This is a genomic window from Streptomyces sp. NPDC034043 (assembly GCF_055575675.1).
In genome coordinates, this window is sequence record NZ_JBVISF010000012.1 from 1 (window position 1) to 54,485 (window position 54,485).

Consider the following 54,485-nt stretch of genomic DNA (forward strand, 5'->3'; position numbering starts at 1 on the left):
ACGGACGCTTCCTTTGTACTCACCCTCTCGGGCTTTCCTCCGGGCTTTCGTTCTGTTCTTCGTTCTTGCGTTTCCGACTCTATCAGACTCTTTCGTGTCCGATTTCCTCGGCGCTTTCCAGGTCTGCGCTTTCGCGCTTTCCTTTCGGCGTGGTCACTACGTTAACGCTTTTCCCTCCCGGCTCATAATCGAGCCGGTCGGCAGGGAATTCGGGTACGCCGAATGCGACCCCGCCAGGGGTAAGTCGTAGGTAGTGGTTTGGCCACTCGGGGTCTGCTGAAGGCAGTGCTCCGTTCCAGCGGCTCGGGCTACGTTAGGCGTCTCCCAAGATCGAGTCAAGTTGCGCGGCGGCGCGGCGCGTGCGCCCGGTACGGGCTGACGGTCGGGTCGCCGGTGATCCAGTAGCGGTAGGGGTGGGCGGCGCCCTCACCGCCCACCCCCGTGCGGGGGCCGTTGCTCACCAGGTCGGGCGGGGTGGAGGTGCCGGCGAGGAGGGACAGGGGGGAATCGGGGCCCGCGCAGAGATCGGTGCCGTCGAGGGAGCGGTCCACGTCCAGGGCCGTGGCCAGGCGGGCCGGACCCTTGGCCAGTTCATGCGGGTATCTGGCTGAAAGGCGACGTTTGGCGGCCAGCTCGGCGCCCACCGTCACCTCCCCCGCCCGCAGCAGCACCCCGCTCGCGTGGTCCGGCGGGCCGCAGACGAGGTTGAGGCTGAACCACATGCCGTAGATGAAGTAGACGTACGCGTGTCCGGGCGGGCCGAACATCGACGCGTTGCGGGCGGTGCGGCCGCGGTAGGCGTGGGAGCCGGGATCGGTCTGGCCCTCGTACGCCTCCACCTCCGTGATCCGCAGTTCCATGGGGCCGTCCGGAGTACGGCGGACCAGGATGCGGCCGAGCAGGTCGGGGGCCACGGTGAGGACCGGGCGGTCGAAGAAGGACCGGGGCAGGGGCGTACGGTCGGGGCGCGCGCTCATCCGGTCGAGGGTAGTGGAACGCGCGCTCCTGCAACCGGGGCCTATGGTTCCGCAGTGGTAAGGGGTGGTCGCGCCGCGGACCGCGGAGCGCGGCAGATCGCAGCAGGTCTGGTCACCGCCTCTTAGAGTCGCCAGGTCTTAGATCCGTATAGGGAGATTGAGCATGGGGTTCAGGAAGCTGTTCGCGAGCCTGGGTGCCGGCGGTGCTTCGGTGGACACGGTCATCACCGAGCCGAACGTCGTGCCCGGCGGGATCGTCCAGGGCGAGGTCCGGATCCAGGGCGGGTCCGTGGAGCAGCAGATCGAGGGGCTCTCCGTCGGGCTCCAGGCGCGGGTGGAGGTGGAGGGCGGCGACAACGAGTACAAGCAGGACGTCGTCTTCACCAAGCAGCGCCTCGGGGGTGCCTTCAAGGTGCAGCCCGGCGCGCTGCACGTGGTGCCCTTCGGGCTGGAGATCCCGGCGGAGACGCCGGTCACCCACTTCGGCGGGCAGCAGCTGCACGGGATGAACATCGGGGTCAGCACCGAGCTGGAGATCGCGCGCGCGGTGGACGCGGGTGACCTGGACCCGATCAACGTGCACCCGGTGCCGGCGCAGCAGGCGATCCTGGACGCGTTCCGGCAGCTGGGCTTCACCTTCCGCAGCGCGGACATGGAGCGCGGGCACATCCGCGGCACCCGGCAGACGCTGCCCTTCTACCAGGAGATCGAGTTCCTGCCGCCGTCGCAGTACCGGGGGCTGAACCAGGTCGAGCTGACCTTCGTCTCGGACGGGCACGAGATGGACGTGGTGCTGGAGATGGACAAGAAGCCGGGTCTGTTCAGCGAGGGCAGCGACACCTACCGCTGCTTCCAGGTGGGGCTGCAGTCGTACCAGGGGACCGACTGGGCGGCGTACCTGAACCAGTGGATCGCCTCGGTCGGTTCGCAGCGCAACTGGTTCTAGGCTCGGCCCGTACCCCTCATCCGATTCAGGAGGACCAGCAGTGGCCGAGCAGAACAGGGCGCCCCTTCCGCACGCCTTCCACCCCGAGGTGGAGACCTTCACCGTGACGAGCCCGGATCTCGCGCCGGGGGCGGAGCTGTCCGCGGCGCAGGTGCTGACGGGCGGCAACGTCTCGCCGGAGCTGCGGTGGGAGGGCTTCCCCGAGGGGACGAAGAGCTTCGCGGTGACCTGTTTCGACCCGGACGCGCCGACGGGCAGCGGGTTCTGGCACTGGGTGCTCTTCGACATCCCCGCCTCGGTGACCTCGCTGCCCGCCGGAGCGGGCAGCGGGGACTTCGAGGGGCTGCCGGAGGGGGCCGTGCACGCGCGCAACGACTACGGCACCCGGGACTTCGGGGGTGCGGCGCCCCCGCGCGGGGAGCGGCACCGGTACGTGTTCACCGTGTACGCGGTGGACCGGGAGGAGTTGGGGACGGACGAGGACTCCTCTCCGGCGTCGGTCGGTTTCCACCTCCGGTTCCACGCCCTCGGCCGCGCCCAGCTGATCGGTGAGTACGAGTCGCCGGCCGGCTGAGCGTTCTTCCGGTGTTCGCCCGGTCCTGGTCTAAAGAAGGCCAGGACCGGGCATTTTTATTGCGTTGTCCCGCGTGGCGCGCGCGGCCAGAGTGGTTCCGGGTCTTGCCGCCAGGGTGGTCGCGGGCCTGCACACGGGAGGTGGGCGAGATGCGGGACACGCTGGTACTGAACGCGAGCTTCGAGCCGCTGTCGACGGTGACGCTGAACCGGGCTGTGGTGCTGGTCCTCCAGGACAAGGCGGTCGTCGAACAGTCGCACCCCGAGCTGCGTGTGCGCGCCGCCACCATGGAGCTCCCGATGCCCCGGGTGATCCGGTTGTGCAGGTACGTACGGGTGCCCTTCCGAAGACATGCTCCCTGGTCGCGGCGGGGGGTGCTGGTCCGGGACCAGCACCGGTGCGCGTACTGCGGGAAGCGCGCGACGACGGTCGACCACGTGCTGCCGCGTGCTCAGGGGGGCGGTGACACCTGGCTGAACACGGTGGCCTCGTGCGCCGAGGACAACCACCGCAAGGCGGCGCGGACGCCTGAGGAGGCGGGGATGCCGCTGCTGCGGAAGCCGTTCGTTCCGTCCCCGGCGGACGCGATGCTGCTCGCCCTGGGAGTGGGCGGGGAGGACGCGCTGCCCGAGTGGCTGGCGCGCACCGCCTGAGCCCTGCCCGTACCGTCCCGTCCGCCGGGGTGTGCCGCGCGCTGGGCGACGTATTTCTTCTACGTCGCTCAGCGGAGCAGCAGCTGGACGATGGCCAGGATCCCGACCGCGACGATGAGGGCGCGCAGGGCGGTCGGGGGGAGCCGGCGGCCGACCTTGGCGCCGATCTGGCCGCCGATGGTGGAGCCGACGGCGATGAGGAGCACGGCCGTCCAGTCGAACTCGGCTACGAAGAGGAAGAAGACGGCCGCGATGCCGTTGACGAGTGCGGCGAGCACGTTCTTGACGGCGTTGATCCGTTGCAGGTCCTCGTGCAGCAGCAGGCCCATCAGGCCGACGTAGAGGACGCCCTGCGCGGCGCCGAAGTAGCCGCCGTAGGCGCTGGAGAGCAGCATGCCGGCGAGCAGGGCGGCTCCGCCGTCGGCCCGGCCCGGCTCGCCCCCGGCGGCTTGCTGACGCCGGCGCAGGGCCGCCGCGAGACGGGGCTGGAGGACGACGAGCACCAGGGCCAGACCGATGAGGACGGGCACGATCGTGTCGAAGGAGTCCGACGGCAGGTTCAGGAGCAGGACGGCGCCCGCGAGGCCGCCGACGAGGGAGACGGCGCCGAGCCGCATGATGCGGGCTCGCTGGCCCTGGAGTTCCCTGCGGTAGCCGATGGCGCCGCTGATGGAACCGGGCACGAGGCCGAGGGTGTTGGAGACGTTGGCGGTGACCGGCGGCAGTCCGGTGGCGAGCAGCACCGGGAAGGTGATCAGGGTGCCGGAGCCGACGATGGTGTTGATGGTGCCGGCGCCGATTCCGGCGGCGAAGACCGCGAGCGATTCCAGGACGGACATGGACATGGACATGGACGGAGCCATCCCCTTTGTGTGAGTGAGTCGCCTCCCCGCCATGAAGGTCGAGGGGCCTCACCGATCATGCACGAAAGGGGCGGCCGTCAGTCGATGGGGGGCTGTTCCCGGCGCTCGGCGGTTCCGTCGCCGCCGGGGGCGGGCTTGCCGGGGTTCTGCGGGTTGAAGCCGGTCGGACCGCCGCCGAGGGGGCCGAAGTTGCCCATCGCGCCCGAGAGGCCCTTGAGCGCGTCTCCGATCTCGCTGGGCACGATCCAGAGCTTGTTGGCGTCGCCCTCGGCGATCTTCGGGAGCATCTGGAGGTACTGGTAGGCGAGGAGCTTCTGGTCGGCGTCGCCTGCGTGGATCGACTCGAAGACGGTGCGGATGGCCTGGGCCTCGCCCTCGGCCCGCAGGGCGGCGGCCTTGGCCTCACCCTCGGCGCGCAGGATCGAGGACTGCTTCTCGCCCTCGGCGCGCAGGATCTCCGACTGGCGGACGCCTTCGGCCTGGAGGATCGCGGCGCGCTTGTCGCGGTCGGCGCGCATCTGCTTCTCCATCGAGTCCTGGATGGAGGTCGGCGGCTCGATGGCCTTCAGCTCGACGCGGTTGACGCGGATGCCCCACTTGCCGGTGGCCTCGTCGAGGACCCCGCGCAGGGCGGCGTTGATCTCCTCGCGGGAGGTGAGGGTCCGCTCCAGGTCCATGCCGCCGATGATGTTGCGCAGGGTGGTGACGGTGAGCTGCTCGATGGCCTGGATGTAGCTGGCCACTTCGTACGTCGCGGCGCGGGCGTCGGTCACCTGGTAGTAGATGACGGTGTCGATGTTGACGACCAGGTTGTCCTGGGTGATGACGGGCTGCGGCGGGAAGGGGACGACCTGTTCGCGGAGGTCGATCCGGTTGCGGATGGAGTCGATGAACGGGACGACGATGTTGAGGCCCGCGTTGAGGGTGCGGGTGTAGCGGCCGAACCGTTCGACGATGGCGGCGCTGGCCTGCGGGATCACCTGGATCGTCTTGACCAGGGCGATGAAGACCAGTACCACCAGGATGATCAGGACGATGATGATCGGTTGCATGCGGTTCCCCGTGCCCTTCCGGCTGTCTGTGCTGCCCCGTTGAACGGAGTCTCGCAGACCCCGGGGCCGCGGGTGGGCTGCTTGCTCACATGACGACCGCGGTCGCTCCGTCGATGTCGACGACGTCGACGGACTGGCCGGGTTCGAAGCTGGTGTCCGAGTCGAGGCTGCGGGCGGACCAGATCTCGCCGGCCAGCTTGACGCGGCCGCCGCTGCCGTCGACCCGTTCGAGCACGACGGCGGATCTGCCCTTCAACGCCTCGATGCCGCTTCGGTGTTGGGGCCGCTGGTCGCGGTGGCGGTTGGCGATCGGCCGTACGACGGCGATCAGCGCGACCGACACGATGACGAAGACCAGGACCTGGGCCACCACTCCCCCGCCGACGGCCGCGGTGACGGCCGCGGCGACCGCGCCGACCGCGAACATGCCGAACTCCGGCATGGCGGTCAGGACGAGGGGGATGCCCAGTCCGACCGCGCCGATGAGCCACCACACCCACGCGTCGATGTCCACGTGGTCATGGTAGGCCGGGCGGGCGCGGCCGGACAGGGCGCGCGCGGCTCGGCCGGCGCGACCCTTGAGAGACGGGCTAGCGCAGGGGCAGGCCCTGGGCGGACCAGCGGTCGTGGTCGTTGCGCTCGACGATGAGGGGCAGGCCGAAGCAGAGGGAGAGGTTGCGGGAGGTCAGTTCCAGCTCGATGGGACCGGCGGTGACGACCTTGCCCTGGCGGATCATCAGGACGTGCGTGAAGCCGGGGGCGATCTCCTCGACGTGGTGCGTGACCATGACCATGGACGGGGCGAGGGGGTCGCGGGCCAGGCGGCCGAGGCGCCGTACGAGGTCCTCGCGGCCCCCGAGGTCGAGGCCGGCGGCGGGCTCGTCGAGGAGGAGGAGCTCGGGGTCGGTCATCAGGGCGCGGGCGATCAGGGTGCGCTTGCGCTCGCCCTCGGAGAGGGTGCCGAACTTGCGGTCGAGGTAGTCGGTCATGCCGAGGCGGTCGAGGAACGCGCGGGCGCGCTGCTCGTCGATCTCCTCGTACTCCTCCTGCCAGGTCGCGGTCATGCCGTAGGCGGCGGTGAGCACGGTCTGCAGGACGGTCTGCCGCTTCGGGAGCTTGTCGGCGAGCGCGATGCCGGCGACGCCGATGCGCGGGCGCAGCTCGAAGACGTCGCTGCCGGGCTTGCCGAGGGTGCTGCCGAGGATGGTCGCGGCGCCCGTGGTGGGGAAGAGGTAGCTGGAGGCGAGGTTCAGCAGCGTGGTCTTGCCGGCGCCGTTGGGGCCGAGGATCACCCAGCGCTCCCCCTCCTTCACCGACCAGGAGACCTGGTCCACCAGAGCCCGGCCCTCGCGGACCACGGATACGTCCACCAGCTCCAGAACATCGCTCATGAGCGTGTTGTCACCCCTTGCAGTCACGGTTCTCAGTGCGCCGGCAGGCGCAGCCCCAGGGGAAAACCTACGCCACTCGGGGAGGGCTCCGGGCGCCAGGCCGGGTCGGGGGGCCGATCCGTAGAGTGGGGGGATGCTTTTCGAACCACGTTCAGGGCGGCTGGCCGCCTGGGGGAACGCTCTGCTGGCCGGTCTGGTCTCGCCCGACGAGGCCGCGCTGTCGATCGTGGGCGAGGACGCCGTGCACCGGGTGTCGGGGCTGCCGGGTGAGGCGGGTCCGGTGGGGCTCACGCTGGCGTTGGGCCGGCTGCGGGCGCTAGGGGTGTCCGGGCTGCGGGTGGCGCTGCCCGTGGCGGGGCATCCGCTGGGGCTGAGCGGGCCGCCGGAGTTCAACGCGCGGGCGCTGGAGGCCGAGGAGGCGGTGGTGTGCGCGGGGGCCGCGCTGGGGCTGGTGCCGGAGGTCACGGAGGCGGGCCCGGCCGGTGACGTGCACGTCTCGGTGGTGTGGCACTGCCTGCCGGTACGGGAGGCCCCGCCGGCGGACGTGCCGTCGCTGGGCGAGGCGGAGCGGGAGCTGGCCGAGGCGCTGCGCGAGGCGACGGTGGTGCTGACCCGGCTGGACGTGTCGGCGTCGGGGCCGGTGGCGGACGCGGCGCTGTCGGCGTACCGGGCGCGGGCGGAGGCGGGGCGGGACGTACTGGCGCCCGGGTACCCGCCGCGGGCGGTTCGGGTGCTGGCGCTGGCGCAGCGGGTGGACCTGATGGTGTCGCTGGCGTACGAGCGCGGGCACGGGGGTGCGGTGGCCGCGTCGGAGATCGCGGCGCGGGCGGAGGCGCTGCGGCCGGTGGAGCGGGTGGCGCGGCGGGCGCTCGTGGCGGCGTACAACGCGGCGGTGGAGGAGCGCTAGCCTCCGGCGGTTGCGCCCGGGCCCCGAGCTTCGGGAAGGGCCTCGGGAGGGAACGGCACGGCCCCGCTTCCCGGGGAGAAGAGGGGAAGCGGGGCCGGTGGGGGCGCGGGTCAGGCGTTGACGCCGGTGTTGCCGAAGGCGCCGTTGAGCAGGCCGATCACGGTGACGGCGTTGCCGACCGCGTTCACGGGGACGTGCACGGGGACCTGGATGAGGTTCCCGGAGGCCACGCCGGGCGAGTTCAGGGCCTCGCCCTCCGCGGACGCACCGCCGTGCGCCGAGGAGACACCGGCGCCGGCGGCGACGAGGCCGCCCGCGATCATGGTGACGGCTGCGGCCTTCTTGAAGTTCTTCACGTTCTCGTCCTCCAGTGCGTCCGCCGCGACCAGCCGTCGCGGCACGCCATGGAGAACGGCCGCACCCCGGCCGGGATACGCCATGTGGGCTACATACACCCGACCGTATGAATCTCAGCTGAGCGCATTACTTGGCGCGGCGGTGGGAGGGCCAGTCGGTGAGGCCGTGTCTGACGGCCCACAGCGCGGCCTGGGTCCGGTCGGAGAGGTCCAGTTTCATCAGGATGTTCGAGACGTGCGTCTTGACCGTCTTCTCGGACAGGACGAGGGCCCTGGCGATCTCCCGGTTGGCACGGCCGTCCGCGATCAGGCCGAGGACCTCCCGTTCCCGGTCGGTCAGCGCTCCCCCGCGCCCTCCCGGGCCGCTCTGGTCGTCCTGGGCCGCGAGCAGGGTCTCGGCGACCTCCGGCTGGAGCAGTACGTGTCCCGCGTGCACGGAGCGGATGGCGGCGGCGAGGGCCTCCGGGTCGACGTCCTTGTAGAGGTATCCGGCGGCGCCGGCCCGCAGGGCGGGGACCACGGTCCGCTGTTCCGTGAAGCTGGTGACGATGAGGACCCGGGCCCCGTTGCCCAGGTCCCGCAGCCGCCGCAGGGCCTCGATGCCGTCGGTGCCCGGCATCTTGACGTCCATGAGGATCACGTCGGGCCGCAGCTCCTCGGCCCGGTCGGTGCCCTCCGACCCGTCGGAGGCCTCGCCGACCACCTCTATGTCCTCCTGCACCTCCAGGAAGGTGCGCAGGCCGCGCCGGACCACCTGGTGGTCGTCGACCAGCAGGACGCGGATCCGGCCGCGGCCGGGGGTGTCAGCCACCGGGGACCTCCATCTCGATCGTGGTGCCCTCACCGGGCGCCGAGCGGACCTCCAGCCGGCCTCCGGCGCCGCTCGCGCGGTCCCGCATGGAGACGAGCCCGAGGTGCCGCCCGGCCGTGCGGACGGCGGAGGGGGAGAAGCCGCGGCCCCCGTCCCGGACGCGCAGGACGGCGCCGCCCGCGGGGGTACGGGCGAGGGTGACGTCGACGCGGTCGGCTCCGGAGTGGCGCAGGGCGTTGTGCAGGGCCTCCTGCGCGACGCGCAGCAGCGCCTCCTCCTGGGCGGCGGGCAGGGCCCGTACGCCGTCGCAGGCGAAGGCGACGCGCGCGGTGTGGGCGCGGTCCAGTACGCGGACGTGGTCGCGCAGGGTGTGGACGAGGCCGTCCTCGTCCAGGGCGGCGGGCCGCAGCTCGGTCACGGCGGCGCGGAGTTCGTCGGCGGCCTCGGCGGCGAGCGCGGCGACCTGCTGGAGCTCCCCCTTGGCGCGGGCCGGGTCTCGGTCCACGAGGGCGGCGGCGGCCTGGGCGGTCAGGCGGAGGGAGAACAGCTTCTGGCTCACGGCGTCGTGCAGCTCGTGGGCGAGCCGGGAGCGCTCCTCGGCGATGGTCAGTTCGCGGCTGCGCTCGTAGAGGCGGGCGTTGGTGAGGGCGATGGCCGCGTGCTGGGCGAGGAGGGAGAGGAGCGCCTCGTCCTCGTCGGTGAAGCCGCCGGGGCCGTTCTTGTCGGCCAGGAAGAGGGCACCGAGGTTCTCCTCCCCGTCCCGGATGGGCAGGCCGAGGAAGCCGGACATCTCGGGGTGCGCGGCGGGCCAGCCCCCGAAGCGCGGGTCCTCGCGTACGTCGGCCAGCCGCTGGGGCGTCTCGTCGTGGAGCATCGCGGCGAGGATGCCGTGCTGGCGGGGCAGCGGACCGATGCGGCGCCACTGCTCCTCGCTGATGCCGTCCACGACGAACTGGGCGAAGCCGCCGTGGTCGTCCGGGACGCCCAGGGCCGCGTACCGGGCGTCCAGCAGCTCGCGGGCGGAGGCGACGATCGTGCGCAGGACGTCGTGGACCTCCAGCCGGCGGCTCATGGCGAGCAGCGCGGCGCTGACGGCCGCCAGTCCTCCCGTAGCGGGTCCGTTGTGCATGGGGTCACCGTACCGGCGGCCCTGACCTGGGGTATCGGGCGTCGGGCGTAGGTCCCGGGCCCCAGGGCGTCCGGCCCGGGCGGGGGGTGCGGCGGCGGGTTCTCTGCCCTGGGGATGAGGTCCGGGGCGTTCGGCTCATCCTTGAGTCGGAGTTTGCTCACGTATTGCATTGCGAGCGCAACTCTGGGTGAGACTGTTACCCGTCCGATGTGAGCCCGGGCATAGGACGCACATCACTTACGAAGCCGCGTAGTGGAGGCATAAGGACGCCGTCAGCGCTGCCGCGCCTAGCGGCTGGGGCGGAAATGCCGCTTCACCGGGCGGGCGTGATCCACTAAGCGGGATCGTACGTCACACCTTTGCCAGCTGATTTTGCCGCCGCTAAGAATGGCACCCGTCGCACAGCGCCGCGGATCCCGGATCCGAGCGGCGCTTTCCTGCGGCCCCCGCTATTCGAAGAGGTTGCCCCGCATGTCTGCTTCCAGCACTCCCGGTCACAGTCGTCTGACGAAGGCGCACAAGCTGTCGATCGCCGGTGTCGCCACCCTCGGTGCCGCCGCCCTCGCCTTCTCCCTCGTCCCCGCCGGTGCCGAGAGCGCTCAGGCTCAGACGTTCGAGGTCGCCCCGGTCGCCTGGACCCAGTCCGTGCAGAAGCACCTCGGCGCCCAGCAGGTCGTCGCCGACCAGAAGGCCAAGGACGCGGCGAAGGCCAAGGCCGAGGCCCAGGCGAAGAAGGACCGCGAGGCCAAGGCAGCCGCCAGCCGTTCCGCGGCCCGCACCCCGGTCTTCGCGAACAACCTCGACGGCTGGATCAAGGAAGCGCTCTTCATCATGAAGCGCGAGGGCATCCCCGGCAGCTACGCGGGCATCCACCGCAACATCATGCGCGAGTCGAGCGGCAACCCCCGCGCGATCAACCTGTGGGACATCAACGCGCAGAACGGCATCCCGTCCAAGGGCCTGCTCCAGGTGATCGCCCCCACCTTCAAGGCGTACCACGTCAAGGGCACCAAGTTCGACCAGTACGACCCGGTCGCGAACATCGTCGCCGCGTGCAACTACGCCGCCGACCGCTACGGCTCCATGGACAACGTGAACAGCGCGTACTGAGCGCGCCCCACGCCTCCCATACCCCCCATGCGCCTCAGGGCGGCCCCCGGAGTTCCGGGTGCCGCCCTGAGGCGTTGCGCGTGGCGGCGGGAGGCCGGGCCCGCTACTTGCGCATGACCTCGGGCTCGTGGCGGCGCAGCAGGCGCGCCACCGCGAAGCCGCAGATGATGCCGAGCAGCAGCAGGACGGTGACGTCCATGAACCACTGGCCGGCGGTGTGGTCCCACAGCGGGTCGGTGTTGGTGGGGTTCTGCGGGTCCCACGGCGCCATGAGCTTGCCCAGGTTCAGGGTGGTGCCGGCGGCGCCGATGGCCCAGCGGGACGGCATCAGGTAGGCGAACTGCTCCAGACCGATCTTGTCGTACAGCTGGAACAGGACACCGGTGAAGACGACCTGGACGATCGCGAACATGACGAGCAGCGGCATGGTCTTCTCGGCGGTCTTCACCAGCGAGGAGATCACGAGGCCGAACATCATCGCGGTGAAGCCGAGCGCGGTGACCGAGACGCACAGCTCGACGGCCGGACTCATGAACAGGCCCTCGGCGGGCAGCTTGCGCGGGGTGAAGGCGATGGCGCAGATGATCACGCCCTGGATCATCGTGATCACGCCGAGGACGATCACCTTCGACATGAGGTACGCCGACCGCGACAGGCCGGTCGCGCGCTCGCGCTCGTAGATGACCCGTTCCTTGATCAGCTCACGGACCGAGTTGGCCGCGCCCGAGAAGCACATGCCGACCGCGAGGATCAGCATGATCGTGCCCGCGTCGCCGTTGAAGCGGGACGGCGGGGTCGGCGGGGCCAGGCCGAACTTGGCGGGGATCACCGTGGACACGAAGCCGAGGACGGCCGGCATCAGCACCATCAGGGCCAGGAAGCCCTTGTCGGAGACGATCACCGAGACGTAGCGGCGCATCAGCGTCCACAGCTGCGAGCCCCAGCCCTGCGGCTTCGGCGGGTTCATCTGCTGCGGCGTGGGCATCGCGACCTGCTGCGGGGCGACCGCGTCGAGGTCCGCGGCGTACAGCTGGTAGTGCTGCGAGCCCTTCCAGCGGCCGGCCCAGTCGTAGTCGCGGTAGTTCTCGAAGGCGGAGAAGACGTCGGCCCAGGTGGTGTAGCCGAAGAAGTTCAGCGCCTCGTCCGGCGGGCCGAAGTACGCGACGGACCCGCCCGGGGCCATGACCAGCAGCTTGTCGCACAGGGCCAGCTCGGCAACCGAGTGCGTGACGACGAGGACCGTGCGGCCGTCGTCGGCGAGGCCGCGCAGCAGCTGCATGACGTCGCGGTCCATGCCCGGGTCGAGGCCGGAGGTCGGCTCGTCCAGGAAGATCAGCGAGGGCTTGGTCAGCAGCTCCAGGGCCACCGACACGCGCTTGCGCTGACCACCGGAGAGCGAGGTGATCCTCTTGTCCTTGTGGATGTCGAGCTTGAGCTCGCGCAGCACCTCGTCGATGCGGGCGGCGCGCTCGGACTCGGCGGTGTCGCCGGGGAAGCGCAGCTTGGCCGCGTACTTCAGGGCCGTGCTGACCTTCAGTTCCTTGTGCAGGATGTCGTCCTGCGGGACCAGGCCGATGCGCTGGCGGAGTTCCGCGAACTGCTTGTACAGGTTGCGGTTGTCGTAGAGGACGTCACCCTGGTCGGCGGGCCGGTAGCCGGTGAGCGCCTTCAGGAGCGTCGACTTGCCGGAGCCGGAGGGGCCGATGACGCCGATGAGCGACTTCTCCGGGACGCCGAAGGTGACGTCCTTGAGGATCTGCTTGCCGCCGTCGACGGTGACCGTGAGGTGGCGGGCCGAGAAGGAGACGTCACCGGTGTCGACGAACTCCTCGAGCCGGTCACCGACGATCCGGAACGTCGAGTGGCCGACGCCGACGATGTCGTTCGGGCCGAGCAGCGCGGTGCCGGACTTGGGCAGCGGCTGGCCGTTGACGTAGGTGCCGTTGTGGCTGCCGAGGTCGTGGATCTCGAAGCGGCCGCCGGTGGAGCGGAACTCCGCGTGGTGGCGCGAGACCTGGAGGTCCGAGACGACGAGCTCGTTCTCCAGGGCACGGCCGATGCGCATGACGCGGCCGACGGCGATCTGGTGGAACGTCGTCGGGCTGCGGTGGTCGCTGTGGCCCGGGGCTGCGGACTGCGCGGGACCGCCGCCGCCCTGCTGCTGCGGCGGCACGTACGGCTGCTGGTGCTGCTGGTGCTGCTGGTGCTGCTCCCAGGCGGGCTGCTGCTGCACCGGGGCCTGGTACGCCGGGGCCTGCGCCTGCTGCTGCGCCTGCGCGGCCGGGGCCTGGTAGGCCGGCTGCGGCGCCGCCGCGGCGGCCGCGCTGATATTCAGCCGCGGGCCGTCGGTCGCGTTGCCCAGGTGCACCGGCGTACCGGGCACGAGCTCCGTCTGCTGGACCCGCGCGCCGTGCACGTAGGTACCGTTGGTGCTGCCGTGGTCCTCAATGGCCCAACCCCGGCCGTTCCAGCCGATGGTGGCGTGCCGCCACGACACCCGGGCATCGTCGATCACCACGTCTCCCTGGGGATCGCGCCCCAGCGAGTACGACCTGGACGGATCGAGCGTCCAAGTCCTTCCGTTCAATTCCAGTACGAGTTCCGGCACTCCAGCCCCACTTAAGGTCCCCCGAGAATCCCCCTGGCGTCCAGGGAGAACGACGTCAGGGAGTCTAGGGATGGCGAACATCCGGGGGAACTATTTCAGGCCTGGGGCCACATGTGGAATCGGGGCCTTCCGCCGGCCCCTCCGCGAGCCCGCTGACGGGGTCGAAAGGCACCCGGAGAGTGCGATACGGGACTTCTCGCCTTCCTGACGCCGGCCCCCGCCGGTTTCACGTCGCCGCGCCGGCCGCCCGCCCCGGGGCGGGGCCGGGCAGCGGCCGGGCGCGGAGGCGCCCGGAGGCCGGGGCCGCCTCGGGGCACGGCGAAGCGCGGCGTCTGAAGGGTGGGACGGGGGTCCGGGGCCGGGGGGCGGGAAGATACGGTGTGAGCACCATGAGCGCTTCGCAGACCTCCGACGTCCCCACCCTCCTCGTCAAGATCTTCGGCAAGGACCGTCCCGGGATCACCGCCGGGCTGTTCGACACCCTCGCCGCCTACTCCGTCGATGTCGTCGACATCGAGCAGGTCGTCACCCGCGGCCGCATCGTCCTGTGCGCCCTCGTCACCAAGCCCGCCGCCGGCTCCGAGGGCGGGCTGCGCTCCACCGTGCACAGCTGGGCCGAGTCGCTCAAGCTGCAGGCGGAGATCATCTCCGGTACCGGTGACAACCGGCCCCGCGGCAGCGGCCGCTCCCACGTCACCGTCCTGGGGCACCCCCTCACCGCCGAGTCCACGGCGACCATCGCCGCCCGGATCACCGCGGCCGGCGGCAACATCGACCGCATCTTCCGGCTCGCGAAGTATCCGGTGACGGCGGTCGAGTTCGCCGTCTCCGGCGTCGAGACGGAGCCGCTGCGCACCGCCCTGGCCACCACCGCCGCGCAGATCGGTGTCGACGTGGCCGTGGTCTCGGCCGGGCTGCACCGCCGGGCGCAGCGGCTCGTGGTCATGGACGTGGACTCGACCCTGATCCAGGACGAGGTCATCGAGCTCTTCGCCGCGCACGCCGGCTGCGAGGCCGAGGTGGCCGAGGTGACCGAGCGCGCCATGCGCGGCGAGCTGGACTTCGAGCAGTCCCTGCACGCCCGGGTCGCGCTGCTGGCGGGGCTGGACGCGTCGGTGGTGGACAAGGTCCGCTCGGAGGTGCGGCTGACGCCGGGCGCGCGGACCCTGATCCGGACCCTGAAGATGCTGGGCTACCAGGTCGGCGTGGTCTCGGGCGGGTTCACCCAGGTGACGGACGACCTGCGGGAGCGGCTGGGGCTGGACTTCGCCTCGGCCAACACCCTGGAGATCGTCGACGGGAAGCTGACCGGCAAGGTCACCGGCGAGATCGTGGACCGGGCGGGCAAGGCCCGGCTGCTGCGCCGCTTCGCGGAGGAGGCCGGGGTGCCGCTGTCGCAGACGGTGGCGATCGGTGACGGCGCCAATGACCTGGACATGCTGAACGCGGCCGGCCTGGGCGTCGCCTTCAACGCCAAGCCGGTGGTCCGCGAGGCCGCCCACACCGCCGTGAACGTGCCCTTCCTGGACGCGGTGCTGTACCTGCTCGGCGTCACGCGTGAGGAAGTGGAAGCGGCGAACCTGGCCTGAGGCCCCTCGCCCGCCCTCACCCCCGTACGCCCGGCCGGATCGTCTCCGGCCGGGCGTACGTCCTTGCGTGGTGCTCGGGCCCACGTGGTGCGCGGGCCCACGTGGTGCTCGGGCTCAGTGCTCCTTGGGTGTCCAGTAGTCCAGCAGGGTGCACGCCCCGAGTTCGAGGGACTTCCACGGGCCGGTGAAGGAGACGATGGCCAGCGCGGCGGTCGGGAAGCCCGTACGGGTCATCCGTGACAGGGCGTCGCCCTCGGCGCGTCCGCACAGGCCGTCGGCGAGGGCGTGCATGCCGGGGTTGTGGCCGATGACCAGGACGTCGGACACCTCGTCGGGGGTCTCGTTCAGCAGGGCGATGAGCTCGCCGGGCGAGGCTTCGTAGAGCCTGTCCTCGTACACGGTCTTCGGCCGGGACGGGAGTTCCTGGACGGCGAGCTTCCAGGTCTCCCGGGTACGGGCGGCGGTGGAGCAGAGGGCCAGGTCGAAGGTGATGCCGGTCTCGGCCAGCTTCAGTCCGACGGCGGGCGCGTCCTTGCGGCCGCGTTCCGCCAGCGGGCGGTCGTGGTCGGACACCGGCGGCCAGTCGGCCTTGGCGTGCCGGAGGAGGGCGATCCTGCGGGGGGTGTCGGCGCTCATGGCTCCCAGCTTCGCACGAAACGGGCTGCCGGGCGCAGGGTGTTGGGGGGCCTTCCCCCCTCGGTGGGACGTGTCCCGCGCACGGGTCAGCCGACGGCGCGCAGCAGCTGGTGGGTGACCTGGACCAGGGCGGAGCCCTCTCCGGCGGCGGCGTGTGCCTGGCCGGAACCGGCGAGGAGGAGCAGGAGGAGGCCGAAGGCGAGGGCGGGCAGCGCCAGCGTCCACCAGTGCAGCCGGGTGCCGGGGGCGCTGGTGCGGGGGCCGGACGGGTGTGTGGGGGCCGACATGGCCGCCTCCGTGGGTGTGCGGGGTGGGACGGGCTCGCTCCCTTCGAACCTATGGATCCGAAGGGGCGGTTCCCATCCGGGGCGCACCCCAGGCAACCCTGAACCTGGCCCCCTAGGGGATGGTGGGGTTATCCCCACCACCCGCCGGGGTCACCGGTGTCAGGGGGAGGCGACGGTCGCGATGACGGAGATGATCACGGACACCAGGAGCATCGCGCCGAGCACGAGGCCGAGCTTCCTGTGGCCGTTCTGCGGGTTGGGTTCGAGTACGGGCGACATGCCGTTCAGTCTCGCATGCCGCATTCGTCCTCGATCGTGCGGTCCCGGCCCGCGATGAGGCCGAGGACGACCTGGGGGACGAGGAGGCCCGCCATCAGGGCCAGCGGCAGGTCCCAGCCGCCGCTGTGCTGGTAGAGGGTGCCGATGACCAGGGGGCCGGGGATGGAGATGAGGTAGCCGGTGCTCTGGGCGAACGCGGAGAGCTTGACGACCCCGGCCGGGGACTTGGCTCGCAGCCCGATCATCGTGATGACGAGGGGGAAGGCGCAGTTGGAGATGCCGAGCAGCAGCGCCCAGGCCCAGGCTCCGGCGGCGGGGGCGAGGTAGAGCCCGAGGTAGCCGATGAGGCCGAAGACGCCGAGGACGGCGGCGATGGGGCCCTGGTTGCGCATGCGTCCGGCGAGGCCGGGGATGACGAAGGCCAGGGGGACGCCCATGACCATGGTGACGGCGAGCAGCACGCCGGCGGTGGAGGCGGAGACGCCCGCGTCGCGGAAGATCTGCGGGAGCCAGCCCATGGTGACGTAGGCGCCGGTGGCCTGGAGGCCGAAGTAGCAGGCGAGGGCCCAGGCGGTGCGGCTGCGGACGACGGAGGGGCCGGTCGCGGCGGCCGCGGCGGCGGGCGCCGCGGCCCTCTCGCGGCGGCTCGCGGCGGCGACGGGCAGCCAGGGCAGTACGGCGGCCAGGGCGAGGCCGGCCCAGATCAGCAGGCCGGTGCGCCAGCTGCCGCCGAGGGCACCGGTCAGCGGGACGGTCGCGGCGGCTGCGAGGGAGGTCCCGGCGGCCAGGGCCATGGAGTAGAGGCCGGTCATGGTGCCGACGCGGTCCGGGAAGTAGCGCTTGACGATCACCGGGAGCAGCACGTTGGTCAGGGCGATGCCCGCCAGGGACAGGGCGCTGGCGGCGAGGAAGCCGGCGGCGCTGTCCGCGAAGGGGCGGATCAGCAGGCCCGCGGCGACGGCGGCCATGCCGGCGCAGACGACGGCGGCCGGGCCGAAGCGGCGCGAGAGCCGGGGCGCGGTGATGCCGAAGACGGCGAAGCAGAGGGCGGGGACCGAGGTGATGAGCCCGGCGACGGTGCCGCTCATGTGGAGACCGGTGCGGGCCTCCTCGAAGAGGGCGCCGAGGCTGGTGATGGCCGGCCGCAGGTTGAGGGCGGCCAGCACGATCCCGACGATGAGCACCGGGCCCAGCCACGCGGGGGCGGCTGCGGGCGCGGCGGGAGCGGGCCGGGCGGGGCCGCCGTCCGCGACCGCCGGGCGGTTCATGGTCTGGATGTCTTCGTCACGCATCCCGCCATCATAGAATCATGGGATGATTGGTTGTCCAGTCGCGGGCGGGCCGGGACGGTCCCGTCCGTCCCGGTCCCGGCTCCGCTCCAGCCGACCCCGAGGGGGTTCCACCCGCCATGCCGCTGACCTCGCCCCGGCGCTCCGCGCTCGTCGATCAGGTGATCGCCCAGCTGAGGAACCAGATCACCTCCGGAGAGTGGCCGGTCGGGAGCCGGATCCCCACCGAGCCCGAGCTGGTGGAGCTGCTGGGCGTCGCCCGCAACACCGTGCGGGAGGCGGTCCGCGCCCTCGCGCACAACGGGCTCCTCGACATCCGCCAGGGTTCGGGTACGTACGTGCTCGCCACCAGCGAACTCGCCGGGGTGATGCACCGGCGCTTCGCCGGGGCCGACCCGCGGCACGTCGCGGAGCTGCGCTCGACGCTGGAGTCCGCGGCGGCCCGGCTGGCGGCGGAGCGGCGGACCGAGCGGGACCTCGTACAGCTGGACGCGCTGCTGGCGCGGCGCGAGGAGGCCTGGGAGAGCGGGGACGCGGAGCTGTTCGTGGCGGCGGACGTGAGCCTGCACATGGCGGTGGTGACGGCCTCGCACAACGAGGTGCTGACCGGGCTGTACGCGGACCTCGGCGACCTCGTCGCGGACTGGCTGCGGACGGACGTCGGCACCGAGCTGGACCCGGCGGACCACCTGGACCACGCCCGCCTGATCGAGGCGATCCGGCGCGGGGACGCGGACACGGCCGCGGCGGAGGCCGCGGGCTACCCGTTCGCCTGCCTGGGCAAGGGCGCGCCTTCCTGAGGCTCCTGAGACCCCTGAAGCCCACGGTGCCGCAGGGGCGCGGGCTCAGGGGGTGCGCTGGTGGCTCACCCAGGCCGTGCGGACCTCCTTCCAGCAGCGGCCCGCGAGCCGGGTGCGGCCGGCCGGGTCCAGGGGGACGAGGGCGCCGTCCGCGTCCAGGTCCCACCAGCGCTCGCACTCCACATGGAGGCGGAGCAGGTCGGTCCGGGGGTAGGCGTTGTGGCAGGTGGCCACCACCGTCGAGCCGGTGATCTCGGTGTCGCAGTCGGAGCCGAAGAGTTCCGCCGCGGGCGTCCGGGCGGGCCGTACGGGTGGCTCGGCGGGGATGTCCTGGAGGTCCACGACGGCCGGGGCGCCCGCTTCGGGGCCGGGCACGGGTTCCCGTACGCCGGGCTGGGCGAGGGCGCCGGGGCCCAGGAGGCCGGTCAGGACCACCGAGGTGACCAGCAGCGATACCGCTCGGCTCGGCCTCGCGCGCATGGCCGGACCTCCTCCCCGCACACACCGGGAAGATCCCGGCATGGTCATTTTGCAGGCATGTGTCCCGGTTTTCGACTCGGGAAGATCCGGCCGGGCGCAGGACATCCGATCGAACGCGGCCGCGCGACCGGCCCCCGCTCCCGGCTCCGCGCACGGAAACGGCGGTGGCCGCGCCTTCCGGGAGGAAGGCGCGGCCACCGCCGTACGGGGGGACGGTCCGGGGATCAGGCACCCATCGCGTGCAGGCCGCCGTCCACGTGGACGATCTCGCCGGTGGTCTTCGGGAACCAGTCCGACAACAGGGCCACGACGCCCTTGCCCGCCGGCTCCGGGTCGCTCATGTCCCACTCCAGCATCGAGCGGGAGTTCCAGACGTCCGCCAGCTCCGAGAAGCCCGGGATGGACTTGGCGGCCATCGAGCCGATCGGACCGGCCGAGACCAGGTTGCAGCGGATGTTCTCCTTGCCCAGGTCACGGGCGAGGTAGCGGCTGGTGGCCTCCAGGGCGGCCTTGGCCGGGCCCATCCAGTCGTACTGCGGCCAGGCGTACTGCGCGTCGAAGGTGAGGCCGACGACGGCCGCGCCCTCCGCCGGGAACAGCGGCTTGCAGGCCATGGTCAGCGACTTCAGCGAGAACGCCGAGACGTGCATGGCGGTGGCCACCGACTCGAACGGGGTGTTCAGGAAGTTGCCGCCGAGGGCGTCCTGCGGGGCGAAGCCGATGGAGTGCACGACCCCGTCGAGGCCGCCGAGCTCGTCACGGACGAGCTGCTCCAGACGGGCCAGGTGCTCGTCGTTGGTGACGTCGAGCTCGATCACCTTGACCGGCTTGGGCAGCTTCTTGGCGATGCGCTCGGTCAGCGTCGGCCGCGGGAACGCCGTGAGGATGACCTCGGCGCCCTGCTCCTGGGCCAGCCTGGCGGTGTGGAAAGCGATGGACGACTCCATCAGCACCCCGGTGATGAGGATGCGCTTGCCCTCGAGAATTCCGCTCATGGTGATCAGTGACCCATGCCCAATCCGCCGTCAACGGGAATGACGGCTCCTGTGATGTACGCGGCGTCGTCGGACGCCAGGAAGCTGACGGCCGCCGCGATCTCCTCGGGCCGCGCGTAGCGGGCGAGCGGCACGTTCGCCACGATGGCCGCGCGCTGCTCGTCGGTGAGCACCTTCGTCATGTCGGTGTCCACGAAGCCGGGGGCGACCACGTTGAAGGTGATGTTGCGGGAGCCCAGCTCGCGGGCGAGCGAGCGGGCGAAGCCCACCAGGGCCGCCTTGGAGGCGGCGTAGTTGGCCTGGCCGGCCGAGCCCAGCAGGCCGACGACCGAGGAGATCAGGACGACGCGGCCCTTCTTGGCCCGGAGCATGCCGCGGTTGGCGCGCTTGACCACCCGGAAGGTGCCGGTGAGGTTGGTGTCGACGACGGACGCGAAGTCCTCCTCCGACATCCGCATCAGCAGCGTGTCCTTGGTGATGCCGGCGTTGGCCACCAGCACCTCGACGTTGCCGTGCTTCTCCTCGATCTCCTTGTAGGCCTGCTCCACCTGCTCGGAATCGGTGATGTCGCAGCGCACCGCCAGCACACCGAGCGAGGTGAGCTCCTGGGGGGGCTCTCCCGAGCGGTACGTGATGGCGACCTTGTCGCCGGCCTCTGCGAAGGCTCGGGCGATGGCGAGGCCGATGCCCCGGTTTCCTCCGGTGACGAGAACCGAGCGGCTCAACGGATCACCCTTTCCCTAGCGGTCTGAATAGCAAAAACCTATAGGCCGGGCCGGTCATCCGGAGAATCGGGCTCCGACAGGGCCTCGCGACGGGCTCTGTCGAGTCCCTACAGAAAGAGGTAGGCACAGTGGCCCCGGGCGCGACATGATCGGGGCGACCGGCCCCGACCCCGGGAGGACTCCCGTGCCCCATTCCATCGACGCGGCTTTCACCGCGCTGCCCCTGCGGGCTCTCGCCGACGCGGCACTCGCCCGGGCGCGCGCGCTGGGCGCCGACCATGCCGACTTCCGGCTCGAGCGGATCCGCAGCGCCTCCTGGCGGCTGCGCGACGCCAAGCCCTCCGGCGGCTCCGACACCACCGACCTCGGTTACGCGGTCCGGGTGGTGCACGGCGGCAGCTGGGGCTTCGCCTCCGGCGTGGACCTGACCATGGACGGCGCGGCCAAGGTGGCCTCGCAGGCCGTGGCCATGGCGAAGCTGTCGGCCCAGGTGATCAAGGCCGCCGGCTCCGACGAGCGGGTGGAGCTGGCCGAGGAGCCGGTGCACGCGGAGAAGACCTGGATCTCCGCCTACGACGTGAACCCCTTCGAGGTACCGGACGCCGAGAAGTCGGCCCTGCTCGCCGACTGGAGCGCGCGGCTGCTGGCGGCCGAGGGCGTCGCGCACGTCGACGCCTCGCTGCTCGCCGTCCACGAGAACAAGTTCTACGCCGATACCGCGGGCACCTCCACCACCCAGCAGCGGGTGCGCCTGCACCCCCAGCTCACCGCGGTCGCCGTCAACGGCACCACCGGCGAGTTCGACTCCATGCGCACCATCGCCCCGCCCGCCGGGCGCGGCTGGGAGTACCTGACCGGCACCGGCTGGGACTGGGACGCCGAGCTGGAGCAGATCCCCGCCCTCCTCGCGGAGAAGATGCGGGCCCCCGGCGTCGAGGCCGGGCGCTACGACCTGGTCGTGGACCCGTCCAACCTGTGGCTCACCATCCACGAGTCCATCGGCCACGCCACCGAGCTCGACCGGGCGCTGGGCTACGAGGCGGCGTACGCGGGGACCTCCTTCGCCACCTTCGACCAGCTGGGCACGCTCAAGTACGGCTCCTCGATCATGAACGTGACCGGGGACCGCACCGCCGAGCACGGCCTGGCGACCATCGGCTACGACGACGAGGGCGTCGAGGCGCAGAGCTGGGACCTGGTCAAGGACGGCGTCCTGACCGGCTACCAGACCGACCGGCGCATCGCCCGGCTGACCGGCCTCGGCCGCTCCAACGGCTGCGCCTACGCCGACTCCCCCGGGCACGTGCCGGTGCAGCGGATGGCGAACGTCTCGCTCCAGCCGGATCCGGGCGGGCTCTCCACCGAGGACCTGATCGGCGGGGTGGAACGCGGGATCTACGTGGTCGGCGACCGCTCCTGGTCCATCGACATGCAGCGTTACAACTTCCAGTTCACCGGGCAGCGCTTCTTCCGGATCGAGAACGGCCGGCTGGCCGGACAGCTGCGCGACGTCGCGTACCAGGCCACGACCACCGAATTCTGGGGCTCGATGGAGAAGGTCGGCGGCCCGCAGACCTACGTCCTGGGCGGCGCCTTCAACTGCGGCAAGGCCCAGCCGGGCCAGGTCGCGGCGGTCTCGCACGGCTGCCCGTCGGCCCTGTTCCGCGACGTGAACATCTTGAACACCACCCAGGAGGCCGGACGCTGATGTCGCCGAACCGCACGAAGCCCCACGAGATCGTCGAGCGGGCCCTGGAGCTGTCCACCGCCGACGGCTGCGTCGTCATCGCGGACGAGGAGTCCAGCGCCAACCTGCGCTGGGCCGGCAACGCGCTCACCACCAACGGGGTCACCCGCGGCCGGACCCTGACGGTCATCGCCACGGTCGACGGCAAGGAGGGCACGGCCTCGGGGGTCGTCTCGCGCTCCGCCGTCACCGCCGCCGACCTGGAGCCGCTGGTACGGGCCGCCGAGGCGGCCGCGCGGGCGGCCGGGCCCGCCGAGGACGCCCAGCCGCTGGTGACCGGAACCCCGGCCTCCCCGGACTTCACCGACGCGCCGGACGAGACCTCCTCGGCGGTGTTCGCCGACTTCGCCCCGGCCCTCGGCGAGGCCTTCGCCCGGGCCCGCGCTGGCGGCCGCGAGCTGTACGGCTTCGCCAACCACGAGCTGACCTCCACGTACGTCGGTACCTCGGCCGGGCTGCGGCTGCGCCACGACCAGCCGAACGGCACCCTGGAGCTCAACGCCAAGTCCCCGGACCGGCTGCGTTCGGCCTGGGCCGGCCGGGCCACCCGCGACTTCAAGGACGTGGATCCGACCGCCCTGGACGCGGAGCTCGCCGTACGCCTGGGCTGGGCGGAGCGGAAGGTCGAGCTGCCCGCCGGCCGGTACGAGACCCTGCTGCCGCCGACCGCGGTGGCCGACCTGCTGATCTACCAGATGTGGTCGGCGGCCGCCCGGGACGCGGCGGAGGGCCGGACGGTCTTCTCCAGGCCCCGCGGCGGCACCCGGATCGGGGAGCGGCTCTCGCGGCTGCCGCTGACCCTGCGCAGCGACCCGAACGCGCCGGGTCTGGAGTCCGCTCCGTTCGTGATCGCGCACAGCTCCGGCGACGACGCGTCGGTCTTCGACAACGGCCTGCCCGTCCCGGCGACGGAATGGATCCGCGAGGGGGAACTGGCGCGGCTGACCACGACCCGGCACAGCGCCGCGCTGACCGGGCTGCCGCTCTCCCCGGCCTTCGGGAACCTGATCCTGGACGGGGGCGGCGAGAAGTCCCTGGAGGAGATGGTGGCGGGCACCGAGCGGGGTCTGCTGCTGACCTGCCTCTGGTACATCCGCGAGGTCGACCCGGCCACGCTGCTGCTCACGGGCCTGACCCGGGACGGGGTGTACCTGGTGGAGAACGGGCAGGTCACGGGCGAGGTCAACAACTTCCGGTTCAACGAGTCGCCGGTGGACCTGCTGTCGCGGGCCTCGGAGGCGGGGCGGACCGAGAGGACCCTTCCGCGCGAGTGGGGCGACTGGTTCACGCGGGCCGCGATGCCTCCTGTCCGCATCCCGGACTTCAACATGAGTTCGGTCAGCAAGGGCGTCTGACCCACCTAGACTGAGCTCGGCATTTCCACATTTCGCAAGGAGTCGAGAGACCGTGACGGACATCGTCGACGAACTGAAGTGGCGCGGGCTGTTCGCCCAGTCCACTGACGAAGAAGCGCTGCGCAAGGCCTTCGCGGACGGTCCCGTCACGTTCTATTGCGGCTTCGACCCGACCGCGGCCTCCCTGCACGTGGGGCACCTGGTGCAGGTGCTCACCGTGCGCCGGCTCCAGCAGGCCGGCCACCGGCCGCTGGCGCTGGTCGGCGGGGCCACCGGTCAGATCGGTGACCCGCGCCCGACGGCGGAGCGCACCCTGAACGACCCGGAGACGGTCGCGAACTGGGTGAACCGGCTGCGCACGCAGATCGAGCCGTTCCTGTCCTTCGAGGGCGAGAACGCGGCGGTCATGGTGAACAACCTGGACTGGACGGCGGGCCTGTCCGCCATCGAGTTCCTGCGGGACATCGGCAAGCACTTCCGCGTCAACAAGATGCTGACGAAGGACTCGGTCGCCAAGCGGCTGGACTCCGAGCAGGGCATCAGCTACACGGAGTTCAGCTACCAGCTGCTCCAGGGCATGGACTTCCTGGAGCTGTACCGCCGCTACGGCTGCACCCTCCAGCAGGGCGGCTCCGACCAGTGGGGCAACCTGACGGCGGGCCTCGACCTGATCCACCGGGTGGAGCCGGGCGCGCAGGTGCACGCGATGGCGACCCCGCTGATGGTGAAGGCGGACGGCACCAAGTTCGGCAAGTCCGAGAGCGGGGCCGTCTGGCTCGACCCGGAGATGACCACCCCGTACGCGTTCTACCAGTTCTGGCTGAACGTGGACGACCGGGACATCTCCACCTACATGCGGATCCTGTCCTTCAGGTCCCGTGAGGAGCTGGAGGAGCTGGAGGCGCAGACCGCGGAGCGCCCGCAGGCGCGGGCGGCCCAGCGGGCGCTGGCGGAGGAGCTGACCACGCTGGTGCACGGCGCGGAACAGTGCGCCGCCGTGATCGCCGCGTCGAAGGCGCTGTTCGGCCAGGGCGAGCTCGCGGAGCTGGACGAGGCCACGCTGGCCGCGGCCCTCTCCGAGCTGCCGCACGCCCGGGTCGCCGAGCTGGGCCCGGTCGTGGACCTGTTCGCCGAGACGGGCCTGGTCGCCAGCAAGTCCGCGGCCCGCCGGACGGTGAAGGAGGGCGGCGCCTACGTGAACAACGCGAAGGTCACCGCCGAGGACGCGGTCCCCGCGCCGGAGGACCTGCTGCACGGGCGCTGGCTGGTGCTGCGCCGCGGCAAGAAGAACCTGGCCGCGGTGGAGGTCACCGGCGCCTGAGGGCGCGACCACGGCCGAGGGGCCGGTGCGGACTCCATCGTCCGCACCGGCCCCTCGGCCGTGCCGCCGCCGTCAGACGGTGTGGCGTCTGCCGCCCCGGAGGGCCATGTAGATCATGTCGCCGAGGCCGACGACGACGACGGCTCCGGCGAGCTGGAGCAGGTGCCGGATCCAGTCGATGCCCTTGGTGTCCTCGACGCCGATCCATCGTGAGACGGCGTTGCCGAGGACCGCGCCGACGATGCCGAAGATGGTGGTCAGCCAGAGGGGCTGGTGCTGCTTGCCGGGCAGGACGGCCCGGGCGATGAGGCCCAGCACGAAACCGACGATGATCGCCCACAACCATTGCATGTCGAGCCTCCTCGTGGCGCGTTGTGCGCATGTGCGCCCAGTCTCGGCCCATCCGGCGTACGGCGCATTTCGGACACTGCCGTTCGGGGAACACCCCCCCCCTCTCCTCCCCGCGAGCGGGAGCGGCGTACCGTGGACTGGTCCGGACCGGGAGCGTCCGGCGGGCTGATCGGGTGGTGGAGCATGCAGCGGACGAAGCGGAACGGACCCGAGGTCTTCCGTATCACGGGAGCCCGGATGGGCCTGGCCGAGGACGTACGGGGGCGCCAGCGCCGGTACGTCATCTCGATGGGGATCCGGACCCTGTCGGTCGTGGCCACGGTGATCCTGTGGAACGTGGAGCGCCATGTGGCGGTCGTGACACTGGCCGCCGGGCTGCTGCTGCCGTACATCGCCGTCGTCATCGCCAACGCGGGGCGCGAATCGACGCCCTCGCTGCCCTCGCACTTCATGCCGGCCCCTGTGCGCCCCGCACTGGACCCGGGAAACCTCAATAAAAGCTCAGATCAATCATGAAGTTCCGGTGCACCGCACCGGGTCGTGCGTGACATACTGCCTACGCGCTCCGCATCCCCCGTCGGAGCGACGGACCGACGCCGGGCAGCTCCCCCCGTGGCTGCCCGGCGTCGCCGTTCCGTTCTAGGGTTGGGGCCGTGACTTCTCCCGAAACCCCGACCTGCTCCGCCAAGGGCTGCCGCGACGCGGCCGTATGGGTCCTGGCGTGGAACAACCCGAAGCTGCACACGCCGGAGCGCCGCAAGACCTGGCTGGCGTGCGGGGAACACCGCGAACACCTCTCCCAGTTCCTGGGGGTCCGCGGCTTCCTCAAGGACGTCGTGAGGCTGGAGGACTGGGTCCAGCCCGAGGGCTCCGAGCGCGAGCGCTAGGCCCGGTCGTCTCGGCGGGGGCCCGCCGGGAGGCGTCAGCCGCCGATCGCCGACATGGGGCGGTCGGGCTGGAGGAAGGACGGGTCGTCGAGTCCGGACCCGGCCTTCTTGCCCCACATCGCCACCTTCCACAGGCGGGCGATCTCCTCGTCCGGGGCGCCCGAGCGCAGTGCGGACCGCAGGTCGGACTCCTCGGTGGCGAACAGGCACGTACGGACCTGGCCGTCGGCGGTGAGCCGGGTACGGTCGCAGGCGCCGCAGAACGGGCGGGTGACGGAGGCGATGACCCCGACGGTGGCCGGGCCGCCGTCGACCAGCCAGCGCTCGGCCGGGGCGGAGCCGCGCTCCTCGGCGCCCTCCTCGGTGAGGGTGAAGCGGGTGCGCAGGGACTCCAGGATGTCCCCGGCGGTGATCATGCCCTCGCGCTTCCAGCCGTGCTGGGCGTCCAGCGGCATCTGCTCGATGAAGCGGAGCTCGTACTCGTTCTCCACGGCCCAGGCGAGCAGGTCGGGCGCCTCGTCGTCGTTCAGCCCCGGCATCAGGACGGCGTTGACCTTGACGGGGGTCAGGCCGGCCTCGCGGGCGGCGGCCATGCCGTCGATGACGTCGTGGTGGCGGTCGCGGCGTGTGAGGGTCTTGAAGACCTCGGGCCGCAGGGTGTCCAGGGAAACGTTCACCCTGTCCAGGCCGGCGGCCTTGAGGGCCTGGGCGGTGCGCTTGAGGCCGATGCCGTTGGTCGTCAGCGACATCCTGGGGCGGGGCTCCAGGGCCGCGCACCGTTCCACGATCCCGACCAGGCCGGGCCGCAGCAGCGGCTCGCCGCCGGTGAAACGGACCTCGGTGATGCCGAGGCTCGTCACGGCGATGCGGATCAGCCGGACGATCTCGTCGTCACTCAGCAGATCGGACTTTCCCAGCCACTGCAGGCCCTCCTCGGGCATGCAGTAGGTACACCGCAGGTTGCACCGGTCGGTGAGTGAGACGCGCAGGTCAGTGGCCACGCGGCCGTACGTGTCGAGAAGCACTGTGGGCCCCCTCCCCTGTCCGGTTCTAGAGGTTCTATGGCTCGAGCCTACGCGACCCGTGTGTCGTGGAGGGATGCCCGAATGAACGATACGTAACGAGGCCGCGTCGTAGGGAAGTACGACGCGGCCACGCACGGTGTTCGTACGGTCTCGGGGAGCCCCCGGTCAGTGGGCCCCGGTGCCGGTGAGGGAGCGCACCTCCAGCTCGGCGAACTTCTGCGGATCGGCCTCCTCCTTGGAGAGGACCGTTCCCAGCCACCCCAGCAGGAAGCCGAGGGGGATGGAGATGATCCCCGGGTTCTCCAGCGGGAACCAGTAGAAGTCGGCGTCCTTGAACATCGAGGTGGGCTTGCCCGAGACGACCGGCGAGAAGAGGACGAGCCCGACCGCCGAGATCAGCCCGCCGTAGATCGACCACAGCGCGCCCCGGGTGGTGAAGCGCTTCCAGAAGAGGCTGTAGAGGATGGTCGGGAGGTTGGCGGAGGCGGCGACCGCGAAGGCGAGGGCGACCAGGCCGGCGACGTTCATGTCGCGGGCGAGGGCTCCGAGGAAGATGGCGACGGCGCCGATGACCACGGTGGACCAGCGGGCGGCGCGCACCTCCTCCTTCTCGGTGGCCTTCCCCCTGCGGATGACGTTCACGTAGATGTCGTGCGCGAAGGAGGACGAGGAGGCCAGGGTGAGGCCCGCGACGACGGCGAGGATGGTGGCGAAGGCCACCGCCGAGATCACCGCGAGCAGGATCGCGCCGCCGGTGGAGTCCGCGCCCCCGCCGATCTCCTGGGCGAGGAGCGGTGCGGCGGTGTTGCCGGCCTTGTTGGAGGCCAGGATGTCGGCCCGCTTGAGCAGGGCCGCGGCTCCGAAGCCGAGGGCGATCGTCATCAGGTAGAAGGCGCCGATGATGCCGATGGCCCAGTTCACGGACTTGCGGGCGGCCTTGGCGGTGGGGACCGTGTAGAAGCGGATCAGGATGTGCGGCAGACCGGCGGTGCCGAGGACGAGGGCGAGGCCGAGGGAGATGAAGTCCAGCTTGGTGAGCCCGTCCTTGCCGTACTTGAGCCCGGGCTCGAGGAACTTGGTGCCCTGGCCGCTGTTCTCGGCGGCCTGGCCCAGCAGGGCGGAGATGTTGAAGTTGAACTTCAGCAGCACCAGGAAGGTGATGAGCAGGGCGCCCGCGATGAGGAGGACCGCCTTGACCATCTGGACCCAGGTGGTGCCCTTCATCCCGCCGATCGTGACGTAGACGATCATCAGCAGGCCGACCAGGGCCACGACGGCGACCTTGCCGCCGTCGCTGGTGATGCCCAGGAGCAGCGAGACGAGCACGCCGGCCCCGGCCATCTGGGCGAGCAGGTAGAAGATCGAGACCACGATGGTGGAGGTGCCGGCGGCGGTGCGGACGGGCCGCTGGCGCATCCGGTACGCGAGGACGTCGCCCATCGTGTAGCGGCCGGAGTTGCGCAGCGGCTCGGCGACGAGCAGCAGGGCCACCAGCCAGGCCACGAGGAAGCCGATGGAGTACAGGAAGCCGTCGTAGCCGAAGAGCGCGATGGCCCCGGCGATGCCGAGGAAGGACGCGGCGGACATGTAGTCGCCGGAGATGGCCAGGCCGTTCTGGAACCCGGTGAACTGGCGGCCGCCCGCGTAGAAGTCGGCGGCGTCCTTGGTCTGGCGGCCGGCCCAGACGGTGATGATGAGGGTGGCGACGACGAACAGCCCGAAGAGGGTGATGATCAGCGGGCGGTGCTCGCCCGCCCCGGCGGCGACCGTCACCGCGGGGACCGCGCTCGTGCTCGTGGTCATGCTCCGGCCTCCATGCGTTCCTTGATGGCCTCGGCCTTGGGGTCGAGCTTGGCGGCGGCGTGCCGCGAGTACAGCCAGGCGATCAGGAAGGTCGTCAGGAACTGGGCGAGGCCGAGGACCAGAGCGACGTTGATGTTGCCGAAGAGCCTGATCCCCATGAAGCCGCCCGCGTAGCTGGACAACAGGACGTAGAGCAGGTACCAGGCGGTGAAGGCCACGGTGAGCGGGAAGGCGAACGACCGGTAGGAGCCGCGCAGTTCGGCGAATTCCGGGCTCTGCTGGACGCGCGTGAACTCTTCGGCCGACGGACGGACCGGTCCCGCGCCGCCCGGCGGCGGCGCTGCTGCTTCGGTGGTCACGGGGGGTTCTCCTTGTGACGCGGGTGCGGTGGGGACGACGGACAAAACAACCTCCGTGTGGGGGGACGGTGGTGCTGATCCCCCCTGTCAACGGCACGGCCGGCGTGTCGGGACGGTTCAACACCCGCTGTTACTTCAAGAACTTCTTTCTCGAACTCATGGCGCAATCAGGCACGTCGGCGCTAGGTTCGCGTGTCATGAACCCGTCGCGCGCGACCGCGCGCGGACGGCTTTTTGACGGATGATGTGGAGAACCCATGGCTCATCTGGGACACGGCCGCCGGCGAGTTCTCGCCGTTCCGGTCGGCCTGGCGCTCACGGCCTCGCTCGCCTTCCTGCCCTCGGTGGCCGCCTCGGCGGCGCCGCTGGGCACCACGGCGGACTCGGTGACGGCATCGAAGACCGCCGCCACCGGCCCGAAGCTGTCCTACGTGGCGAACCTGAACGTGTACGCCACGACGACGGCGGCGAAGAAGGCCATCGAGCGGGCCGGTGGGACGGTGGTGATCGCCCACGAGCAGATCGGGGTCATCGTCGCGCACTCCGAGAACCCGGACTTCGCCAAGCAGCTGCGGGCGCAGCGCGGCCTCTTCGTCTCGGTCGGCGCCACCCGCACGGCCCCCCTCCAGCCGGTGCAGACCACCGATGAGGGCACGACCCAGCGGCTGAGCGCGGAGGCCGCCGCCAACGCGGCGGCGCAGGCCGAGCCGGGTCAGGAGCCCCTGGAGTCCAACCAGTGGGACCTGCGGGCGATCAAGGCCGACGCGGCGCACAAGATCAACGATGGCAGCACGGACGTCACCGTGGGCGTCATCGACACGGGTGTGGACGACACTCACCCCGACTTGGCGCCCAACTTCTCCAAGGAGCAGTCGGCCAACTGTGTCGGCGGCGTCGCCGACACCAGTGAGGGCGCGTGGCGTCCGTACGCGGACGGCAGCGACCACGGCACCCACGTGGCCGGCACCATAGCCGCCGCCCGCAACGGCGTGGGCATCAGCGGTGTCGCGCCGGGCGCGAAGGTCGCCGGCATCAAGGTGAGCGAGCCCGGGAACGGCCTCTTCTACACCGAAGCGGTCGTGTGCGGCTTCATGTTCGCCGCCGAGAAGGGGATCGAGGTGACCAACAACAGCTACTACGTCGACCCGTGGCTCTACAACTGCAAGGCGGACGACGACCAGAAGGCGCTGGTGGAGGCCCTCGGCCGGGCCACCAAGTACGCCGAGCGCAAGGGCGTCCTCCACGTGGCCTCGGCCGGCAACTCCAACCACGACCTGGCCGCGGACTCGATCCTCGACGACTCCAGCCCGAACGACTCCACCCCGGGTCCGCGCACGATCGACCCGAAGGTCTGCCTGGACCTGCCCACCCAGCTGCCGGGCGTGGTCACCGTGAGCGCGACCGGTGACAAGGGCTTCAAGTCGTACTACTCCACCTACGGCCTGGGTGTCGTCGACGTGGCCGCCCCCGGCGGCGACAAGTGGCAGGTCCCCGCCACCCCGGACGCCAACGGCCGCGTACTGTCGACCGTCCCCGGCGGCTACGGCTACAAGCAGGGCACCTCGATGGCCGCCCCGCACGTGGCGGGCGTCGCGGCGCTGCTGAAGAGCGCGCACCCGACGGCCACGCCGTCCCAGCTCCAGGCCATGCTGAAGGCCCAGGCCACGAAGACGGCCTGCCCGGAGCAGGTCTACGACAACACCGGCAAGCTGATCGACGCCACCACCTGCACCACCAAGTGGGGCCAGACGGCGTACTACGGCTCGGGCGTGGTCGACGCGCTCAAGGCCGTCAAGTAACGGCACACGCGTGAAGGGGCCGGGCGGGGTGTTTCCCCGCCCGGCCCTTCACGTCCGCCGGTTCAGGGCTTGATCAGGACCTTCAGCGCGCTGCGGTCGTCCATCGCGCGGTAGCCGTCCGGGACCTCGTCCAGCGAGATGGCCCGGTCGAAGACGGGGGCCGGGTCGATCGCGCCGCTCAGCACGTCCTCCAGCAGCTCCGGGATGTAGGCCCGGACCGGTGCCACGCCGCCGCGCAGGGTGATGTTGCGGTCGAACATCACGCCGAGGTCGAGGCCGGTGCCGCTGCCGTGCGGGACGCCGACGTAGCCGATGGCGCCGCCGTCGCGGGTGATGTTCACGGCGGTGCGCATGGACATCTCGGTGCCGACCGCTTCGATGACGGCGTGGGCGCCCTGGCCCCGGGTCAGCTCGCGCACGGCGGCCTCGGCGGCCTCCCCGCGCTCGGCGACCACCTCGGTGGCCCCGAAGGACTTCGCGATGTCCGTACGGGCGCTGTGGCGGCCCAGTGCGATGATCCGCTCGGCGCCGAGCCGCTTGGCCGCGAGGACGCCGCACAGCCCGACCGCGCCGTCCCCGACGACGGCCACGGTGGAGCCCGCGCGGACGCCGGCGCCCAGCGCGGCGTGGTGGCCGGTGCCCATGACGTCGGAGAGCGCGAGCAGCCCGGTCAGCAGGTGGTCGTCCGAGACGGCCTCGGCGGGCAGCTTCACCAGGGTGCCGTCGGCGTGCGGGACCCGGACGGCCTCGCCCTGGCCGCCGTCGTGGCCGACAGAGCCCCAGAAGCCGCCGTGCGCGCAGGAGGTGTACAGGCCCTCGGAGCAGTAGTCGCAGGTGCCGTCGGACCACATGAACGGGGCGACGACGAGGTCCCCGGCGCGCAGGCCGGAGACGGCGGAGCCGGTCTCCTCGACGATGCCGAGGAACTCGTGGCCGATGCGCTGGCCGGGCTGACGCGCGGCCTCGCCGCGGTAGGCCCAGAGGTCGCTGCCGCAGATGCAGGCGCGCAGGACGCGGACGACGGCGTCCTCGGGGCGCTGGATCGCAGCGTCGGGCACCTCCTCCACGCGGATGTCGTGCGGGGCGTGGATGACGGTGGCGCGCATGGTGGTGCAGCCCTCCGGATCAAATGGTTGAGTCTTGTATGACCTCCCTACGGTACGCCTGCCCCCGGGTGATCGCGCCCAGCGCCAGAAGGTACTGGGCGGCGAGGTACGTGGCCATGATCCAGAAGTCGGGCCGCGGGAGCTGGGGCCACTCGGCGACCCCGGTGGCGATGAGGGTGTCGGACAGCAGGAACAGCGCCCCGCCGGCGCCCGCCGCGCGGCCGAGGGCGCTGGAGCGGTAGGCCATGGCGGTGAGCAGCAGGCTGTACCCGGCCACGGGGATCCGCAGGTCCGCCGGCAGGTCCGGCCACAGCAGCGCGACGGTCCCGACGAGCGCGACGGCGTACGCGCCCCCGAGCGCGGGGCTCGTCCCGACCCTGCCGAAGAGGAACAGGTAGCAGACGTGCCCCAGGGCGAAGGAGCCCATCCCGACGAGGAAGGCGGGCTCGGCGTCGAAGAGCAGGGCGAGGTCCCCGCCCCAGCCGAAGAGCAGGGCGGCGACCAGCGGCCGGGGCGCGCCGCGGGTCAGCACGTACCCCGCCAGCAACGGCATCAGCAGCGGCTTGGCGAGGACGTGCCCGAGGTGCCAGTCGGCCAGCAGCGAACCGAGGTCGGCGGCGGCCGCCGCGCCGAAGGCGGCGAGCAGGACGCGTCCGGCACGTCCGGCGGCCACCGGCCGCGCCGCCCAGGAGGGCGTACGGGTCCCGGCGGCGCTCACGCGGCGCGCTCCGGCGCCTTCGCGGCGGGAGCAGCGGCGGGAGCGGGACCGGCGGCCCGCGCGGCATCGGCGCGCTTGGCCGCCGGCTGCCAGCCGGGGCCCCGGAACACCCGCCCGGCGCGCTCGCGCCAGCTGTCGGCGGCGCGTACGTCGCGGGCGATGGCGGCGTACTCGTGGGTGGCGACGCGCAGCGGGTTGTGGGTGTCGATGTTCTTGGTGAGCCCGTAGACGGGCCGCTCGGTCTCCCCCACCCAGGACCCGAACATCCGGTCCCAGACGATCAGGATGCCGCCGAAGTTGCGGTCGAGGTAGCCGCCTTGGGAGGCGTGGTGGACGCGGTGGTGGGAGGGGGTGTTGAAGACGTACTCGTAGGGCCTCGGCAGTTTCCCGATGCGCTCGGTGTGCACCCAGAACTGGTAGAGCAGGTTGATGCCGTAGCAGAACGGGACCGCCGCCGGGTGCACCCCGAGGGCGACCATCGGCAGGTAGAACCACCACGTGGTCGCGCTGGTCCACGGCTGGCGCAGCGCGGTGGTGAGGTTGAACCTGCGGCTGCTGTGGTGGACCACGTGGCAGGCCCACAGGATGCGGATGACGTGGTGGAGCCGGTGCTGCCAGTAGTAGAGGAAGTCCTGGACGAGCAGCATCAGCAGGGCGGTCCACCACAGGAACGGCACCCGCAGCGGGGTCAGTTCGTAGACGGCGGTGAAGACGGCGACGACCGGGATCTTCCACAGCAGGTCGAAGCCGATGCTGCCGAGCCCCATGGTGACGCTGGTGACCGCGTCCTTGGTGTCGTAGCCGGCGGCGTCCTCGTCGGGATGGAGCCGGTAGCTGACCACCTCGATGACGGTGAGCAGTACGAAGGCGGGTATGGACCACAGCACGACATCGGGCAGATTTGGCATGGGCGCACCTTAGGGCGGGTTCCGGGCTGCCGCCAGGGGTTGTTACCGATCAGTATCCGGCGGGGTTACCCCGGGTACAAGGGGGAGGACACATGGCAGGGCTCGAAACGGCCGCGTTAAGGGCGGCGACCACCGCGGCGGGGTCGCTGTGGAGGTCGAGGCTCGGGCAGGTGCCCGGCGCGGGCCTCGCCGACGCCGCGGTGCGACCGGCGCCGCGTTGGCGCCGGCCCGCGGAACTCGGCACACCGGAACTGCGCCGCCTCGCGCAGGGACTGGCGCCACGGCTGGACGCGGCCGCCGCCCGCCTGCCGGAGCACGAGCGGCTGGCGGCGCTCGAGGCGGTGGCCGACGCCTTCGCCGCGCTGGGGCACCTGGACGCCGACACCCTCTTCACGGCGGACCTGGACCCGGCGGAGCTGGCGGCGAAGGTGCCCGTACCGCCGACTGCGGGCCTGAGCGCGGCGGCCGAGGCGCTGGCCCGGGACCTGATCCGGCTGGCGTGCGTCCACACCGTCGAGTACCTGACCACCCTGCCGTCGTTCGGGGCGCGGGCCGAGGTGGAACTCGTACGCCGCGCCGGCGCGTTGCAGCGGTCGGTGAACCGGCTGGCGCAGCGCGCCGACGGGGCGGCGTACGCCTTCGAGGAACGGTACGCGCGCTGGGTGGCCGACACCCACGGGCGGCTCCAGCTCTTCGGCCTGACGACCGGCCGCGCCCGGGAGGAGTGGCCGCTGGACCTGGCCTACATCAGCCTCGCCGTCAGCGGAGAGCAGCATCCACCGCTGCCGGGCGAGCCGGGCGGGCACCGTACGTCGGTCCGGGCGGAACAGGCGCTCGGCGAGGCGGACCGCGTCCTGCTGCGCGGCCCGGCGGGCTCGGGCAAGAGCACGCTCCTCCAGTGGCTCGCCGTGAACACGGCCCGGCGGAGCACCCGCGTACCGTTCGTGCTGCGCCTGCGCTCTTTCACGACTGCCGAGGTCCTGCCCCTGCCGGAGGACTTCCTCAAGGCCTCCGGCGTGCCGCTGTCAGCGCCGGTCGGCTGGGTCGAGGACCTGATGCTGAGCGGCCGGGCCCTGGTCCTGGTGGACGGGGTGGACGAGGTCCCGCAGCGGCTGCGCGGCCGTACGGAGAGCTGGCTGCGCGGGCTCGTCTCCGCGTTCCCGGACGCCCGTTACGTGGTCACCACCCGCCCTTCGGCCGTCCCGGAGGACTGGCTCGCCCGGGAGGGCTTCGTACCGCACTCGCTGCTGCCGATGGAGCGCGAGGACGTCGGGGCGTTCATCGGGCACTGGCACCGGGCCGCCGCCGTGGAGTACCCGGGCGAGGACCTCGGCCCGTACGAGGCCTCCCTGCGGGAGGCGGTATCCGCCCGCAGGGACCTGGGCCGGCTGGCGACGAACCCGCTGATGTGCGCGCTGTTGTGCGCCCTTAACCGGGACCGGCGGATGCGGCTGCCGCGCGCACGGAAGGAGCTGTACGACGCGGCCCTGGACATGCTGCTGGTCCGGCGGGACACGGAACGGGAGATCAGCGGGGTCGAGGGCGTCCACCTCACTCGGGACGAACAGATCCTGCTGCTCCAGCGGTTCGCGTACTGGCTGATCCGCAACGGCCAGGTGGAGGCGGGCCGGGACGAGGCCGTCGAGCTGGTGGCGGAGTGGCTGGAGGCCATGCCGCAGGTCCGGGAGCAGGCCGGCGCGGAGCAGGTCTTCGCGCACCTGCTGGTCCGCAGCGGTCTGCTGCGGGAGCCGGTGAAGGGCTCGGTGGACTTCGTGCACCGCACTTTCCAGGATTACCTGGGCGCCAAGGCGGCGGTGGAGTCGCGGGACTTCGGCGTGCTGGTGAAGAACGCCCAGGACGACACCTGGGACGACGTGGTCCGCATGGCGGTGGGCCACGCCCGCCCGGACGAACGCGTCCGGGTCCTCCGGGGCCTCCTGAAGCGCGCCGACAAGGTCAAGGGCGCCCGCAGCCGCCTCACCCTCCTCGCGGCGGCCTGCCTGGAACACGCCCCGGAACTGGATCCGTCCCTGCGCCGCGAGATCCAGTCACGGACGGCGGAACTGCTGCCGCCGCGCGACCCGTCCCAGGCCGCCGAGCTGGCCAAGGCCGGCGAGCTGGTACTCGAGCTCCTGCCCGGCCCGGACGAAGGACTCGGCGATCCGGAGACGGCGGCCTCCATCCGGACCGCCGCTCTGGTCGGAGGAGACCGGGCGCTGTCGGTGGTGCGCCAGTTCCGCCAAGAGCAGGGGCCGCTGGCCCTCCAGGAGCTGGACGAGGCCTGGGGGCGCTTCGACACTCGGGCCTATGCCGACAGCGTGCTCGCCGACGTCGTGGCCGAGGAAGCCCTGATCTCCTTCCGCACCGCTGAGCAGCTCACCCGCCTGGAGGACCTCACGCACTTCCGGAGGCTGCGGCTGTTCGAGATCTCCCGGATCCCGGCCGCACTGGCCGCCCGGACCGACCTGCGGATGCTCTACGTCCTGAACTCCCCCGAGCTGACCGACGTGCGGCCACTGGCCGCACTGCGCGGGCTGGAGCACCTCAGCCTGCAGTCCTGCCCAGCCGTGCAAAACCTCAGTCCGGTGGCCGGCCTCCCGCTGCACAGCCTCTTCCTGGCGGGCAGCGGCGGGGTTTCCCTCGACGTCCTGGCCGAGCTGCCGGAGCTGACGATACTGGGCCTGGACTCGGGGGACCGGTTCCGGGCGGTGGGTGAGCTGCCCGTCCGGCAGCCCCTGACCGGCCTGTGGCTCTACGAGGGGGCGGCGGCCATGTCGCTGGAGGGCCTCGACCGCTGGCCGGACCTGAGTGCGCTCAGCATCACCGGTGACTCCCAGGGTGCGTACCTGCGGAAGATGGGCCGGGTGCCGGAGCTGGAGTTCCTCCAGATGATCCACCGACAGGAGTTCGAGGCGGAGGAACTCCTCCGGTTCCCCCGCCTATCCAGCCTCTTCCTGTCGGACTGCGTACTCCCGCCGGGTACCGAGCAGCGCATCGCCGAGCTGGGCCGACTTCGGACGCTCTCCCTCAGCGCCTGCGGCACAGTGGACCTGGCGCCCCTGCGCGAGCTCCCGGACCTCGTCGTCCACCTCTACGGCGGGACGGACGTACGCGGGGCGGAGGGTTTCCCGCCGGAGCGGCTGAAGTTCCACTGAACGTCGCCGCCCCGGCGGGGGACTCCGTGGCTACCAGACCCGGACCGAGCCCCCCGGGGCGAACGCCGGGCTGGTGGCCGTGGCCGGAACCTCCATCAGCGGGACGGAGATCTCGGCCACCGTCGGGCCGACCTTCGCGGCGACCGCGTCCAGCAGCGCCAGGTCGAAGCCGTAGACGCGGGCCGCGTTGCCGCCGGTCATGGCCGCGACCTCCTCCCTCGGCAGGCCCGCGTACGCGATGCGCAGGGCTTCGCGGGAGAAGGGGGCGGTGCCCTCGTCGTGGGGGAAGTCGCTGCCCCACATGATCTTGTCGAGGCCGATCCGTTCCCGCAGCGGGACCTCGTGGGGGCGCATGAAGCTGGCCCCCACGAAGCAGTTGTCCCGCCAGACCTCGCTCGGGCCCCGGCCCATGGACTCGGCCAGGCCCGCGCCGAACTTGGCCTCGGCGGTGGACGACGCCGCGACCAGGCGGCCGTGGTAGTAGTCCAGCATCTCCAGCACGCCCGGGATCCAGCCGGAGCCCTGCTCCGTCAGGACGAGCTTCAGGCCCGGGTGGCGGCGGAAGGCCCCGCCGAAGACCAGGTGCCACAGGGCGCGGTGCGAGAACCAGGTGGTCTCGACCATGAAGACGGCCCGCGCGGCCGGTTCGTCGCCCAGCGGGGGCGAGGCCGAACCCCCGTGGTGGTTGACCGGGACGTCCAGTTCCGCGCACACCGCCCAGATCGGGTCGTACGCGGCCGAGTACAGCTCGGGGACGGGTGAGCCGGGCGGGACCCCGGGAAGGAGGACGCCGCCGGTCAAGCCCGCCTCCCGGGTGCGGCGGATCTCCGCCACCGCCGCGTCCACGTCGTTGAGGAGGATCTGGGCGACGCCCGCCCGCCGCCCCGGCGCGTCCGCGCAGAAGTCGGCCAGCCACCGGTTGTGCGCCTGGAGCCCGGCCCACCGCAGTTCGTACTCCTCGGCGGTCGGCGGCTGGGCCATCAGCGAGGCCTTGGGGAAGAAGGGCGGGATGGTGTTCGGGAAGACGACCTCGGCGACGATGCCGTCGGCCTCCAGCTCGGCGAGCCGGCGCCGCGAGTTCCAGTTGAGGTCCGCCGAGTCGGCGAGGAGGTCCTCGTACGGATTGACGTAGGACGCGGCCCAGGCGTCGAAGGCCTCGTGGTGGCGCTTGGCGAGGTACGGCCTGTAGTCGAGCAGGTCGGCTCCCGCGTGGCAGTCCGCCGAGATGACCGTGTAGCGGTCGTCCGCCGTCACCGGGACACCCCCAGCGAGGGGAAGTCGTCGCCGGTGAGCCAGTGGCGGCCGGTCTCGCGGGAGCGGGCCCAGGAGGCCTCCACCGCCGCCTGGTCGGGGCTCTGGCCCAGCTCGGCCGGGGTGGGGCCGATGCGGCGGGCGATCGGGGCGAGCCGGTCGGTGTCGAAGCCGAAGACCTCGGCGGCGGCCAGGCCCAGCATCCGGCGGGTTTCCGCGACCGGGATGTCGTGGAACGTCTTCTTCAGCCAGGCGCGGGTGTCGGGCCAGGTGCCCTCGGGGTGCGGGAAGTCCGAGCCCCACAGGATGTTGTCCACGCCGATCTCGTAGCGCTGGGCGAGTTCCCGGCGCTTGGTGTTGGTCGCGCAGACGAACACCTGCCGGTCCAGGTACTCGCTGGGCGGGCGCTTCAGCTCCGAGAAGGGCGAGAGCTTCTTGCCGCCGTGGGCGCCGAGGTAGAGGCGGTCCATGAACCACAGCAGGTTCGGCAGCCACCAGCACCCCGACTCGGCGACGCCGAACCTCAGGCCGGGGTGGCGCTCGAACACCCCGGACCAGAGCAGGAACCACAGCGGGCGGGCCGGCCACCAGGTGACCTCGGAGACGTAGATGCCCAGGTGGTCGCCGTACTCGTGGCGCGGCGCGGCCCCCGAGTGGGTGACGACCGGCATCGCCGTCTCGGCGGCGGCCGCCCACACGGGATCGTAGCGGCGGTCGTGGTAGGGCGCCCGGTCCACCCACATGGAGGGGATCATCAGGGCGCCGAGGCCGGATTCCCTGGCCCGGTGGATCTCGGCGACGACCTCGGACGGTTCGCCCGTGATGGGCAGCAGGGCGACACCGCAGTGGCGCTCGGGGTTGTGCCCGACGAACTCCGCCAGCCAGCGGTTGTGCGCCTGCGCGCCCGCCATGCCGAGCTCGGGGTCCTGGTCTCCGGACAGGCCCAGGCCCACCCCGAAGGGGGCGGCGGTCTGGCTGTCGACGGCGTCCGCGTCGGGGAAGACGACCTCGGCGGCCACTCCGTCGCCGTCGAGTTCCTTGATCCGCCGGGCGCTGTCCCAACCGCCCTTGAGGCCTTCCTCGTGGTCGTGGAACCACTTCGCGGCGAAGGCCTCGTTGCGCACGCCGAGCCGGGTGGCCTCCTCGCGGCGCGCGTCGCGCTGCCCGAGGAACTCGTCGAACCGGGGATGGAAGCGGGAGTCGAGGTAGGGACGGTACTGCTCGGTGGGCAGGCCCGCGTGGCAGTCGGAGGAGATGATCAGGTACGGGTCTTCGTACGTCTCGTCAGGCACGTCGGTCCCCTCGGTCGAGGATGAAGCTCTCCAGGTAGGCGGGGTTGGCGCGGTCGAGCATCGACCGCGCCCGGGCGCGGATCTGCCGGTCGCTGTGCTCGCTCGGCGGCAGCATCCAGAAGCGGTCGGCGCGGATGCCGTCGACGACGTGCTCCGCGACCTCCTCGACCGGGGTGAAGCGCACCTCGTGCCCGGCCTCCCTCATCGCGGCCTCGTACTGGTCGAGGCTGCGGTACGGGGACCTGCGCGGCCGCTCCTTCGCGAAGCGCTCGGGCCGGTTGCGGTGGGACTCCCACAGGCCGGTGCGCAGCATGTGCGGGCCGGGGAAGAGGACGGAGGCGCCCACGGGGGCGCCCTCCGCCCTGAGGTGGGCGTAGAGGGACTCGGTCATGGTGACCACGGCGGCCTTGGTGACGGCGTACACGGAGGCGGTGGGCAGGGGGGCGATGCCGCCGTCGCCGGAGGAGGTGTTGACGACGTGGCCGGGGGCGCCGGAGGCGATCATGCGGGGGACGAAGGCCTGGATGCCGTGGAAGACGCCCCAGACGTTGACGGAGAAGGCCCACTTCCAGTCGTTGGGCTCGTGTTCCCACATCCGGCCCTCGGCGCCGGATCCGACGCCCGCGTTGTTGCACAGCACGTGCACGGCGCCGAAGGTCGCGTAGGCGGCGTCGGCGAGGGCGAGGACGGAGTCGCGTTCGCTGACGTCGACGGTCCGGGCGAGCACCTCGGCGCCGTCCGCGGCGAGGGCGTCGGCGGCCTTGCGCAGGGCGGCCTCCTCCACGTCGGCGAGGACCACCTTGAGGCCTTCTGCGGCGAGGCGGCGGGCCATGGCGAGGCCGATGCCGCTCGCGGCGCCGGTGACGACGGCCACCTGTCCGGGTGCGAGCCGCACGTCACACGCTCCCCTCGGGCGGGCCGTCGAGGATCTGGAGGGGGTCGTCGTAGCGCTGGTGGACGTAGGGGAGCAGTGCCCGGGCGCTGACCCGTTCGACGACCCTGCCCCGCTGGTCGGTGGTCTTCTCGCCGATGGTGAGCTCCACGAGGCGCCGTACCGGAAGGTCGGCGACGGGGTCGTACATCGACTCGCGCAGCACCACGTCCCCGGTGAGGTGCTCCAGCCTGCGGACCTTCTCGTTGCGGGTGCAGTGCACGAGCACCGGATCGCCGTCGAGGCCGGATCCGTCGACGGCCGGGAGGAACTTGAAGTAGAAGTCGGTCTTCACGGTCGGTCCGGGCGGCGGCAGCTCGCGGTCGACGGCTCCGCGCACCTCGACGAAGGCGATCCCGTGCCGGGCGAGGACGGCCCGTACGACGAGCCCCTCGCGCTCGACGGTGACCTCGCCCAGCTTCTTCGGCTCGCCGAACACCTCGCGGCCGCCGGTCAGGGCGCGCTCGTGGGTCATCGGCATGACGAGGGGGTACCAGCCGTCGACCCCGCCGTGCCGGGCCGCCACGGCCACCGAGCCGGCGCCGAGGGGGTAGCCGGGCAGGTCGACCTTGCTGATGTTCGCCCGTACGAGGGGCCGTTCGGCGGGCTTGAGCGGTGGGGGCAGGACCGCCGCCACCACGTCGGGGTCGGTCTCCCAGACGGCCACCACGCCGGTGGACCAGATGTCGGGGAGCTTGGCGCTCTTCTCGCGCGATGCCCTGATCTCGGCCTCGGTCCGCGCTCCGTACCGTATGCGTGCCATGTCCCGCACCACCCTTCCGAGGGTCCCCCCGGCGGGGGCCGGAGGCGGTTCTGTAACACAGTTACACCGGTGGCGATGAAGGGTAAAGACCCGGGGAGACAACGGAACTGACGCTCCGGCAGACAGATCGGCGGCCCCGGCGATGGCGAGAAACGCGCTGACCCGCGACGAAGTACTGGAAGCGGCCGCGTCCCTGGTCAGGCGACACGGTCCGGCTGCCCTGACCATGCGCGGCCTCGCGGCCGAGCTGGGCACGGCGGTGACCTCCATCTACTGGCACGTCGGCAACCGCGAGCGGCTCCTCGACGCCCTGGTGGAGCGGACCGTCCAGGAGATGGGCGCGGTGCGCCCCGTCGGCCGCACCCCGGCCGAGCGGATCGTCTCGGTGGCCCTGACCCTGCGGCGGGAGATCCGCGCCCGCCCGCACCTGATCGCGATGGTCCACGAGCGCGGGCTCACCGAGCGGATGTTCCTGCCCGCCCAGCGGGCACTGGCCGACGAGGTGCACGCCGCCGGACTGCGGGGGGCGCGGGCCGCCGACGCGGTGCGCGCCGTCCAGTTCCAGACCGTCGGCTTCCTGCTCGTCGAGCGCAACCGCGAGCGCTCCCCCGCCCAGTCGCCGGGCGAGGGCGAGCTGTGGGACCCGCGGTCCGCCCCCGGCGACCCGGCGCTCGCCCGCGCCCTGGCCCGCCCGGCCGACCCGGATCGGCTGTTCCTGCTGTCGGTACGGGCCCTGACGCAGGCCCTGCTGACCGGCTCCGGACGATAATCGGATTGCCCGGATGCCCGGCCCCGTGATCAGATCGGCCGTGCGGGGGCGGCTCCCCGGCGCGCATCCTTCTCCACTCCTTTACCAAGAATCCGCGTGCCCACTCTCCGCCCCCGCCCTGTCGTTCCCGGAGGGGGTTCCACCCGTGTCCGCCATCGAGTCCGTCCTGCTGCACCGGCTCAGGACCGTCTACGTCGACCTGCCGAACGCCGCCGCGTCACCCGGCCACGAGGGAGTGCGGCCCCTGGAGGGCGAGCTCCTCGAACGCGGCCACGCGCTGAGCCCGGAGCTGCACGCCGCGCTCTCGCGGCTCGCGCCGACCGACCTCGCCGAGGAGCGGCTGCGGCTGCTGGCGCTGCTGGACGGGCTGATGGGCTCCGACCGGGTGCACAAGCCGCTCTTCCGCCGCTTCCCCTTCTCCATCCCGCACGACACCGAACACTGGTACGTCAGCCGCGTCTTCGCCCTGCTGCTCCAGGATCCCGCGCAGCCGTGCGTCCTGTGCGGCGAGGCCGGCACGGTCCACCCCGTCGCGCCCTGCGCCCACCTCGTCTGCCGCGCCTGCTGGGACGGCTCCGACTACACCGGCTGCCCCGTCTGCCACCGGCGCGTCGACCCCGCCGACCCCTTCCTGCGCCCGGTCCCCGACCGGTCCTCAGGCTCCGCCGCACCCGCCGCCCAGGGGGCGGGGGGCCCGCTGCGGCTGCTGCGGCTCGGCACCGACCGGCAGGCCGACTGCGGCCGCGTGGTCGCCTCGCTGCTCGCCCGGCAGACCCCGCTGTCCCCCGAGGACCGCGACGACCTGGACCTGCTGCTGCCCGCCGCTCCGGCGGACCTCGGGTGGCTCCCCGAGCAGATCCCCGTACGCGAGACCAAGGCGCGGGTCCTCGGCACGCTGCTGCGCGCCTGGCGGACCGCCGACGCGGTACGGCCGCTGCTCGCCGCCCGGCTCACCACCGCCACCGACGTGCTGCGGCTGCTCGCCGTGCTGTCCGGCGGGGACGCCGGCCTGCTGCCGCTGCCCCGGTTCGTGAACCCCGGACGGCCGCTGCGCCGGGAACTCCTCGCGGTGCTCGACGGGTTGGACCCGCGGTACCTGGTCGAGGACCTGCTGCGGCACCCGACCGCCTGGAAGCGGGCCGCCGAGCTGCTGCACCCCTTCGAGCGGCACGACCGGCATCCCCGGGCCGCGCTCGCCTTCGCCGTGCTGCGCGGCACCACCGTGTCCGCCGCCACCCCGCTCGGCGCGGCGCTGCTGGCCGGCGCCGCCGCGCACCCGGACGCCGTCCGCGTGGACGGGGACCGGATCCGGCCCGCCACCTGGGCCGGCCGGCTGGAACAGGCCCTCGCCGAGGGGGACGCGGGGGCCGCCGCCGCGCTCGCCGGGCAGCGCCCGGGGGAACTCGTACGCCGCCTCGACCACCTGCTGCGCCTGCACCCGGGCGCGGAACTCCTGCCCGAGCTGGAGCGGGCCCTGGACCGGGGCCTGCCCGACGTGGGGGCGGGACCGCTGCTGTCGGCGTTCGGCGCCCTGCGCACCCGCGCCGAGGACCGTACCGGCGGGCGCCGGGTGTTCTTCCCGCGCGGCCGGGTGGCGCGCGCCCAGGTGGCGTGGGAGGAGCGGGCCCCGCTGCCCGCGCCCCTCGTCGGGGCGGTCACGGCCCGGCTGGAGGCGGAGGTGCTGCGCCGGTTCGCCGCCGCCGGCGGGGAGGCGTACGACCTGGCGGTCCTGGACGCCGGGCTCGCGGACCTGACCGTGCCCTTCGGCGAGCGCAACGCGTCCCGGTCGCTGGTCGCCGTCCCGCGCGGCAGTACGCAGACCCTGCCCGGGGACGAGGTGCTGCGGCTGTTCCTGCACTGGACGGAGCCCGCGGGCGACCGCACCGACCTGGACCTGTCCGTCGCCTTCTTCGACGCCGACTGGAAGTACAGGGGGCTCTGCGACTACACCCGCCTGCGGTACGGGCCGCGCGCGGCCGCCGTGCACTCGGGCGACCTCACCTCGGCGCCCGCTCCGGACGGTGCCACCGAGTACGTGGACCTGGACCTGGCGGCCCTCGCCGAGAACGGGGACGCGTACGCGGTACCGCTGGTCTTCAGCTACAACAACGTGCCCTTCGACGAACTGCCGGACGCCTTCGCCGGCTTCATGGCCCTGCCGGCGGACGGCCCCCGCGGCTCCTCGTACGACCCGCGGACCGTGCGTCAGCGCTTCGACCTGACGGGGGACTCCCGGGTCTGCATGCCGATGGTCGTGGACCTCGCCGCCCGGCGGGCCCTGTGGGCGGACGTCCACCTGCCGCCGTCCGAAGGCTTCCAGAGCGTCGCCTCGCACGGCGAGCGGCTCGGGTCCGTCGCCCGCGACGTGTGGGAGCACTTCGGGTCCGGCACCCGCACAACCCTGTGGGACCTGGCGGTGTGGCGGGCCGCGGCCCGCTCCCGCGAGGTGGCCGTCCTGCGGGACGGGGAGTTGTGGAGGTACCGGGCCGGCGCGGCGGAGACGGTGGCCGGATTCGCCGCCCGCGTCGCGGCGCCGGGCGAGCCCGAGGAGCGGCGCGCGGCCGCGGACGCCGGGGCGGCCGTCGCCGAGGAGAGCGCGGGCCGCAGGGTGTTCCTGGCCACGGTGCACGCCACCGCCGCCGGGCCGGGCGCCTCGGGCACGGCCTGCCGGCTCTTCCCGGGGCCGGCCGAAGTGGCCGGATCCTTCGCGTCGGTGAGCGCCTCGGACCTGGTGGCGGAGCTGGCGGCCGGGCCGGATCCGGAGCGGGCCTGAAAGGGCATCGGACCACGCGTGTCAGTGCGTGCCGATATCCTCTGTGACCATGCTCTACGACCGTACGACCGCAGAGGCGGAATGGCCGACCGCGTACCCACAGGGGTACGCGGTCGTCGACGTGGAGACCACCGGGCTCGCTCGCGACGACCGGATAGTCTCCGCGGCCGTCTACCGGCTCGACGCGCGGGGCAACGTGGAGGACCACTGGTACACCCTGGTCAACCCGCGCCGTGACCCCGGACCGACCTGGATCCACGGCCTGACCACCGCGATGCTCCAGGACGCGCCGCTCTTCGAGGACATCGCCGAGGAGTTCGCGGGCCGGCTCGCCGACCGGGTGCTCGTCGCGCACAACGCCATGTTCGACTGGCAGATGATCGCCCGGGAGTACGCGCGGGCCTCCGTGACCGCGCCCGTGCGCCAGCGGCTGTGCACCATCGCCCTGTCGAAGGAACTGAACCTGCCGCTGCCCAACCACAAGCTGGAGTCCCTCGCCGCCCACTACGGCGTGGTCCAGCAGCGCGCCCACCACGCCCTCGACGACGCCCGGGTGCTGGCGGAGGCCTTCCGTCCGTCGCTGCACGCGGCCGCGCGCGACGGCGTACGGCTGCCCCTGCTGGAGTGCCGCCCGCTGACCGAGTGGTCGGACTCCCCCGCCACTCCGCGCGTCGGCTACCAGTCCTCGTACGGGAACGGCGGCAACTGGCGGGTCTCGCGCAAGCGGCCGCCGTGCCCGTACCCGAACCCGGGGCGCTTCGAGGACGGCAAGCCGCTCAAGCAGGGCATGCGGATCGCCTTCTCGGGCGACACCTCCGTGGACCGGGAGCTGCTGGAGGACCGGGCGGTGGAGGCGGGTCTGCACATCGCGACGAGCGTGTCCCGGCTCACCAGCCTGCTGGTGACCAACGACCCCGACTCCCCGACCTCGAAGACGGTCAAGGCCAAGGCGTACGGCACCCCGATCGTCGACGAGGCGGCCTTCACCCAGCTGCTGCGGGACGTGGCGGCGGCCGGGGAGGAGTAACGGCCCTTGCTCCGGCCGGGTGCAGGCGCGGCGACTCACCCCGGTGGATCTTGTTCCGTCCGGCCGCCGCGTCGAGCATGCGGCGCATGGCACGTTGCGAGGTCTGCGGAAACGACTACGGCATGTCCTTCGAGGTGCACGCGCAGGGCGCGGTGCACGTCTTCGACTGCTTCTCCTGCGCCATCCACCGCATGGCGCCCATCTGCGAGCACTGCCGGGTCCAGATCATCGGACAGGGCGTCGAGGTCGAGGGCCAGTGGTACTGCGGCGGTCACTGCGCCCGCGCGGAGGGGAAGGTGGGCATCGTCGACCACGTCTGACCCCCTCCCCCCTTCCCCCGCCAGGACCCCGGAGGGCCACCCGGCCGCCGGGGTCCTCCCCGCTGGGGGTACCGTCGTGGGCGTGTACCGCTTTGTGCTGACCCGGCAGTGGGTGTCCCTCACCCTCGTCGCCCTCGTCCTCGTCCCCGTGATGGTCAAGCTGGGGTTCTGGCAGTTCCACCGCCACGAGCACCGGGTCGCCCAGAACGAGCTGATCGCGAGGAACCTGTACGGGAAGCCGGTACCCGTGACCGAGATCACCTCGCCCGGGCACACCGTCCCGAGGGCCGACTACTGGCGGGCCGTCACCGCCACCGGCACGTACGACTCCGCGCACGAGGTCGTCGTACGGATGCGCACCTCCAACGGCGACAAGGTCGGCTTCCACGTGGTGACGCCGCTGGTGCTGGACGACGGCCGGGCGGTACTGGTCAACCGGGGCTGGGTGCCCGGCGGCGGCGACCCGCGCGCCTTCCCGCCGGTCCCGGCCGCGCCCTCGGGCCAGGTCACGGTCACCGGGCGGCTCAAGGCCGACGAGACCAGCGGCGGCAGCGGGATCAAGGACCGCAAGGGCCTGCCCGACCGCCAGGTGATGCTGATCAACAGTGAGCAGCAGGCGGCCGCCCTGGGCAAGCCGGTGCTCGGCGGCTACCTCGAACTGACCGCGCCCGAACCGGCCGGCGGCAGCCCCGAGCCGGTGGCCGACCCCGACCACGACTCGATCGGCGCGCACATGGCCTACGCCGTGCAGTGGTGGCTCTTCGCCTCGGCGGTGCCGGTGGGGTGGCTGGTGCTGGTGCGGCGGGAGAAGCGCGACCGCGAGGAGGCGGCGGCCAAGGCTGTGTCTCCGGAGCCCGCTTCGGCGTAGGTTGTCCGGCATGGATCTTGGACTGAAGGACCGTGTCTACGTCGTCACCGGTGCCACGCGGGGCCTCGGCTTCGCCGCCGCGCGCGAGCTCACCGCCGACGGGGCGCGGGTCGTACTGACGGGCAGGGACGCGAAGCGCGCGGCGGACGCGGCCGCCGAACTCGGCCCGAACGCGGTCGGTGTGGCGGCGGACAACTCCGACCCGGACGTGGCGGCGCGGCTGTTCGCCACCGCGCGGGACCGCTTCGGGCGCTTCGACGGCGTCCTCATCAGCGTCGGCGGCCCCCCGCCGGGCACCGCGGCGGGCAACACCGACGAGCAGTGGACGGCGGCGTTCGAGACGGTCTTCCTGGGCGCGGTCCGCCTGGCCCGGGCGGCCGCGGCCGAGCTGGGGGAGGGCGGGGTCATCGGCTTCGTCCTGTCGGGCTCGGTCCACGAGCCGATCCCCGGCCTGACCATCTCGAACGGCCTGCGGCCGGGGCTGGCGGGCTTCGCCAAGTCCCTGTCGGTGGAGCTGGGCCCGCGCGGGATCCGCGTGGTCGGGCTGCTGCCGGCACGGATCGACACGGACCGGGTGCGGGAGCTGGACGCGCTGTCCGGCGACGCGGACGCGGCCCGGGCGGGCCACGAGTCCCGCATCCCGCTGCGCCGCTACGGCACCCCGCAGGAGTTCGGCCGCACGGCGGCGTTCCTCCTCTCCCCGGCGGCGTCGTACCTCACGGGCGTGATGCTCCCGGTGGACGGCGGAGCCCGCCACGGCTTCTAGCCGCCGGACTCCGCCGGCGTGCGCTGTGCCGCTGCGCGGGGCCGGTCCCTACCCGCCCTTCGCCCGTTCCCCGGGGCTCCGCCCCGGACCCCCTCCTGGGGGCCAGCCCCCAGGCCCCCGCGCCTCAAACGCCGGCGAGGCTGAAGTCGCCGGCCGAGCTGGAGCAGCACACCTGCGTGGGCAAACCACGGGCGGGCGGCCGGACAACGGACGCAAGGGGACGGGGACGGGGTGGGGTGTCGTCCGGGGTTAAAACGAGATGAATTCGGCGCCCGGTACCCCGTACACCTCAGACCCGGAACAGGCGCCGAACATCGAAGCCCGCCCCGGACGACACCCCACCCCGGCACCGCCCCCGACCCAAAACCACCCCACCGCAACACCGCCCGACAAGGCGACCACCCGGCAGGACTACACCGCACCCGAACCCCGCCCGGCAGGGCACCCCGCCACCCCCCAACCGCCCGGCCAGGGCACCGGCACCCCGTTCACGTGACCCGTTGCGCCGGGTGCGGCCTGACGTGCAGGCGGGCTTCCGCGGGAAGGGACGCGAGGCCCGTCGCGGTACGGGCGTGGGCGAGGACCGGGCCGGCCAGGGCCGCGAGGGCGTCCGACGGCACGGCGTGCGGTGCCAGTTCCAGCGCCACCCGCAGGGCTGGCGCACCCCGCCTGCCCCGCAGCACGACCCGGCAGTGGGCGACGCCGTCCAGGGCCGCCGCCTCGGCCGCCACCGCCGACTCCAGCGCGCGCCCCCGCAGCAGCGCGTAGTCCCCGTCGCCGGTGTCCACCGCCACCGCCGCGAGCCGCGGACGCCGCAGCTGCGCCGCCAGCCACCACAGCGCCAGCAGCACGCACACCGCCAGCGCGGCGAACACCGCCCACCACCACCCGCCCTCTAGGTCCCGGTGCCGCGCGAGCAGCGGCGCGTGCCGTCCGCCGAACGGCCAGGACGCCGTCAGGACCGACAGGCCCGCCGCGAGCAGCAGCAGACCGGCCAGCGCCAGCACCGCCCGGTTCACCACGCCCAGCAGCGGCACGCCGCTCACCTCCTGACCCTGATCCGGGCCCGCGGCGGACGCGAGAGCCCCAGTTCCCCGATGCCGACGGCGAGCACCTCGTCCAGGTCGGCCCGTACGTCGTCCAGTTCGCGGAAGTGCGAGGTGGCCCGGACCCCGACGCGGGTACGGCCCACCCTGACCCGGACCGAGCGGACCCCGGCGACCTCCATGGCCCGGTCCCGCAGGACCAGCGCGGCGGCCCGGCGCCCGATGCCCGCCCGCACCCCCGGCTCCGTCCGCATCGGCAGCACCCGGCGCAGCCCGGGGGCCACCGCGAGCAGCAGCAGCACCGCTCCGGCCAGGGTCAGCAGCGCCCCGCCCGCCAGTACCTCCGCGTCGGCCGGGGTGTGCCGCTCCAGCAGGGCGGTCAGTTCGCGCCGCCAGCGCATCCCGGGCCGGTGTGCGCGTACCGCGGCCAGGTCGTAGACGAAGAGCCCCGCCACCGCGAGCACCACCAGGGCGACGACCCCGGCCGGGCCCCTGCGCGGCGACCGGAAGCGGTGCGGCCGGCTCACCGCAGCCGCCGGTCCCGCCCGGCGGGGGTGCCGGGCCGAGTGTGGGCGGAGTGCAGGTGCTCGATGTCGATGGCCACCTCGGGGACCGCCATCGCCGCGCACTGCTGGACGCGCCGGGCGACCTGCTCGCGTACGGCCGCGCACTGGGCGGCCAGGTCGGAGGGGTAGTCCAGCTCCAGGCTGACCCGGACCCGCGCGATGTCGTGGTGGACGGTGACGGTGGCGTGCGGGACGGCCCCCGGCAGGGTGTCGAGCGCCTCGCGGGCCGCCTGTGCCGCGATCTTGGCGACGACCCGGTCGGCGATCCGCAGGGCGCCCCGCTCGGCGGGCGGCACCCGGGGCGGCAGGGGGCGGGGCGTGCTCATCGGCCGCTCACCCGCGCCGGCCGTCCCGGCCGCGGGGGCGGAACAAGTCGTCCGGGTCGAGGTCCCCGTCGAGGTACCGGCCGACGAGGAAGCCGATGGCGCCCAGTGCCGCCACCAGCAGGAAGGCCCCGAAGCCGCCGAAGTACCCGGCGAACGCCAGGGCGATGCCGGCGAACAGGCCTGCGATCGCCATGCTCATCGCGTGGCTCCTCTCCGTTTCCGGGCCCGCTACTGGAGCCGGGAGTCCGGTTCGTCGTCGGGCTCGTCGGGCAGTTTGACGTCGCTGACGGCGATGTTGACCTCGACGACCTCCAGGCCGGTCATCCGCTCGACGGCGGCGATGACGTTCTCCCGGACGGCCCGGGCGACCTCGCGGATCTCCACCCCGTAGTCGACGACGATCTCCAGGTCGAGGGCGGTCTGGACTTCTCCGACCTCCGCCTTGACGCCTCGGGCGGCCGCGGCCTTGGCTCCGCCGGGGACCCGGTCGCGGACGGCCCCGAAGGTGCGGGAGAGTCCGCTGCCGCTGCCCATGGCGTGGACGCCGACCACCTCCCGGGCGGCCAGCCCGGCGATCTTCTCGACCACCCCGTCGGCGATGCTGGTGCGGCCACGGTCCGCGGGGTCCTTGGCGAAGCCCGTCTCTGCGGAATCGGTCATGGGACGTCCTTAGGAAGGGGAGTCTCCCGACCACGGTAAGCGCGTACGGTCCCCGGCGCTCCGGGAACTACGCCGGAAGGCCGGAACGGTCCCGCCGTTCCGGCCTTCCGGGCGTGCGTGCGCACGGCCTCAGTCGGACAGGCCCGCCAGGTCGCGCAGGCGGCGGGCCTGGGCGGCGCGCTCGGCGGCGCGCTGGTCGTCGTAGGTACGGGACGGGGCCCCGCGCAGCAGCGCCTTGGTCTCGATGACGGCGTCGCGGGCCGGGGCCAGCAGGGCGGTGGTGAGGTCCTGGACGGCGGCGTCCAGTTCGCCGGCCGGGACCACCAGGTTGGCGAGGCCGACCCGCTCGGCCTCCTCGGCGTGCACGAAGCGGCCCGTGGCGCAGATCTCGAGCGCGCGGGCGTAGCCGACGAGGGCGGTCAGCGGCTGGGTGCCGGCGAGGTCGGGGACCAGGCCCAGGCTGGTCTCGCGCATGGCGAACTGCACGTCGTCCGCGACGACGCGCAGGTCGCAGGCGAGCGCGAGCTGGAAGCCGGCGCCGATCGCGTGGCCCTGTACGGCGGCGATGGAGACGATGTCACTGCGCCGCCACCAGGTGAAGGCCTCCTGGTACTCGGCGATGGTGGAGTCGAGCAGTTCGTCGGAACCGCGCGCCAGGTCGAGGAAGGACGGCTCGCCCTCGAAGCCCTCGGGGGTGAACGCCTGGCGGTCGAGCCCGGCGGAGAAGGACTTGCCCTCGCCGCGCAGCACGACCACCCGGACGGTGCCGGGCAGCGACCGTCCGGCCTCCGCCAACGCCCGCCAGAGCGCGGGGGATTGAGCGTTTCGCTTGGCCGGATTGGTCAGTGTCACCGTGGCGACCGTGTCGTCGATGGTGAGCCGTACGCCATCCTTGTCGAGCAGAGCCATCTGGTGCCTCCGGTGTGCAGTCGTGGCCGCATACTCGGCCTAAGTGACTGCACAGTAACCACCCAGCCGGCCACGGGGCCGACCGGGGGTCACCGAAGGTACCGTGCGTGGAACGGATGAAACAGACAGCACGGATCAGACAGCGTGTAAGAGAACGGAGCTGTCGAGCGGTCTTCGGTACGGCCCCGGCCTGACGGCCGGGGTCAGGCCGCAGCCGCCTTCTTGCCGCGCGTCGCGCCACCGCGACCGCGCAGCGTGACTCCGGACTCGCTGAGCATCCGGTGGACGAATCCGTAGGACCGGCCGGTCTCTTCGGCCAGCGCCCGGATACTCGCACCGGAGTCGTACTTCTTCTTCAGGTCTGCCGCGAGCTTGTCGCGCGCGGCGCCGGTCACCCGGCTGCCCTTCTTCAGAGTCTCGGCCACCCGTGCCTCCTCGTGGGAAGTGCGCTCTGGACTTCTCATGATCACCCCTCCCCGGCTTCCTGGCCACCCATTCAGCAAGGTCGGTGCCACGGCATTTCCCGGGCCGTGGACACCCGAGCAGAACGGAATCTCCTCTTCCGTCGCATGACCTCCGTCACATTTCTCCACCGCCGACGGGAATCACCAGGTCAGGGGCCGGTCAGGGTAAAAATGCGGCCCCGGTCGCGCATCCGGAAGGACGCGACCAGGGCCGTCGTACAGAGCGCGACGGTACGAGACCGTCTCACTCAGATGATGGATCACGCCTGAGCCGAATGATCCATAAGGAACTGGATCAACCCGGCGGAGGCGGTCGGGCGGGGCTCAGGCGAGGGCGACGAGGTCCCGGTAGTCCGGGCCCCACAGGTCCTCGACCCCGTCCGGGAGCAGGATGATCCGCTCCGGCTCCAGGGCCTCCACGGCGCCCTCGTCGTGCGTGACGAGGATGACCGCTCCCTTGTAGGTGCGCAGCGCGCCGAGGATCTCCTCGCGGCTGGCCGGGTCGAGGTTGTTCGTGGGCTCGTCGAGCAGCAGCACGTTGGCCGAGGAGACGACCAGGGTGGCCAGGGCCAGACGGGTCTTCTCGCCGCCGGAGAGCACGCCCGCGGGCTTGTCCACGTCGTCGCCGGAGAACAGGAAGGAGCCGAGCGTCTTGCGCACCTCGACCAGGTCCAGGTCGGGCGCGGAGGAGCGCATGTTCTCCAGGACCGTGCGGTCCGGGTCGAGCGTCTCGTGCTCCTGCGCGTAGTAGCCCAGCTTGAGGCCGTGACCGGGCACGACCGTGCCGGTGTCGGGCTTCTCGGTGCCCGACAGCAGGCGGAGCAGGGTGGTCTTGCCGGCGCCGTTGAGGCCGAGGATGACCACGCGGGAGCCCTTGTCGATGGCCAGGTCGACGTCGGTGAAGATCTCCAGCGAGCCGTAGGACTTCGACAGGCCCTCCGCGGTCAGCGGGGTCTTGCCGCAGGGCGCCGGGTCCGGGAAGCGGAGCTTGGCGACCTTGTCGGAGGCGCGGACGGCCTCCAGGCCGGAGAGCAGCCGGTCGGCGCGCTTGGCCATGTTCTGGGCGGCGACCGTCTTGGTGGCCTTGGCGCGCATCTTGTCGGCCTGGGCGTTGAGGGCCGCGGCCTTCTTCTCGGCGTTCTGACGCTCGCGCTTGCGGCGCTTCTCGTCGGCCTCGCGCTGCTGCTGGTAGAGCTTCCAGCCCATGTTGTAGACGTCGATCTGGGAGCGGTTGGCGTCGAGGTAGAAGACCTTGTTGACGACGGTCTCGACCAGGTCGACATCGTGGGAGATCACGATGAAGCCGCCGCGGTAGTTCTTCAGGTAGTCCCGCAGCCAGACGATCGAGTCGGCGTCGAGGTGGTTGGTGGGCTCGTCGAGGAGCAGGGTGTCGGCGTCCGAGAAGAGGATCCGGGCGAGCTCGACACGGCGGCGCTGACCGCCGGAGAGGGTGTGCAGGGGCTGGCCGAGGACCCGGTCGGGGAGGCTGAGGGCGGCCGAGATGGTCGCGGCCTCCGACTCGGCGGCGTAGCCGCCCTTGGTGAGGAACTCGGTCTCCTGGCGCTCGTACTGCTTCAGGGCCTTCTCGCGGGTGGCGCCGGAGCCGGTGGCGATGCGCTCCTCGTTGGCGCGCATCTTCTGGAGCAGTACGTCGAGCCCGCGCGCGGACAGGATCCGGTCGCGGGCGAGTACGTCGAGGTCGCCGGTGCGCGGGTCCTGCGGGAGGTAGCCGACCTCACCGGATCGGGTGATGGTGCCGCCGGCGGGCTGGCCCTCGCCCGCGAGGCACTTGGTGAGGGTGGTCTTGCCGGCTCCGTTGCGGCCGACGAGCCCGATGCGGTCGCCCTTGGCGACGCGGAACGACGCGTTCTCGATGAGGATGCGGGCGCCGGCGCGCAGCTCGATGCCGGTGGCGGTGATCACGGAAATACTCCAGGGCGGTGGGGACGGCGGAAGTGGGGGCAGGACGCGCGTTGCTTCGACGCCGCTAATCCGCGAGGAGATTTGCCATGGGATTCATTCTACCGGGGGCGCGCAACCACTTTTCGGGACCTCCCGTCCCCCGTTCGGCGCACGGGCCACGCGGGCGCCCCGGGGCGCGCATCAGGATGAACGGGTTGATACTCGCCGCAGGGACGGCCGGGCCGTCCCTGCGGTCTCACCGATAGAGGCGGTGCGGGATGCAGTTCGACGACAACGCCAATCTGGACACGTCCGAGGTCAAGGACGTGCGCGGCAGCCGCGTCCCGGGCGGGAGGGCCACGATCGGCGGTGGGCTCGTCGGCCTGATCGCACTGGTGCTGGGGCTGCTCTTCGGCGTGGGCCCGGAGCAGCTGGGCCTGTCGGACGGGAGTCCGGAGCCTGCCGCGACCTCCTCCTCGGCCGCCCAGGTGCAGCAGTCCTGCCGGACCGGACGGGACGCCAACACGCGCGAGGACTGCCGGCTGGTCGCGGTGGTCAACAGCACCCAGGACTTCTGGAGGCAGGAGTTCCAGAAGCGCGGCGGCGCCTACCGCCCGGCGTCCACCGTCTTCTTCACCGGCCGGGTGAACACCGCCTGCGGGGCCGCCACCGCGGCGGTCGGCCCCTTCTACTGCCCGCGCGACCGGCAGGTCTACCTCGACCTGGACTTCTTCCGGGAGCTGCGGACGAAGTTCGGGGCGAGCGGCGGCCCCTTCGCCCAGGCCTACGTCGTCGCCCACGAGTACGGGCACCACGTCCAGAACCTGACCGGCACTCTCCAGCGGGCCCAGGACGGGCAGC

At 72.2% G+C, this 54,485-nt stretch carries 57 protein-coding genes (1 of these 57 running past the window's edge); 22 read left to right on the forward strand and 35 right to left on the reverse strand.

From position 1 onward, the window contains the following. Nucleotides 1-335: 335 nt before the first annotated feature. Nucleotides 336-977: a DNA-3-methyladenine glycosylase gene (locus tag ACZ51S_RS25600; RefSeq protein ID WP_468803196.1), complete on the reverse strand. Its 642-nt coding sequence runs from the start codon at nt 975-977 to the stop codon at nt 336-338. A gap of 163 nt (nt 978-1,140) precedes the next feature. On the opposite strand from ACZ51S_RS25600, the gene ACZ51S_RS25605 reads away from it, so the two are divergent. The 3 genes from ACZ51S_RS25605 (at nt 1,141) to ACZ51S_RS25615 (ending at nt 3,150) form a co-directional block, all read left to right on the forward strand. Then, nucleotides 1,141-1,923 carry a sporulation protein gene (locus tag ACZ51S_RS25605; protein WP_468479537.1) on the forward strand — a complete coding sequence of 261 codons (783 nt, stop codon included), beginning with the start codon at nt 1,141-1,143 and terminating at the stop codon, nt 1,921-1,923. A gap of 40 nt (nt 1,924-1,963) precedes the next feature. Continuing rightward, nucleotides 1,964-2,497 (forward strand): YbhB/YbcL family Raf kinase inhibitor-like protein, encoded by a 534-nt coding sequence (locus tag ACZ51S_RS25610; protein ID WP_467896731.1) that lies wholly within the window; start codon nt 1,964-1,966, stop codon nt 2,495-2,497. A gap of 149 nt (nt 2,498-2,646) precedes the next feature. Beyond that, the gene (locus tag ACZ51S_RS25615; RefSeq protein ID WP_042800736.1) at nt 2,647-3,150 is read left to right on the forward strand and encodes an HNH endonuclease; all 504 of its coding nucleotides are present in this window, start codon (nt 2,647-2,649) and stop codon (nt 3,148-3,150) included. Between the two features lie 68 nt (nt 3,151-3,218). On the opposite strand, the gene ACZ51S_RS25620 is transcribed toward ACZ51S_RS25615, so the two are convergent. The 4 genes from ACZ51S_RS25620 to ACZ51S_RS25635 form a co-directional block, all read right to left on the reverse strand. Continuing rightward, a complete protein-coding gene (locus ACZ51S_RS25620; RefSeq protein WP_468479539.1) occupies nt 3,219-3,989 on the reverse strand; it encodes a sulfite exporter TauE/SafE family protein in 771 nt (256 codons plus the stop codon). A 101-nt stretch (nt 3,990-4,090) separates the two neighbouring features. Beyond that, nucleotides 4,091-5,065, reverse strand: a complete 975-nt coding sequence (locus ACZ51S_RS25625) for an SPFH domain-containing protein (protein ID WP_467896729.1) — start codon at nt 5,063-5,065, stop codon at nt 4,091-4,093. A gap of 85 nt (nt 5,066-5,150) precedes the next feature. After that, the gene (locus ACZ51S_RS25630; RefSeq protein WP_468803194.1) at nt 5,151-5,579 is read right to left on the reverse strand and encodes an NfeD family protein; all 429 of its coding nucleotides are present in this window, start codon (nt 5,577-5,579) and stop codon (nt 5,151-5,153) included. 76 nt (nt 5,580-5,655) lie between these two features. Beyond that, nucleotides 5,656-6,456 (reverse strand): ABC transporter ATP-binding protein, encoded by an 801-nt coding sequence (locus ACZ51S_RS25635; RefSeq protein ID WP_467896726.1) that lies wholly within the window; start codon nt 6,454-6,456, stop codon nt 5,656-5,658. 133 nt (nt 6,457-6,589) lie between these two features. Between ACZ51S_RS25635 and ACZ51S_RS25640 the strand changes: the two genes are divergently transcribed. Further along, the gene (locus tag ACZ51S_RS25640) at nt 6,590-7,363 is read left to right on the forward strand and encodes a hypothetical protein (protein ID WP_468479535.1); all 774 of its coding nucleotides are present in this window, start codon (nt 6,590-6,592) and stop codon (nt 7,361-7,363) included. A gap of 110 nt (nt 7,364-7,473) precedes the next feature. Here the strand turns inward: ACZ51S_RS25640 and ACZ51S_RS25645 are convergent, their stop codons facing one another. The 3 genes from ACZ51S_RS25645 to ACZ51S_RS25655 all read right to left on the reverse strand — a co-directional run bounded on the left by ACZ51S_RS25645 (nt 7,474) and on the right by ACZ51S_RS25655 (nt 9,659). Continuing rightward, on the reverse strand, nt 7,474-7,719 hold the full coding sequence (locus ACZ51S_RS25645; RefSeq protein ID WP_388944746.1) for a chaplin: 246 nt from the start codon (nt 7,717-7,719) through the stop codon (nt 7,474-7,476). Between the two features lie 127 nt (nt 7,720-7,846). Beyond that, on the reverse strand, nt 7,847-8,530 hold the full coding sequence (locus tag ACZ51S_RS25650; RefSeq protein ID WP_468889078.1) for a response regulator: 684 nt from the start codon (nt 8,528-8,530) through the stop codon (nt 7,847-7,849). Beyond that, entirely contained in the window at nt 8,523-9,659 is a 1,137-nt protein-coding gene (locus tag ACZ51S_RS25655) for a GAF domain-containing sensor histidine kinase (RefSeq protein ID WP_468962075.1), read from the reverse strand. Before ACZ51S_RS25655 ends, ACZ51S_RS25650 begins: the two co-directional genes overlap by 8 nt. A 471-nt stretch (nt 9,660-10,130) precedes the next feature. Here ACZ51S_RS25655 and ACZ51S_RS25660 point away from each other — a divergent pair, with 471 nt between their 5' ends. After that, nucleotides 10,131-10,769, forward strand: coding sequence for a transglycosylase SLT domain-containing protein (locus ACZ51S_RS25660; RefSeq protein WP_468479533.1), 639 nt, complete (start codon nt 10,131-10,133; stop codon nt 10,767-10,769). A 103-nt stretch (nt 10,770-10,872) separates the two neighbouring features. Here ACZ51S_RS25660 and ACZ51S_RS25665 read toward each other — a convergent pair whose 3' ends face one another. After that, nucleotides 10,873-13,377 (reverse strand): ABC transporter ATP-binding protein/permease, encoded by a 2,505-nt coding sequence (locus ACZ51S_RS25665; RefSeq protein WP_468479532.1) that lies wholly within the window; start codon nt 13,375-13,377, stop codon nt 10,873-10,875. Nucleotides 13,378-13,766: 389 nt separating this feature from the next. Here ACZ51S_RS25665 and serB point away from each other — a divergent pair, with 389 nt between their 5' ends. After that, nucleotides 13,767-14,966: a phosphoserine phosphatase SerB gene (serB, locus tag ACZ51S_RS25670; RefSeq protein ID WP_468479531.1), complete on the forward strand. Its 1,200-nt coding sequence runs from the start codon at nt 13,767-13,769 to the stop codon at nt 14,964-14,966. A gap of 114 nt (nt 14,967-15,080) precedes the next feature. Here serB and ACZ51S_RS25675 read toward each other — a convergent pair whose 3' ends face one another. The 4 genes from ACZ51S_RS25675 to ACZ51S_RS25690 form a co-directional block, all read right to left on the reverse strand. Continuing rightward, complete coding sequence (locus ACZ51S_RS25675) at nt 15,081-15,602, reverse strand: SixA phosphatase family protein (RefSeq protein ID WP_468479530.1); 522 nt, start codon at nt 15,600-15,602, stop codon at nt 15,081-15,083. An 86-nt stretch (nt 15,603-15,688) separates the two neighbouring features. Then, entirely contained in the window at nt 15,689-15,889 is a 201-nt protein-coding gene (locus ACZ51S_RS25680) for a hypothetical protein (protein ID WP_468479529.1), read from the reverse strand. 159 nt (nt 15,890-16,048) lie between these two features. Then, complete coding sequence (locus tag ACZ51S_RS25685; protein ID WP_388944700.1) at nt 16,049-16,168, reverse strand: SGM_5486 family transporter-associated protein; 120 nt, start codon at nt 16,166-16,168, stop codon at nt 16,049-16,051. 5 nt (nt 16,169-16,173) lie between these two features. Further along, nucleotides 16,174-17,460: a CynX/NimT family MFS transporter gene (locus ACZ51S_RS25690; RefSeq protein ID WP_468479528.1), complete on the reverse strand. Its 1,287-nt coding sequence runs from the start codon at nt 17,458-17,460 to the stop codon at nt 16,174-16,176. A 116-nt stretch (nt 17,461-17,576) separates the two neighbouring features. On the opposite strand from ACZ51S_RS25690, the gene ACZ51S_RS25695 reads away from it, so the two are divergent. Further along, complete coding sequence (locus ACZ51S_RS25695; protein WP_388944694.1) at nt 17,577-18,257, forward strand: FadR/GntR family transcriptional regulator; 681 nt, start codon at nt 17,577-17,579, stop codon at nt 18,255-18,257. A gap of 45 nt (nt 18,258-18,302) precedes the next feature. Here the strand turns inward: ACZ51S_RS25695 and ACZ51S_RS25700 are convergent, their stop codons facing one another. The 3 genes from ACZ51S_RS25700 to fabG form a co-directional block, all read right to left on the reverse strand. Further along, nucleotides 18,303-18,737 carry a hypothetical protein gene (locus ACZ51S_RS25700; RefSeq protein ID WP_468479527.1) on the reverse strand — a complete coding sequence of 145 codons (435 nt, stop codon included), beginning with the start codon at nt 18,735-18,737 and terminating at the stop codon, nt 18,303-18,305. A 224-nt stretch (nt 18,738-18,961) separates the two neighbouring features. Then, nucleotides 18,962-19,732 (reverse strand): enoyl-ACP reductase FabI, encoded by a 771-nt coding sequence (gene fabI / locus ACZ51S_RS25705; protein ID WP_388944688.1) that lies wholly within the window; start codon nt 19,730-19,732, stop codon nt 18,962-18,964. A gap of 5 nt (nt 19,733-19,737) precedes the next feature. Continuing rightward, nucleotides 19,738-20,457 (reverse strand): 3-oxoacyl-[acyl-carrier-protein] reductase, encoded by a 720-nt coding sequence (gene fabG / locus ACZ51S_RS25710; RefSeq protein WP_388944685.1) that lies wholly within the window; start codon nt 20,455-20,457, stop codon nt 19,738-19,740. 145 nt (nt 20,458-20,602) lie between these two features. Here fabG and ACZ51S_RS25715 point away from each other — a divergent pair, with 145 nt between their 5' ends. From ACZ51S_RS25715 to tyrS, 3 genes are read left to right on the forward strand one after another with little or no spacing between them, the layout of a single operon-like run. Beyond that, a complete protein-coding gene (locus ACZ51S_RS25715) occupies nt 20,603-22,165 on the forward strand; it encodes a TldD/PmbA family protein (protein ID WP_468479526.1) in 1,563 nt (520 codons plus the stop codon). Beyond that, a complete protein-coding gene (locus ACZ51S_RS25720; RefSeq protein ID WP_468962077.1) occupies nt 22,165-23,559 on the forward strand; it encodes a metallopeptidase TldD-related protein in 1,395 nt (464 codons plus the stop codon). Before ACZ51S_RS25715 ends, ACZ51S_RS25720 begins: the two co-directional genes overlap by 1 nt. 52 nt (nt 23,560-23,611) lie before the next feature. Next, nucleotides 23,612-24,880 (forward strand): tyrosine--tRNA ligase, encoded by a 1,269-nt coding sequence (gene tyrS / locus ACZ51S_RS25725; protein ID WP_468962079.1) that lies wholly within the window; start codon nt 23,612-23,614, stop codon nt 24,878-24,880. A 72-nt stretch (nt 24,881-24,952) separates the two neighbouring features. Here the strand turns inward: tyrS and ACZ51S_RS25730 are convergent, their stop codons facing one another. Further along, nucleotides 24,953-25,231: a GlsB/YeaQ/YmgE family stress response membrane protein gene (locus ACZ51S_RS25730; protein WP_388944673.1), complete on the reverse strand. Its 279-nt coding sequence runs from the start codon at nt 25,229-25,231 to the stop codon at nt 24,953-24,955. A gap of 183 nt (nt 25,232-25,414) precedes the next feature. Between ACZ51S_RS25730 and ACZ51S_RS25735 the strand changes: the two genes are divergently transcribed. Beyond that, entirely contained in the window at nt 25,415-25,747 is a 333-nt protein-coding gene (locus ACZ51S_RS25735; protein ID WP_388944670.1) for a DUF3099 domain-containing protein, read from the forward strand. Nucleotides 25,748-25,884: 137 nt separating this feature from the next. Further along, nucleotides 25,885-26,118, forward strand: coding sequence for a hypothetical protein (locus tag ACZ51S_RS25740; RefSeq protein WP_468479523.1), 234 nt, complete (start codon nt 25,885-25,887; stop codon nt 26,116-26,118). A 35-nt stretch (nt 26,119-26,153) separates the two neighbouring features. Here ACZ51S_RS25740 and moaA read toward each other — a convergent pair whose 3' ends face one another. From moaA to ACZ51S_RS25755, 3 genes are all read right to left on the reverse strand, one after another. After that, a complete protein-coding gene (gene moaA / locus ACZ51S_RS25745) occupies nt 26,154-27,143 on the reverse strand; it encodes a GTP 3',8-cyclase MoaA (RefSeq protein ID WP_468167306.1) in 990 nt (329 codons plus the stop codon). 165 nt (nt 27,144-27,308) lie between these two features. Continuing rightward, entirely contained in the window at nt 27,309-28,946 is a 1,638-nt protein-coding gene (locus ACZ51S_RS25750) for a solute symporter family protein (protein WP_468479521.1), read from the reverse strand. Continuing rightward, nucleotides 28,943-29,305 carry a DUF485 domain-containing protein gene (locus ACZ51S_RS25755; protein ID WP_468479520.1) on the reverse strand — a complete coding sequence of 121 codons (363 nt, stop codon included), beginning with the start codon at nt 29,303-29,305 and terminating at the stop codon, nt 28,943-28,945. The genes ACZ51S_RS25750 and ACZ51S_RS25755 overlap by 4 nt, the downstream gene beginning before the upstream one ends. A 68-nt stretch (nt 29,306-29,373) precedes the next feature. Here ACZ51S_RS25755 and ACZ51S_RS25760 point away from each other — a divergent pair, with 68 nt between their 5' ends. Next, the gene (locus tag ACZ51S_RS25760; protein WP_468479519.1) at nt 29,374-29,550 is read left to right on the forward strand and encodes a hypothetical protein; all 177 of its coding nucleotides are present in this window, start codon (nt 29,374-29,376) and stop codon (nt 29,548-29,550) included. 12 nt (nt 29,551-29,562) lie between these two features. Then, the gene (locus tag ACZ51S_RS25765; protein WP_468803189.1) at nt 29,563-31,104 is read left to right on the forward strand and encodes a S8 family peptidase; all 1,542 of its coding nucleotides are present in this window, start codon (nt 29,563-29,565) and stop codon (nt 31,102-31,104) included. 62 nt (nt 31,105-31,166) lie between these two features. Here the strand turns inward: ACZ51S_RS25765 and ACZ51S_RS25770 are convergent, their stop codons facing one another. The 3 genes from ACZ51S_RS25770 to ACZ51S_RS25780 are packed head-to-tail and all read right to left on the reverse strand — an operon-like array spanning nt 31,167 to nt 33,836. Further along, a complete protein-coding gene (locus ACZ51S_RS25770) occupies nt 31,167-32,210 on the reverse strand; it encodes a zinc-dependent alcohol dehydrogenase family protein (protein ID WP_468480169.1) in 1,044 nt (347 codons plus the stop codon). Nucleotides 32,211-32,229: 19 nt separating this feature from the next. Then, on the reverse strand, nt 32,230-32,928 hold the full coding sequence (locus tag ACZ51S_RS25775) for a lysoplasmalogenase (RefSeq protein WP_468803187.1): 699 nt from the start codon (nt 32,926-32,928) through the stop codon (nt 32,230-32,232). Next, complete coding sequence (locus ACZ51S_RS25780) at nt 32,925-33,836, reverse strand: sterol desaturase family protein (protein WP_468480167.1); 912 nt, start codon at nt 33,834-33,836, stop codon at nt 32,925-32,927. Before ACZ51S_RS25780 ends, ACZ51S_RS25775 begins: the two co-directional genes overlap by 4 nt. A 92-nt stretch (nt 33,837-33,928) precedes the next feature. Between ACZ51S_RS25780 and ACZ51S_RS25785 the strand changes: the two genes are divergently transcribed. Further along, nucleotides 33,929-36,991 (forward strand): NACHT domain-containing protein, encoded by a 3,063-nt coding sequence (locus tag ACZ51S_RS25785; RefSeq protein ID WP_468962082.1) that lies wholly within the window; start codon nt 33,929-33,931, stop codon nt 36,989-36,991. A gap of 30 nt (nt 36,992-37,021) precedes the next feature. Here ACZ51S_RS25785 and ACZ51S_RS25790 read toward each other — a convergent pair whose 3' ends face one another. The 4 genes from ACZ51S_RS25790 to ACZ51S_RS25805 are packed head-to-tail and all read right to left on the reverse strand — an operon-like array spanning nt 37,022 to nt 41,228. Continuing rightward, complete coding sequence (locus ACZ51S_RS25790; RefSeq protein ID WP_468803185.1) at nt 37,022-38,245, reverse strand: amidohydrolase family protein; 1,224 nt, start codon at nt 38,243-38,245, stop codon at nt 37,022-37,024. Beyond that, on the reverse strand, nt 38,242-39,534 hold the full coding sequence (locus ACZ51S_RS25795) for an amidohydrolase family protein (protein WP_468480096.1): 1,293 nt from the start codon (nt 39,532-39,534) through the stop codon (nt 38,242-38,244). Before ACZ51S_RS25795 ends, ACZ51S_RS25790 begins: the two co-directional genes overlap by 4 nt. Continuing rightward, on the reverse strand, nt 39,527-40,429 hold the full coding sequence (locus ACZ51S_RS25800; RefSeq protein WP_468962084.1) for an SDR family NAD(P)-dependent oxidoreductase: 903 nt from the start codon (nt 40,427-40,429) through the stop codon (nt 39,527-39,529). Before ACZ51S_RS25800 ends, ACZ51S_RS25795 begins: the two co-directional genes overlap by 8 nt. A 1-nt stretch (nt 40,430) precedes the next feature. Beyond that, nucleotides 40,431-41,228 carry an acetoacetate decarboxylase family protein gene (locus ACZ51S_RS25805; protein ID WP_388944631.1) on the reverse strand — a complete coding sequence of 266 codons (798 nt, stop codon included), beginning with the start codon at nt 41,226-41,228 and terminating at the stop codon, nt 40,431-40,433. A 142-nt stretch (nt 41,229-41,370) separates the two neighbouring features. Here ACZ51S_RS25805 and ACZ51S_RS25810 point away from each other — a divergent pair, with 142 nt between their 5' ends. The 6 genes from ACZ51S_RS25810 to ACZ51S_RS25835 all read left to right on the forward strand — a co-directional run bounded on the left by ACZ51S_RS25810 (nt 41,371) and on the right by ACZ51S_RS25835 (nt 47,751). Then, entirely contained in the window at nt 41,371-41,997 is a 627-nt protein-coding gene (locus tag ACZ51S_RS25810; RefSeq protein WP_468962086.1) for a TetR/AcrR family transcriptional regulator, read from the forward strand. Between the two features lie 145 nt (nt 41,998-42,142). Continuing rightward, nucleotides 42,143-44,770, forward strand: a complete 2,628-nt coding sequence (locus ACZ51S_RS25815) for an MXAN_6230/SCO0854 family RING domain-containing protein (RefSeq protein WP_468962088.1) — start codon at nt 42,143-42,145, stop codon at nt 44,768-44,770. Nucleotides 44,771-44,819: 49 nt separating this feature from the next. Then, entirely contained in the window at nt 44,820-45,797 is a 978-nt protein-coding gene (locus tag ACZ51S_RS25820; protein WP_468480091.1) for a DEDDh family exonuclease, read from the forward strand. An 86-nt stretch (nt 45,798-45,883) separates the two neighbouring features. Next, complete coding sequence (locus ACZ51S_RS25825) at nt 45,884-46,117, forward strand: hypothetical protein (RefSeq protein WP_007263378.1); 234 nt, start codon at nt 45,884-45,886, stop codon at nt 46,115-46,117. Nucleotides 46,118-46,199: 82 nt separating this feature from the next. Next, nucleotides 46,200-46,985 (forward strand): SURF1 family cytochrome oxidase biogenesis protein, encoded by a 786-nt coding sequence (locus ACZ51S_RS25830; RefSeq protein ID WP_388944621.1) that lies wholly within the window; start codon nt 46,200-46,202, stop codon nt 46,983-46,985. Nucleotides 46,986-46,995: 10 nt separating this feature from the next. Beyond that, nucleotides 46,996-47,751: an SDR family oxidoreductase gene (locus ACZ51S_RS25835; protein WP_468962089.1), complete on the forward strand. Its 756-nt coding sequence runs from the start codon at nt 46,996-46,998 to the stop codon at nt 47,749-47,751. 488 nt (nt 47,752-48,239) lie between these two features. On the opposite strand, the gene amaP is transcribed toward ACZ51S_RS25835, so the two are convergent. The 8 genes from amaP to ACZ51S_RS25875 form a co-directional block, all read right to left on the reverse strand. After that, nucleotides 48,240-48,797: an alkaline shock response membrane anchor protein AmaP gene (amaP, locus tag ACZ51S_RS25840; protein ID WP_468479772.1), complete on the reverse strand. Its 558-nt coding sequence runs from the start codon at nt 48,795-48,797 to the stop codon at nt 48,240-48,242. Next, on the reverse strand, nt 48,794-49,324 hold the full coding sequence (locus tag ACZ51S_RS25845) for a DUF6286 domain-containing protein (RefSeq protein ID WP_468962091.1): 531 nt from the start codon (nt 49,322-49,324) through the stop codon (nt 48,794-48,796). The genes amaP and ACZ51S_RS25845 overlap by 4 nt, the downstream gene beginning before the upstream one ends. After that, nucleotides 49,321-49,689, reverse strand: coding sequence for an Asp23/Gls24 family envelope stress response protein (locus ACZ51S_RS25850; protein ID WP_468479770.1), 369 nt, complete (start codon nt 49,687-49,689; stop codon nt 49,321-49,323). The genes ACZ51S_RS25845 and ACZ51S_RS25850 overlap by 4 nt, the downstream gene beginning before the upstream one ends. Nucleotides 49,690-49,696: 7 nt before the next feature. Further along, nucleotides 49,697-49,888, reverse strand: a complete 192-nt coding sequence (locus tag ACZ51S_RS25855) for a hypothetical protein (protein ID WP_388944608.1) — start codon at nt 49,886-49,888, stop codon at nt 49,697-49,699. Nucleotides 49,889-49,917: 29 nt separating this feature from the next. Next, nucleotides 49,918-50,349, reverse strand: a complete 432-nt coding sequence (locus ACZ51S_RS25860; protein ID WP_468479769.1) for an Asp23/Gls24 family envelope stress response protein — start codon at nt 50,347-50,349, stop codon at nt 49,918-49,920. Between the two features lie 129 nt (nt 50,350-50,478). After that, nucleotides 50,479-51,258: an enoyl-CoA hydratase/isomerase family protein gene (locus ACZ51S_RS25865; protein ID WP_468479768.1), complete on the reverse strand. Its 780-nt coding sequence runs from the start codon at nt 51,256-51,258 to the stop codon at nt 50,479-50,481. A gap of 203 nt (nt 51,259-51,461) precedes the next feature. After that, complete coding sequence (locus ACZ51S_RS25870; protein WP_007263382.1) at nt 51,462-51,683, reverse strand: helix-turn-helix domain-containing protein; 222 nt, start codon at nt 51,681-51,683, stop codon at nt 51,462-51,464. 363 nt (nt 51,684-52,046) lie between these two features. Beyond that, nucleotides 52,047-53,645, reverse strand: coding sequence for an ABC-F family ATP-binding cassette domain-containing protein (locus tag ACZ51S_RS25875; RefSeq protein WP_388944598.1), 1,599 nt, complete (start codon nt 53,643-53,645; stop codon nt 52,047-52,049). 257 nt (nt 53,646-53,902) lie between these two features. Between ACZ51S_RS25875 and ypfJ the strand changes: the two genes are divergently transcribed. Then, nucleotides 53,903-54,485 carry the 5' portion of a KPN_02809 family neutral zinc metallopeptidase gene (gene ypfJ / locus ACZ51S_RS25880; protein ID WP_468479767.1) on the forward strand. It continues 308 nt past the right edge of the window, so the window shows 583 of its 891 coding nt (coding positions 1-583); it begins with the start codon at nt 53,903-53,905; its stop codon lies off the right edge, out of view.

What these genes read in the sequence shown, in the direction of transcription:
- ACZ51S_RS25820 (WP_468480091.1), top strand. Translation starts at nt 44,820, where the DNA reads ATGCTCTACGACCGTACGACCGCAGAGGCGGAATGGCCGACCGCGTAC.
- ACZ51S_RS25675 (WP_468479530.1), bottom strand. Translation starts at nt 15,602, where the DNA reads ATGAGCGCCGACACCCCCCGCAGGATCGCCCTCCTCCGGCACGCCAAG.
- ACZ51S_RS25715 (WP_468479526.1), top strand. Translation starts at nt 20,603, where the DNA reads ATGATCGGGGCGACCGGCCCCGACCCCGGGAGGACTCCCGTGCCCCAT.
- ACZ51S_RS25770 (WP_468480169.1), bottom strand. Translation starts at nt 32,210, where the DNA reads ATGCGCGCCACCGTCATCCACGCCCCGCACGACATCCGCGTGGAGGAG.
- ACZ51S_RS25625 (WP_467896729.1), bottom strand. Translation starts at nt 5,065, where the DNA reads ATGCAACCGATCATCATCGTCCTGATCATCCTGGTGGTACTGGTCTTC.
- ACZ51S_RS25805 (WP_388944631.1), bottom strand. Translation starts at nt 41,228, where the DNA reads ATGGCACGCATACGGTACGGAGCGCGGACCGAGGCCGAGATCAGGGCA.
- ACZ51S_RS25635 (WP_467896726.1), bottom strand. Translation starts at nt 6,456, where the DNA reads ATGAGCGATGTTCTGGAGCTGGTGGACGTATCCGTGGTCCGCGAGGGC.
- ACZ51S_RS25730 (WP_388944673.1), bottom strand. Translation starts at nt 25,231, where the DNA reads ATGCAATGGTTGTGGGCGATCATCGTCGGTTTCGTGCTGGGCCTCATC.
- ACZ51S_RS25660 (WP_468479533.1), top strand. Translation starts at nt 10,131, where the DNA reads ATGTCTGCTTCCAGCACTCCCGGTCACAGTCGTCTGACGAAGGCGCAC.
- ACZ51S_RS25680 (WP_468479529.1), bottom strand. Translation starts at nt 15,889, where the DNA reads ATGTCGGCCCCCACACACCCGTCCGGCCCCCGCACCAGCGCCCCCGGC.
- ACZ51S_RS25765 (WP_468803189.1), top strand. Translation starts at nt 29,563, where the DNA reads ATGGCTCATCTGGGACACGGCCGCCGGCGAGTTCTCGCCGTTCCGGTC.
- ACZ51S_RS25750 (WP_468479521.1), bottom strand. Translation starts at nt 28,946, where the DNA reads ATGACCACGAGCACGAGCGCGGTCCCCGCGGTGACGGTCGCCGCCGGG.
- fabI (WP_388944688.1), bottom strand. Translation starts at nt 19,732, where the DNA reads ATGAGCGGAATTCTCGAGGGCAAGCGCATCCTCATCACCGGGGTGCTG.
- ACZ51S_RS25720 (WP_468962077.1), top strand. Translation starts at nt 22,165, where the DNA reads ATGTCGCCGAACCGCACGAAGCCCCACGAGATCGTCGAGCGGGCCCTG.
- ACZ51S_RS25855 (WP_388944608.1), bottom strand. Translation starts at nt 49,888, where the DNA reads ATGAGCATGGCGATCGCAGGCCTGTTCGCCGGCATCGCCCTGGCGTTC.
- ACZ51S_RS25600 (WP_468803196.1), bottom strand. Translation starts at nt 977, where the DNA reads ATGAGCGCGCGCCCCGACCGTACGCCCCTGCCCCGGTCCTTCTTCGAC.
- ACZ51S_RS25620 (WP_468479539.1), bottom strand. Translation starts at nt 3,989, where the DNA reads ATGTCCGTCCTGGAATCGCTCGCGGTCTTCGCCGCCGGAATCGGCGCC.
- ACZ51S_RS25685 (WP_388944700.1), bottom strand. Translation starts at nt 16,168, where the DNA reads ATGTCGCCCGTACTCGAACCCAACCCGCAGAACGGCCACAGGAAGCTC.
- ACZ51S_RS25865 (WP_468479768.1), bottom strand. Translation starts at nt 51,258, where the DNA reads ATGGCTCTGCTCGACAAGGATGGCGTACGGCTCACCATCGACGACACG.
- ACZ51S_RS25850 (WP_468479770.1), bottom strand. Translation starts at nt 49,689, where the DNA reads ATGAGCACGCCCCGCCCCCTGCCGCCCCGGGTGCCGCCCGCCGAGCGG.
- ACZ51S_RS25810 (WP_468962086.1), top strand. Translation starts at nt 41,371, where the DNA reads ATGGCGAGAAACGCGCTGACCCGCGACGAAGTACTGGAAGCGGCCGCG.
- serB (WP_468479531.1), top strand. Translation starts at nt 13,767, where the DNA reads ATGAGCGCTTCGCAGACCTCCGACGTCCCCACCCTCCTCGTCAAGATC.
- ACZ51S_RS25655 (WP_468962075.1), bottom strand. Translation starts at nt 9,659, where the DNA reads ATGCACAACGGACCCGCTACGGGAGGACTGGCGGCCGTCAGCGCCGCG.
- ACZ51S_RS25640 (WP_468479535.1), top strand. Translation starts at nt 6,590, where the DNA reads ATGCTTTTCGAACCACGTTCAGGGCGGCTGGCCGCCTGGGGGAACGCT.
- ACZ51S_RS25785 (WP_468962082.1), top strand. Translation starts at nt 33,929, where the DNA reads ATGGCAGGGCTCGAAACGGCCGCGTTAAGGGCGGCGACCACCGCGGCG.
- ACZ51S_RS25615 (WP_042800736.1), top strand. Translation starts at nt 2,647, where the DNA reads ATGCGGGACACGCTGGTACTGAACGCGAGCTTCGAGCCGCTGTCGACG.
- ACZ51S_RS25695 (WP_388944694.1), top strand. Translation starts at nt 17,577, where the DNA reads ATGCCGCTGACCTCGCCCCGGCGCTCCGCGCTCGTCGATCAGGTGATC.
- ACZ51S_RS25700 (WP_468479527.1), bottom strand. Translation starts at nt 18,737, where the DNA reads ATGCGCGCGAGGCCGAGCCGAGCGGTATCGCTGCTGGTCACCTCGGTG.
- ACZ51S_RS25605 (WP_468479537.1), top strand. Translation starts at nt 1,141, where the DNA reads ATGGGGTTCAGGAAGCTGTTCGCGAGCCTGGGTGCCGGCGGTGCTTCG.
- ACZ51S_RS25860 (WP_468479769.1), bottom strand. Translation starts at nt 50,349, where the DNA reads ATGACCGATTCCGCAGAGACGGGCTTCGCCAAGGACCCCGCGGACCGT.
- ACZ51S_RS25690 (WP_468479528.1), bottom strand. Translation starts at nt 17,460, where the DNA reads ATGCGTGACGAAGACATCCAGACCATGAACCGCCCGGCGGTCGCGGAC.
- ACZ51S_RS25735 (WP_388944670.1), top strand. Translation starts at nt 25,415, where the DNA reads ATGCAGCGGACGAAGCGGAACGGACCCGAGGTCTTCCGTATCACGGGA.
- ACZ51S_RS25780 (WP_468480167.1), bottom strand. Translation starts at nt 33,836, where the DNA reads ATGCCAAATCTGCCCGATGTCGTGCTGTGGTCCATACCCGCCTTCGTA.
- ACZ51S_RS25835 (WP_468962089.1), top strand. Translation starts at nt 46,996, where the DNA reads ATGGATCTTGGACTGAAGGACCGTGTCTACGTCGTCACCGGTGCCACG.
- ACZ51S_RS25825 (WP_007263378.1), top strand. Translation starts at nt 45,884, where the DNA reads ATGGCACGTTGCGAGGTCTGCGGAAACGACTACGGCATGTCCTTCGAG.